This window comes from Amycolatopsis sp. NPDC021455 (assembly GCF_040640995.1).
Taxonomy (GTDB): domain Bacteria; phylum Actinomycetota; class Actinomycetes; order Mycobacteriales; family Pseudonocardiaceae; genus Amycolatopsis.
In genome coordinates, this window is the sequence record NZ_JBFACT010000074.1 from 1 (window position 1) to 41,489 (window position 41,489).

At 73.2% G+C, this 41,489-nt stretch carries 54 protein-coding genes; 34 read left to right on the forward strand and 20 right to left on the reverse strand.

What is annotated here, in order from left to right; genetic code table 11:
* The 3 genes from AB0G28_RS42005 to AB0G28_RS42015 form a co-directional block, all read left to right on the forward strand.
* A partial coding sequence (locus tag AB0G28_RS42005) for an FMN-binding protein (protein ID WP_361103158.1) occupies positions 1–147 on the forward strand: 147 nt, incomplete at its 5' end.
* Positions 144–881: an FAD:protein FMN transferase gene (locus AB0G28_RS42010; protein ID WP_361103054.1), complete on the forward strand. Its 738-nt coding sequence runs from the start codon at positions 144–146 to the stop codon at positions 879–881. The genes AB0G28_RS42005 and AB0G28_RS42010, both read left to right, overlap by 4 nt.
* Before the next feature lie 44 nt (positions 882–925).
* Positions 926–1,432, forward strand: coding sequence for a DUF2231 domain-containing protein (locus AB0G28_RS42015; RefSeq protein WP_361103056.1), 507 nt, complete (start codon positions 926–928; stop codon positions 1,430–1,432).
* A 33-nt stretch (positions 1,433–1,465) separates the two neighbouring features.
* Here the strand turns inward: AB0G28_RS42015 and AB0G28_RS42020 are convergent, their stop codons facing one another.
* Together AB0G28_RS42020 and AB0G28_RS42025 are read right to left on the reverse strand one after the other, a co-directional pair.
* Positions 1,466–2,032, reverse strand: a complete 567-nt coding sequence (locus AB0G28_RS42020) for a sigma-70 family RNA polymerase sigma factor (RefSeq protein WP_361103058.1) — start codon at positions 2,030–2,032, stop codon at positions 1,466–1,468.
* Between the two features lie 93 nt (positions 2,033–2,125).
* Positions 2,126–2,596, reverse strand: coding sequence for a GyrI-like domain-containing protein (locus AB0G28_RS42025; RefSeq protein ID WP_361103060.1), 471 nt, complete (start codon positions 2,594–2,596; stop codon positions 2,126–2,128).
* 122 nt (positions 2,597–2,718) lie between these two features.
* Between AB0G28_RS42025 and AB0G28_RS42030 the strand changes: the two genes are divergently transcribed.
* A complete protein-coding gene (locus tag AB0G28_RS42030; RefSeq protein ID WP_361103062.1) occupies positions 2,719–2,937 on the forward strand; it encodes a hypothetical protein in 219 nt (72 codons plus the stop codon).
* Positions 2,938–2,963: 26 nt separating this feature from the next.
* Here the strand turns inward: AB0G28_RS42030 and AB0G28_RS42035 are convergent, their stop codons facing one another.
* Positions 2,964–3,533 (reverse strand): GNAT family N-acetyltransferase, encoded by a 570-nt coding sequence (locus AB0G28_RS42035; RefSeq protein WP_361103064.1) that lies wholly within the window; start codon positions 3,531–3,533, stop codon positions 2,964–2,966.
* 191 nt (positions 3,534–3,724) lie between these two features.
* Between AB0G28_RS42035 and AB0G28_RS42040 the strand changes: the two genes are divergently transcribed.
* The 8 genes from AB0G28_RS42040 to AB0G28_RS42075 all read left to right on the forward strand — a co-directional run bounded on the left by AB0G28_RS42040 (position 3,725) and on the right by AB0G28_RS42075 (position 9,426).
* Positions 3,725–4,039, forward strand: a complete 315-nt coding sequence (locus tag AB0G28_RS42040) for a hypothetical protein (RefSeq protein ID WP_361103066.1) — start codon at positions 3,725–3,727, stop codon at positions 4,037–4,039.
* On the forward strand, positions 4,036–4,671 hold the full coding sequence (locus AB0G28_RS42045) for a class F sortase (protein ID WP_361103068.1): 636 nt from the start codon (positions 4,036–4,038) through the stop codon (positions 4,669–4,671). Before AB0G28_RS42040 ends, AB0G28_RS42045 begins: the two co-directional genes overlap by 4 nt.
* A 156-nt stretch (positions 4,672–4,827) precedes the next feature.
* On the forward strand, positions 4,828–5,517 hold the full coding sequence (locus AB0G28_RS42050) for a hypothetical protein (protein ID WP_361103070.1): 690 nt from the start codon (positions 4,828–4,830) through the stop codon (positions 5,515–5,517).
* A gap of 170 nt (positions 5,518–5,687) precedes the next feature.
* On the forward strand, positions 5,688–6,299 hold the full coding sequence (locus tag AB0G28_RS42055; RefSeq protein WP_361103072.1) for a hypothetical protein: 612 nt from the start codon (positions 5,688–5,690) through the stop codon (positions 6,297–6,299).
* Between the two features lie 192 nt (positions 6,300–6,491).
* Entirely contained in the window at positions 6,492–7,001 is a 510-nt protein-coding gene (locus tag AB0G28_RS42060) for a hypothetical protein (RefSeq protein ID WP_361103074.1), read from the forward strand.
* Positions 7,002–7,086: 85 nt separating this feature from the next.
* A complete protein-coding gene (locus AB0G28_RS42065) occupies positions 7,087–7,842 on the forward strand; it encodes a GAF and ANTAR domain-containing protein (protein ID WP_361103076.1) in 756 nt (251 codons plus the stop codon).
* A gap of 57 nt (positions 7,843–7,899) precedes the next feature.
* Positions 7,900–8,640, forward strand: a complete 741-nt coding sequence (locus AB0G28_RS42070) for a GAF and ANTAR domain-containing protein (protein WP_361103078.1) — start codon at positions 7,900–7,902, stop codon at positions 8,638–8,640.
* 51 nt (positions 8,641–8,691) lie between these two features.
* Positions 8,692–9,426, forward strand: coding sequence for a GAF and ANTAR domain-containing protein (locus AB0G28_RS42075; protein ID WP_361103080.1), 735 nt, complete (start codon positions 8,692–8,694; stop codon positions 9,424–9,426).
* Between the two features lie 189 nt (positions 9,427–9,615).
* Here AB0G28_RS42075 and AB0G28_RS42080 read toward each other — a convergent pair whose 3' ends face one another.
* The 7 genes from AB0G28_RS42080 to AB0G28_RS42110 form a co-directional block, all read right to left on the reverse strand.
* Positions 9,616–11,178 carry an SdrD B-like domain-containing protein gene (locus AB0G28_RS42080; protein WP_361103082.1) on the reverse strand — a complete coding sequence of 521 codons (1,563 nt, stop codon included), beginning with the start codon at positions 11,176–11,178 and terminating at the stop codon, positions 9,616–9,618.
* 503 nt (positions 11,179–11,681) lie between these two features.
* On the reverse strand, positions 11,682–12,128 hold the full coding sequence (locus AB0G28_RS42085) for a hydrogenase maturation protease (protein WP_361103084.1): 447 nt from the start codon (positions 12,126–12,128) through the stop codon (positions 11,682–11,684).
* Entirely contained in the window at positions 12,125–13,417 is a 1,293-nt protein-coding gene (locus AB0G28_RS42090) for a Ni/Fe hydrogenase subunit alpha (protein WP_361103086.1), read from the reverse strand. The genes AB0G28_RS42085 and AB0G28_RS42090 overlap by 4 nt, the downstream gene beginning before the upstream one ends.
* On the reverse strand, positions 13,414–14,166 hold the full coding sequence (locus AB0G28_RS42095; RefSeq protein ID WP_361103088.1) for an oxidoreductase: 753 nt from the start codon (positions 14,164–14,166) through the stop codon (positions 13,414–13,416). The genes AB0G28_RS42090 and AB0G28_RS42095 overlap by 4 nt, the downstream gene beginning before the upstream one ends.
* Positions 14,166–14,978, reverse strand: a complete 813-nt coding sequence (locus tag AB0G28_RS42100) for an FAD/NAD(P)-binding protein (RefSeq protein WP_361103090.1) — start codon at positions 14,976–14,978, stop codon at positions 14,166–14,168. Before AB0G28_RS42100 ends, AB0G28_RS42095 begins: the two co-directional genes overlap by 1 nt.
* Complete coding sequence (locus tag AB0G28_RS42105; RefSeq protein ID WP_361103092.1) at positions 14,975–15,376, reverse strand: 4Fe-4S dicluster domain-containing protein; 402 nt, start codon at positions 15,374–15,376, stop codon at positions 14,975–14,977. The genes AB0G28_RS42100 and AB0G28_RS42105 overlap by 4 nt, the downstream gene beginning before the upstream one ends.
* A 100-nt stretch (positions 15,377–15,476) precedes the next feature.
* A complete protein-coding gene (locus tag AB0G28_RS42110; protein ID WP_361103094.1) occupies positions 15,477–16,085 on the reverse strand; it encodes a hypothetical protein in 609 nt (202 codons plus the stop codon).
* A gap of 134 nt (positions 16,086–16,219) precedes the next feature.
* Between AB0G28_RS42110 and hypF the strand changes: the two genes are divergently transcribed.
* The 6 genes from hypF (at position 16,220) to AB0G28_RS42140 (ending at position 21,780) form a co-directional block, all read left to right on the forward strand.
* Complete coding sequence (gene hypF / locus AB0G28_RS42115; protein ID WP_361103096.1) at positions 16,220–18,505, forward strand: carbamoyltransferase HypF; 2,286 nt, start codon at positions 16,220–16,222, stop codon at positions 18,503–18,505.
* On the forward strand, positions 18,502–18,771 hold the full coding sequence (locus AB0G28_RS42120) for a HypC/HybG/HupF family hydrogenase formation chaperone (protein ID WP_361103098.1): 270 nt from the start codon (positions 18,502–18,504) through the stop codon (positions 18,769–18,771). The genes hypF and AB0G28_RS42120 overlap by 4 nt, the downstream gene beginning before the upstream one ends.
* The gene (gene hypD / locus AB0G28_RS42125) at positions 18,768–19,874 is read left to right on the forward strand and encodes a hydrogenase formation protein HypD (RefSeq protein WP_361103100.1); all 1,107 of its coding nucleotides are present in this window, start codon (positions 18,768–18,770) and stop codon (positions 19,872–19,874) included. Before AB0G28_RS42120 ends, hypD begins: the two co-directional genes overlap by 4 nt.
* Positions 19,871–20,917: a hydrogenase expression/formation protein HypE gene (gene hypE / locus AB0G28_RS42130; RefSeq protein WP_361103102.1), complete on the forward strand. Its 1,047-nt coding sequence runs from the start codon at positions 19,871–19,873 to the stop codon at positions 20,915–20,917. The genes hypD and hypE overlap by 4 nt, the downstream gene beginning before the upstream one ends.
* A 117-nt stretch (positions 20,918–21,034) precedes the next feature.
* Complete coding sequence (locus AB0G28_RS42135; protein WP_361103104.1) at positions 21,035–21,472, forward strand: pyridoxamine 5'-phosphate oxidase family protein; 438 nt, start codon at positions 21,035–21,037, stop codon at positions 21,470–21,472.
* Positions 21,469–21,780 (forward strand): hypothetical protein, encoded by a 312-nt coding sequence (locus AB0G28_RS42140; protein ID WP_361103106.1) that lies wholly within the window; start codon positions 21,469–21,471, stop codon positions 21,778–21,780. The genes AB0G28_RS42135 and AB0G28_RS42140 overlap by 4 nt, the downstream gene beginning before the upstream one ends.
* On the opposite strand, the gene AB0G28_RS42145 is transcribed toward AB0G28_RS42140, so the two are convergent.
* On the reverse strand, positions 21,777–22,142 hold the full coding sequence (locus AB0G28_RS42145; RefSeq protein ID WP_361103108.1) for an HPF/RaiA family ribosome-associated protein: 366 nt from the start codon (positions 22,140–22,142) through the stop codon (positions 21,777–21,779). The two genes, AB0G28_RS42140 and AB0G28_RS42145, sit on opposite strands and share 4 nt — an antisense overlap.
* A gap of 150 nt (positions 22,143–22,292) precedes the next feature.
* On the opposite strand from AB0G28_RS42145, the gene AB0G28_RS42150 reads away from it, so the two are divergent.
* The 7 genes from AB0G28_RS42150 (at position 22,293) to AB0G28_RS42180 (ending at position 26,378) form a co-directional block, all read left to right on the forward strand.
* Complete coding sequence (locus AB0G28_RS42150; RefSeq protein WP_361103110.1) at positions 22,293–23,120, forward strand: NAD(P)H nitroreductase; 828 nt, start codon at positions 22,293–22,295, stop codon at positions 23,118–23,120.
* A gap of 63 nt (positions 23,121–23,183) precedes the next feature.
* Entirely contained in the window at positions 23,184–23,576 is a 393-nt protein-coding gene (locus tag AB0G28_RS42155) for a nitroreductase family deazaflavin-dependent oxidoreductase (RefSeq protein WP_361103112.1), read from the forward strand.
* Between the two features lies 1 nt (position 23,577).
* Complete coding sequence (locus AB0G28_RS42160) at positions 23,578–23,802, forward strand: hypothetical protein (protein WP_361103114.1); 225 nt, start codon at positions 23,578–23,580, stop codon at positions 23,800–23,802.
* A 31-nt stretch (positions 23,803–23,833) separates the two neighbouring features.
* The gene (locus AB0G28_RS42165) at positions 23,834–24,091 is read left to right on the forward strand and encodes a hypothetical protein (protein WP_361103115.1); all 258 of its coding nucleotides are present in this window, start codon (positions 23,834–23,836) and stop codon (positions 24,089–24,091) included.
* A gap of 309 nt (positions 24,092–24,400) precedes the next feature.
* Positions 24,401–25,393, forward strand: a complete 993-nt coding sequence (locus tag AB0G28_RS42170) for a hypothetical protein (protein WP_361103117.1) — start codon at positions 24,401–24,403, stop codon at positions 25,391–25,393.
* On the forward strand, positions 25,390–25,842 hold the full coding sequence (locus AB0G28_RS42175; RefSeq protein WP_361103119.1) for a DUF6069 family protein: 453 nt from the start codon (positions 25,390–25,392) through the stop codon (positions 25,840–25,842). The genes AB0G28_RS42170 and AB0G28_RS42175 overlap by 4 nt, the downstream gene beginning before the upstream one ends.
* Positions 25,843–25,868: 26 nt before the next feature.
* Positions 25,869–26,378, forward strand: a complete 510-nt coding sequence (locus AB0G28_RS42180) for a hypothetical protein (RefSeq protein WP_361103121.1) — start codon at positions 25,869–25,871, stop codon at positions 26,376–26,378.
* Positions 26,379–26,415: 37 nt separating this feature from the next.
* Here AB0G28_RS42180 and AB0G28_RS42185 read toward each other — a convergent pair whose 3' ends face one another.
* From AB0G28_RS42185 to AB0G28_RS42210, 6 genes are all read right to left on the reverse strand, one after another.
* A complete protein-coding gene (locus tag AB0G28_RS42185) occupies positions 26,416–27,771 on the reverse strand; it encodes a nicotinate phosphoribosyltransferase (protein ID WP_361103123.1) in 1,356 nt (451 codons plus the stop codon).
* Complete coding sequence (locus AB0G28_RS42190; protein ID WP_361103125.1) at positions 27,768–27,986, reverse strand: hypothetical protein; 219 nt, start codon at positions 27,984–27,986, stop codon at positions 27,768–27,770. Before AB0G28_RS42190 ends, AB0G28_RS42185 begins: the two co-directional genes overlap by 4 nt.
* A 117-nt stretch (positions 27,987–28,103) precedes the next feature.
* Positions 28,104–29,174: a nitroreductase/quinone reductase family protein gene (locus AB0G28_RS42195; protein ID WP_361103127.1), complete on the reverse strand. Its 1,071-nt coding sequence runs from the start codon at positions 29,172–29,174 to the stop codon at positions 28,104–28,106.
* A gap of 11 nt (positions 29,175–29,185) precedes the next feature.
* On the reverse strand, positions 29,186–29,638 hold the full coding sequence (locus tag AB0G28_RS42200; protein ID WP_361103129.1) for a hypothetical protein: 453 nt from the start codon (positions 29,636–29,638) through the stop codon (positions 29,186–29,188).
* A 91-nt stretch (positions 29,639–29,729) separates the two neighbouring features.
* On the reverse strand, positions 29,730–31,058 hold the full coding sequence (locus AB0G28_RS42205; RefSeq protein WP_361103131.1) for a wax ester/triacylglycerol synthase domain-containing protein: 1,329 nt from the start codon (positions 31,056–31,058) through the stop codon (positions 29,730–29,732).
* A 79-nt stretch (positions 31,059–31,137) separates the two neighbouring features.
* Positions 31,138–32,397, reverse strand: coding sequence for an MFS transporter (locus AB0G28_RS42210; RefSeq protein ID WP_361103133.1), 1,260 nt, complete (start codon positions 32,395–32,397; stop codon positions 31,138–31,140).
* A gap of 132 nt (positions 32,398–32,529) precedes the next feature.
* Here AB0G28_RS42210 and AB0G28_RS42215 point away from each other — a divergent pair, with 132 nt between their 5' ends.
* Genes AB0G28_RS42215 through AB0G28_RS42225 form a run of 3 tightly spaced genes read left to right on the forward strand, consistent with a single transcriptional unit; the run spans position 32,530 to position 35,818 of the window.
* Positions 32,530–33,504, forward strand: coding sequence for an ABC transporter ATP-binding protein (locus AB0G28_RS42215; protein WP_361103135.1), 975 nt, complete (start codon positions 32,530–32,532; stop codon positions 33,502–33,504).
* 2 nt (positions 33,505–33,506) lie between these two features.
* Positions 33,507–34,664: an ABC transporter permease gene (locus AB0G28_RS42220; protein ID WP_361103137.1), complete on the forward strand. Its 1,158-nt coding sequence runs from the start codon at positions 33,507–33,509 to the stop codon at positions 34,662–34,664.
* Positions 34,661–35,818: an ABC transporter permease gene (locus AB0G28_RS42225; protein ID WP_361103139.1), complete on the forward strand. Its 1,158-nt coding sequence runs from the start codon at positions 34,661–34,663 to the stop codon at positions 35,816–35,818. The genes AB0G28_RS42220 and AB0G28_RS42225 overlap by 4 nt, the downstream gene beginning before the upstream one ends.
* Positions 35,819–35,825: 7 nt before the next feature.
* Here AB0G28_RS42225 and AB0G28_RS42230 read toward each other — a convergent pair whose 3' ends face one another.
* The 3 genes from AB0G28_RS42230 to AB0G28_RS42240 are packed head-to-tail and all read right to left on the reverse strand — an operon-like array spanning position 35,826 to position 38,293.
* Positions 35,826–36,572, reverse strand: coding sequence for an ABC transporter permease (locus AB0G28_RS42230; protein WP_361103141.1), 747 nt, complete (start codon positions 36,570–36,572; stop codon positions 35,826–35,828).
* A 6-nt stretch (positions 36,573–36,578) separates the two neighbouring features.
* A complete protein-coding gene (locus AB0G28_RS42235; RefSeq protein ID WP_361103142.1) occupies positions 36,579–37,511 on the reverse strand; it encodes an ABC transporter ATP-binding protein in 933 nt (310 codons plus the stop codon).
* 5 nt (positions 37,512–37,516) lie between these two features.
* A complete protein-coding gene (locus AB0G28_RS42240; protein ID WP_361103144.1) occupies positions 37,517–38,293 on the reverse strand; it encodes a hypothetical protein in 777 nt (258 codons plus the stop codon).
* Positions 38,294–38,582: 289 nt separating this feature from the next.
* Between AB0G28_RS42240 and AB0G28_RS42245 the strand changes: the two genes are divergently transcribed.
* The 6 genes from AB0G28_RS42245 to AB0G28_RS42270 all read left to right on the forward strand — a co-directional run.
* The gene (locus tag AB0G28_RS42245) at positions 38,583–39,239 is read left to right on the forward strand and encodes a phosphoribosyltransferase family protein (RefSeq protein WP_361103146.1); all 657 of its coding nucleotides are present in this window, start codon (positions 38,583–38,585) and stop codon (positions 39,237–39,239) included.
* A 192-nt stretch (positions 39,240–39,431) separates the two neighbouring features.
* On the forward strand, positions 39,432–39,866 hold the full coding sequence (locus tag AB0G28_RS42250; protein WP_361103148.1) for a nitroreductase family deazaflavin-dependent oxidoreductase: 435 nt from the start codon (positions 39,432–39,434) through the stop codon (positions 39,864–39,866).
* Positions 39,867–39,890: 24 nt separating this feature from the next.
* On the forward strand, positions 39,891–40,079 hold the full coding sequence (locus tag AB0G28_RS42255) for a hypothetical protein (protein ID WP_361103150.1): 189 nt from the start codon (positions 39,891–39,893) through the stop codon (positions 40,077–40,079).
* 197 nt (positions 40,080–40,276) lie between these two features.
* Positions 40,277–40,750: a nitroreductase/quinone reductase family protein gene (locus AB0G28_RS42260; protein WP_361103152.1), complete on the forward strand. Its 474-nt coding sequence runs from the start codon at positions 40,277–40,279 to the stop codon at positions 40,748–40,750.
* 42 nt (positions 40,751–40,792) lie between these two features.
* A complete protein-coding gene (locus AB0G28_RS42265) occupies positions 40,793–40,984 on the forward strand; it encodes a hypothetical protein (RefSeq protein ID WP_361103154.1) in 192 nt (63 codons plus the stop codon).
* A 138-nt stretch (positions 40,985–41,122) separates the two neighbouring features.
* On the forward strand, positions 41,123–41,489 hold a 367-nt coding region (locus AB0G28_RS42270; RefSeq protein ID WP_361103156.1), incomplete at its 3' end, for a hypothetical protein.

Below are 41,489 nucleotides of genomic sequence, written 5' to 3' on the forward strand. Positions count from 1 at the left end.
CGCATCAACTCCACCGCGGTGCCGGCGCTGAACCAGGAGACGCTGCAGGCCCAGAGCGCGCGGATCGACACGGTCAGCGGCGCCACCTACACCTCCGAGGGCTACCAGCAGTCTCTCCAGTCGGCGATCGACCAGGCCCATCGGTGACGACCGCACCCCGGCGGTCCTGGACGCGGGCCGTCATGGGCACCCAGGCCAGCCTGCACCTGCGCGGCCGGCGCGTCGACGTCGACCCCGCCGTCGAACCGGCCGTGGCGGCGGTGTTCGGGCACCTGCGGGCCGCCGACGAGTTGTTCAGCACCTACCGGCCCGACAGCCAGGTCAGCGCCTTCCGCCGCGGCGAACTCCCCCGCGACGACCGGCACCCGTGGCTCACCGAAGTCCTGGCTTTGTGCGACGAGGCGCGGGACCGTACGGACGGCTACTTCGACGCGTGGCTGCCGGGTGGCTTCGACCCGTCCGGCCTGGTGAAAGGCTGGGCTACCGAACACGCCACCACGCACCTGGCCGGCCTGCGCGGGTTCGACCACTACCTCAACGTCGGCGGCGACATCGCCGCCCGGGTCGGCGTCACGACCGCCCCGCCGTGGCGCGTCGCCGCCGAAGACCCCGCGGATCCGACGGCCTTCCTGGCCATCCTCGACGTGCGCACCGGCGGCGTCGCCACGTCCGGAACCGCCGCCCGCGGCGCCCACATCGTCGACCCGCACACCGGCACCCACCCCCGCGGGCTACAGGCCGTCATGGTCACCGGGCCGACGCTCCTGTGGGCCGACGTGTTCGCCACGGCCGCCTTCGCCCGCAGCGGGGACGACGTCGCGGAGTGGGTGACCGCCCGCGCCCCCGGCTACCAGGTCGCCGCGCTCGCCCGCGCTCCGTGAGAAAGTCCACGCCCCGGCCCCCGCATCCCTCCACAAAGGACACCATGACCACCGTCAACGGCCTGCCCGCCCACATCCTGCTCGTGCACGCGATCGTCGTGCTGCTCCCGCTTTCCGTCCTGCTCCTGGTCCTCAGCGCCCTGTGGCCGGCCGCACGCGCCAAGCTCGCCGGTCCGAACGCGATCCTGTCGATCGTCGTCGTGATCCTTGTCCCGATCACCACCGAGGCGGGCGAATGGCTCGAACGGCGGGTCGCGCCGACCCCGCTGGTACACACTCACACCGAGCTCGGTGACACGGCGATCTGGGTGGCGATCCCGGTGGCCGTGCTGGCGCTGCTGGTGTGGTGGCGCCGCCGGGAAACCGGGCGGCCGGGCCGCACCTTCCTGGCCCCGGCCTCGACGGCCGTCACGGTGGTGGTGTCGGTACTGTCCATCGCGGCCGCCGGCGCGGCGGTCTTCGACATCTACCGCATCGGCGACTCCGGTGCCCAGGCCACCTGGCAGGGCCAGTTCAGCAGCGCACCGGCGCCGGAGGGGCCCCGCGGCTGACGGGGATCAGGCGGCCTGCGGCGCCCGACGGGCTCACGAAGTGCCCCGGGCCAGCCGCCGGACCCGCCGCAGCGCGCGGTGCTGTGTCACGCGGACCGCGCCGGCGCTGGGCATTTCCAGCAGCTGCGCCGTCTCTTCGGCGGAGTAGCCGAACGCCAGCCGCAGGGCGAGCACCTCGCGGTGCGTTTCGGGAAGCCGTCGCAGCAGCCGGCCCACCCGCCGGTCCTGCTCCAGCCGGGCGTATTCGTCACTCGCGGCCGGGGCGAGCCGGGCCGTGCGGACCCCCAGCGCCTCAGCCGACGGCACGAGGCGTTCCCGGCTGCCGCTCCGGGCACGGAGGCGGTCCGCGACCTTGTGCGCAGCGATGCCGAAGACCCACGCGAGGAACTTCTCGGGCCCGTACCCGTACCCCGGCAACGCCGTGAGCACGGCGACCATGACGTCCTGGGCGCAGTCCTCCGCCTCGGCCGCCAGGGTCTCGCGGAGCCGGTGGCGGCAGTAGCCGAGCACGGTCGGCCGCAGCAGGCGGAACAGGGTCCTGCCCGCCGCCTGATCGCCGCTCACCGCGAGCCGGACGAGATCGGTGTCCGGCGGCAGCACGCGCCGATCGTCACAGTGCTCGGTTTTCACGTCGTCCCCCGGAATCTGTTCCCCACCCGGCGAGCCTCCGCGGCGCCGGTCGCGGACGACGGCTCAGTGGATCCGGTACGGCTGGACGACTTGGGTGCGCCAAGTCCCGGGATCGGGCTGGGCCTCCGGAGCCGTCAGGTAGACCTCCCACGCCGCACCGGCGAGTTCGCCGTCGTGCTCGTGCACCCAGGAAGCGAGCGCGCTGTAGGCGGGTTCCATCGTGTCGTACGGCCCCATGTGGACGGTTTCCACGACCGGGCCCGCGGGCAGGACCGACGGCCGGACGCCGTCGACGGACTCGATCGGGATGGCGACCGGGAACCCCGCCTCGACCTGGAACCGGCCGCCGGGTTCCGGGCGGTACCGCGCGAACGGCGGACCGGCCGGTGCCGCGCCGTGAGCGGCGAGGACACCGGCGATCGCCCCGTACTGCCGGCTCAGCCAGGACCCGAGTTCGGCCACGTCCAAGACCGCCTCGGCCACCGCGGTCGGCTGCTCGTTCCGGTTCCCGACCTGGATCTCGTACGTCCGCATGCGGGCAGTTTCGCCGGAGAAGCCGCGGGGTACGTAGAGTCGTCGGTCCTCGTGCGGTGGGTCGATGGTCCTCCGCGCGACCGGTCGTCGGACGGTTTTCGTGCACGCGTGGAGGCTTTCCGATGGCGAGCGATGGGCTCCCGGTCCCCGACGGTCCGCTTGGCGAGGAAGCCTTTCCCGACGGCACGAGCGTGCACGTGACCGGCGGCCGGTACCGCGACGCCCGCGGGGTCGTGATCGCGAAGAAGCCTGACCTGCGGCCGGGCTCGGTATGGGTCCGGCTCACCGACGGCAGGGAAGTCCTCGTCCCCGGCCACCGCCTCTCGCCCGACGTCTCCTGACCGGGCTCGGCGACGGCCGGCGGTTTTCACCGCCGGGTCATCGGGACTGTCACGGGGCCAGCGCGACGACGGCTTCGGCGATTCCGTGGGCGATCACGCGTTGCCCCCCCGGCTTCGTCGAGCAGCTCGGCGACCGGGACGTTGTCGGCCAGGTAAGTGGCGGTGAACGTCGTGAACCCGTGCGCCACCGCGGCTTCGGCGAGCATCCGGACGAGGGCGGTGGCCAGCCCAGCGCGCCGCCAGGCCGGGTCCACGACGACGGCGACGTCCGCCACCCCTGGTTCGGTGGTGGCCTCATAGCGCGCGACGGCGACCCCGTGCCCGTCCGGGGCGCGCGCGACGAGGGCGTAACGGCGTTCGTAGTCCAGCTCGGTGAGCCGCCGGAGCAGCTTCGGGGTGACCCGCGGTGGTGGCCCGCAGAAACGGCGGTACAGCGTCTCGGGGTCGGCGTGTTCGATCGCCGATCCCAGCTCGGCGGCGTCCGCCGGGGTCAGCAGATCGACCGAAACCGCCCGGCCGTCGCCGAGCCGGACCACCTCCGGGGCGCCGGAGCGGCGTTCCGGTTCGGCGTCCTCCGGGATGTCGCCGGCCGCCATCGCCCACCTCCGCGGTGCCCGTGATCCGGCCACGATGCCACGCGCCGCCGTCCGGGTCCAGATTCGCCCGGCAGTGACTCTCCGACGACAGGCCGAGGACTTTCTTCCCTTTCGGGAAACAGCCACCGGCGGGATTCTGCGGTGCCGGAAAGAACGCCACAGGAAGGAAGGTCACCATGAAGGGATTCCCGGTGAAATTGACGGTCGCCACGGCCGCCGGTGTCGCGCTCGCGGGCTTCCTGGTTTCGGCGGGCCCGGTCTCGGCCGTCGAAGCGCCGCGCGCCGGCTACGCCCGGATCGCGCAGCCGACGACCTCGACCACGTCGACGACCACCACGTCCCCGACCAAGCCGACAAGCACCACCGGCACGACCACGACCACGAAGCCCACCAAGCCCACGACCTCGACGACCAAGACCACCGGCAAGACCCCCGCCCGGCCGATCCCCAAGGGCGGGGTGGAGACCGGAGGTGGCGGCACGGCGCCCGGCGGTCCTGACGCATGACCGGTGCGCACTGGACGCACGGTCGCCGGGGGGCGCTGCTCCTGGCGACCGTGGTCTTCGCGGTGCTGACGGGCCTGACCCTGGTGCTGACCTCCGGACGGCACCGTGAACCGGTTTCCGCCCCTCCGCCCACGCTGTCCACCAGTACCGCGCCGTCCACCACGACCGCACCCGTTCCGCCGCGCTCGGACCCGGTGTCGGTGGAGATCCCGAGAATCGGCGCGAAGTCGACCCTCGTCCCGCTGGGCCTCAACCCGGACGGCACGCTCGAAGTGCCGCCGGTCAGCCGGCCGATGCAGGCCGGCTGGTACTCGCTGGGGCCCACGCCGGGCGAAACCGGCCCCGCGGTGATCGTCGGCCACGTCGACGGCAACCGGCAGAAGGGGATCTTCTACCGGTTGCGCGAACTCGTGCCGGGCGACCAGGTCCTGGTGGCCCGCAAGGACGGCACCACACTCACCTTCGTGGTGTCGCATGTGGACAAAGTCGACAAGGACGAGTTCCCGTCCGATGCGGTCTACGGCGATACGCCGGATCCTCAGCTCCGGCTGATCACCTGTGGCGGCAGTTTCGACCGGACGGTCCACAGCTACCGGGACAACATCATCGCCTACGCGAAGCTGAAGCCCTGACGGCAGAGCGCCCGATGCCTGCCACGGGATACCGTGGCCGCACGACGGCCCGGTGACCAGTGGGGACCTCGTGCCCCCCGCGGGTGACCTCCGCCCCTATCCCGTGCACCGCGCTGCAGGGCAGCCTGAGCAGGAAGCCTGCAGCAGGAGGCTGCCATGACGGACACCCGATCACCACGAGCGGCACGGGGCCGCACCTGGCCCGCCGGCTGGTGGTACCTGCCACTGACCGTCTTGACCGCCGGCCTAGCGGCCTGGGCACCGTTCCTCCACGCGGCCGTGGTGCTCGGCAGCACCCGCCTGCGATGGGTCGCCGCCGCCTACGGCGCCGTGATGGTGGCGCTCCTCGTGTGCGCCGCCGCACCGGTCGACGCGCAGGGCAACCCCGTCGGAACCGCCGGGGACGTCCTGCCGGTGATCGCGGGAATGGGCTGGCTGCTGCTGATCCCGGTCGCCTGCGCACACCAATGGGTGCTGCGGCGCCGGGTCGCCCGCGGCCGGGACCAGGTGCCCGAGCCCGCGATCGCCTCCGCCCTCGCCGCCCGGGACCGGCGGAGCACCGCACGCCGAATCGCCGAGACCGATCCGCTGCTGGCCCGGGAGCTCCGGATCGGACGACCCGACCTCGCCCGCAGCTACGACGACGGTGGCCTCGTCGACCTGAACAGCGCGCCGGCCGAAGCCATCGCGCGGTGCTGTGACATCCCTCTCCCGGCGGCCGGGGAGATCGTCCGCGCCCGGACGGAATCCGGCTACTCGAGCGTCGACGAACTGCTCGTCACGGCCACCGTTCCCCTGCCGGCCTGGGACCGGATCCGCGATCGCGGGCTGACGCTGCCCGCCTGAGCCAGCCTGCCGCGAAGCCCGGAGTCTCCGCAGCGGATCGTTCGCGGCGAACGCGGTTCCAGCGGCGGAGGGACGAAAGGCCTCGCGGCCGGGGCCGAAGTCCTCCTGTCCGGTCCCCGCCCGTCGGGCGACAGTAGATCATCCCACCACCGGAAGCCGAGGTGGCCGCGATGTCCACTCGCACGACGTGGTCCGGGCTGTGTGCCGGCACAGCCGGGCTGTGCCTGCTCGGCGGGATGGTGCTGCCCGTCGTGTTCACGCTCGCCGTCGCGGCAGCGGCGGCGAGCATTCCCTGGGCCGCCCGGCTGCCGCGGCTGCGCCGGCTGGTCCGGCCGCCGTTGCGCGCGCGGACCACCGCGCTGGTGGCCGCCGCCGCGCTGGGAACGGCGCTCGGCGGGCTGCTCGTGGCCGACGCGGTGGCGGCGACCGGCGCGGGTGCGGTGTGCCTGCTGCTCGCCCTGGACCCCCTGCTCGGCGACACCGGCCGGCCGGTCCGCCGGCGCGAGCGGGTCACGCGCGCGGCGCCCGGGCGAAGCATCCCGGCTCCGGCCCCGGTCGCCACCGCGCAGCCGGCGCTGGACGACCTGTGCCTGGCCTGGCGGCGCAGCTACCTCGAGCTGCAACGCGCCGGCGACGACCGGCTGTGGCACGCCGTGGTCGAAGCCCGGCGGGGCTACCTCGACGATCTGGAACGCCGGGACCCCCGGGGTTTCGCACGATGGCTGCGAAGCGGCGCTCGTGCCGCCGGCGACCCTCAGCGGTTCCTGCACGCGGCCGAGTAACCGGCAATGCTCCGGCCGCGAAAAATCATCACTCGCCCGTCCCCTGGCTCAGGACCACGCGCAGGGACTACTCTGGCCTTCTCGGCGAGGTCGGCACCTGCTGTCGGCGTGCCGAAAACCAGGCAGATGCCGTGTGCCCCAGCCCCCGGCGATCTGACATCTGCGACGCGCCCGGTCAAGAAGGAGCCGGTGATGTCCTTGTCGCAGCCTGAGCCCGGGAGCGCCGGTTCCCGCCGCCGGATGAACAAGTGTGGCCACTGCGGCCGTCCGGTCCCGGTCCGCACGGTGCAGCTGGCCCTCGTGCCGAACTCGTCCGCAGCCGATCTGGACGACATCGCCGGACGCGGACAACGGCTGGTCGCCGCCTGCAGCGACGAGCACATGGCGGCGATCGTGGCAGAAGCGCAGCGAGCCTGGCGGGACGACGAATGGTGGTTCTCGCTGCTCCGCGAAGCGAGCACCCGCCCGGCAGCGCGCCGGGCGACGCTGGTCCAGGTCGCCGAGCGGGCGGGCCTCTCCGCTACCCAGCTGGAAGCCGCCCTGGCCTGGAACGCCACCCGGCCGCGGCCGCGCACGGCGCTGCCCGGCGGGCAGCCGATTCCTCCCCGGCCGTCATGCGCCCCCGAAGCGGGACTCCATCCGCCGCACGCCGCGGACCTGTGTGCCTCGTCCGGGCCCGAACGTCGCAGTGAGGGCGCGTGACGCCTGACGGGCGACGATACCCGGCCGTTTCCGGGCCCCGGCAACGCCGGACAGCCGTGTCCACCGCGATCCGGGGAGAGTGAGCATGACCGGTCAACCCCGCGCCGGCACCGACGGAGAGCTGCGGCGGCTGCGTGCGGTCCTCGACCTGGCCGACGACCGCGAGCCGGCGGTGCTGCTCCACCTGCTCGCCCGCTACTGCGTCGAGCTCCTCGGTGTCCTGGCGGCCGCGGTCGTCCTGGCGGACCCGGACGGTGAGCTGCGGGTGGCGGCCGCGTCGGACGCCTGGTCGCGGCGGCTGGCGCAGCGGCAGCTCGATCTCGGGCGTGGCCCGGCCCTGGATGTCCACCGGACGGGTGATCCCGTCCGCGCGGACGACCTCACGAAGGCTGCTGATCGGTGGCCCGGCTTCGCCACCGAAGCCGTCGCCGCCGGATTCGAGGCGGTCACCGCGCTTCCCCTGCGCCGGAAGCAGGACATCGGTTCGGTGATCCTCTTCGGCGACGGACAGCCGCCCGGGCCGGACCTCGAACTCGCCTGGGCCCTCGCCGAAGCGGCCACCCTCGGTGTGCTCCGGGACCGCGCCATCCGGCGTGGCGAGACCCTCGCCCGGCAGCTCCAGCGGGCGTTGGACAGCCGGATCGTGATCGAGCAAGCCAAGGGCGTCCTGGCCCAGGCGGGTGATCTCCCGGTCGACGAGGTCTTCATCCTTCTGCGCGACTACAGCCGCCGGCACAGCGAGCCCCTGCACGACGTCGCCCGGGAGGTCGTGCGGCGCACCCTCGCCCCCGCCAGGATCCTGGACCCGCAGGGTGCCGATCCACCGGTGCAGCTTGGCTAGAATCGTGCGGCGTTCCGCTCGGGACGCGCCCCGCCGTCCCCGGAAAGGGCCGACACCTTGCCCGCTGTCCACGATTGGGACGAGGACTCGGCGCTGGGACGCCTGTGGAAGACGCTCGCCGAGCTGGCCGCGACACGGGAACTGTCGCTGTCGGTGGATTTCGTCTGCGATGTCGCCGTGGAACGGCTCGCGGTGACCGCGGCCTGCCTCGTCGTGTCGAACCGGCCTGGGAGCGCGACCCTGCGGCACGCGAGTGGCGCACTGGGCGATCGTGCAGTCGAAATCGAGGTCACCGTCGGCGAGGGCCCGGTCCTGGAGTCGATCGATCTGGCATCCTCGCTGTTCGTCCCGGATCTCGACGCTCCCCGCGGTTACCGGCACTGGCCGGTCTTCGCCCCGCTCGCGGTGGAAGCGGGAGTGCGGGCGTGCCTGGTGTTCCCCCTGACCGTCGGGGTGGTCCGGGCCGGGGTCCTGGCGCTCTACCACGCCGAGCCCGGATTGCCGTCGACCGAACGGCTGAGCGAAGCAATGCTGTTCGCCGACCTGCTGCTCGCCCTCCTGCTCACCGAGCAGGCCGGCCGGCAAGCCGGCGCCGCCGCGGACGAAGGGTTTCCCCTGGCCGGCGCGGCCGTGCACCAGGCCACCGGCATCGTCGCGGCTCAGCTCGACATCGACCCGGACGACGCCTTCGCCCGGCTGCGGGCGCGCGCCTTCGCCGACGGGCGCCGCCTGGCCGAGCTGGCCGCCGACGTCGTGGCGCGGCGGATCCGCTTCGACCGGAACGGCGATGCGGGCTGAGAGCGGGTCGGCCATGCCGTTGTACGCTGACGAAATGGGAAGGGGAAGTCGATGCGTGAGGACGCGCTGATCGACGCTCTCGTCGAGCTGGCCGACGCGCTCACCGACGACTTCGACCTGATCGACTTCCTCCACCTGCTGGCCGGCCGCGGGGCGTCGCTGCTCGAAGCCGACGCCGCCGGGGTGCTGCTCGCCCACGCCCACTCCGGCCTCCAGGTGGTCGCGAGTGCCGACGAAACGCCCGAGGTGGTCGAGCTCTTCCACCTCCAGACCGGCCAGGGGCCCGGCTACGACGCCTGGCGGACCGGCTCGCAGGTGGTGTGGCCGGACCTGCGCCAGGCGGCCGACCGGTGGCCCCGGCTCGCCTCCGCCGCCGCGACAGCCGGAGTCACCGCGGCCTTCGCCGTCCCGATGCGGCTGCGCGACGAGAGCATCGGAGTCCTGAGCCTGTTCCGGGCCACGGCCGGGGAGCCCGACGCCAGGTGGACGCGGACCGCGAAGGCTCTCGTGGACGTCGCCACCATCGGCATCCTGCAGGCCACCGCCCTCCGCCGGCCCGAAGTGCTCGTCGAGGAGCTGCAGGCCGCGATCACCAGCCGGGTCGTGCTGGAGCAGGCCAAGGGGTTCGTCTCGGAGCGGCTGGGCGTCGACCTGGCCACCGCGTTCACCCTCCTGCGCGACCACGCCCGCCGCCACGGCCTGCGGCTTACCGACGTCGCCCGCGCGGTCGTCACCCGCCGGCAGGGCGCCGGTGAGCTGCTCGCCGGTGAGCCCGGCCCGGCCTGAACGGCCGCGGCCGGAAACCACCCGGCCGGGGCACACCCACTATCCATAGTGGACGTCCACACGCGACCCGGCGAGGCGGCTCTCCCACCGGGGTTCGAGCCCGGTGACGTTCGCCGTGGCGTAGCTGCCCGGAGAGCCGGCCGGGCTCGGCCTCGGCGAAGCCGGCGAGCGCCGCGGTCCGGAGCGGCACTACCGCAATCGCCGCCGATGCGCGCCGAGCACGAGTGCGGCGCCGGTCGTCGTCGCGAGGAAGCCGCCCAGGGCGAGCCACGTGACCCCCACGCCGGTCGTGGCCAAGCCGGGCGGGCGCGGGGCCGCCGGCGCCGGGCCGGGCGCGGGAGCCGGGTGCACGCCGGGCGGCGGCGCCGGATCCGGGTCGGGCTGGTACGGGCCGGGGACGACGACGTAGTAGTGGCGATAGGGATTGTCGCCAGGTCCGTTCTCCCCGTCACGGACGACGAACTCCGGGTCGGAGTACACCATCGCCCACGGTCCCACGATCCCGAAGTCGTACAGGCCGGCCGGCACGTTCCGGAACGTGAAATCGCCATTGCCGTCGGTCACCGCGCGGGTGACGACCGCTCGGCTGACCTGGTCCCGCAGGTAGACCTTGACTCCAGGCAAGGGGGTGCTTTCGGGCAGGCCGAGCTGGGGCTTCCGCACGAACCGGCCCAGGTGGCCGTCGACCCGCGGGGCCATGCCGCCGGGGATCCTCGCCGTCGCGCTCACGGCCGGGGGCCCGTCGATGTGGGGCGGCACCCCAACGGCACACGTGACGCGCAGGTAGCCCACGGCGGCCGCCTCGTCGGTGATCCGGATCGTCATGACGTGGACGCGCTCGGCGCCGGCGGGGACGGTGACTCCCGGTCCGCCGGCGGCCAGATCGCCGGGATTCAGCTCGCCCGAACCGGTGGCCCAGCAGTTCGCGGTCACGTTCTTGATCACCCAGGCCCCGTGGTTGGCCAGCGTCACGGTCAGGCGCGCGATGTCGTTCTTCCGGTACGACTTCCGCGTGAACGCCATCGAGGCGGACAGCCATTTGGTGGCGGACGGTGTGCCGCGGACGACGACGTCGGGATCGTTGACCCCGTCGATCACGACACCCGGACCCGCCAGGTACCAATCGGCGGCGTTGTCGAAGATGGTCCAGTACGAACCGGCTGGCAGGTCCCGGAAGACGAACCGCCCTCGGGAGTCGGTGGTCGTGGTACGGCCGACGTTCGGCGTGCCACCCGAGGTGTACACCCCGATCCCCGCCAGCGCCTCGCCGGGATCCATCGCGCCGTTGCCGTTGCGGTCGCCGTAGACCGTTCCACGGTAACTACCGCTGAGATGGGTGACCGGGACGGAAGCGGTGACGACGTTGTCCGCCGGATGCGCATCCTGTTCGCCGCCGAGCAGGGCTGCCGTCACGGTGAGGGTCACCGGCCCGGACGTGGTGGTGACATACCCGTCGGCGTTCCCGACCGCGGACTGCCCCGGCTCGATCGGCACGCCGGCCCCGTAGAGCGGCGTCCACCAGGTGATCGACAGGTTGCCGGTGGAACTCACGACCACGTGGCTCGCCGTCGCCGTGCCCACGTTGGTGACCCTGGCGTGCACGGTGATCAGCTGCGTGGACAGGTACGAGGGTGCGTCGAACCACACCGACAGCCGCAGGTCCGGCAGATCAGGTACGGCGGGCCGCGGCACCGCCGTCGCCGGTGTGCTCGCCCCGGAACTCGACGGTCCGGTCCGGGGAGGCCGGGACACCGTCGTTGTGGTTTCCGGCGGAACCGGTGCGGATTTCGACGACGCCGGCACGGTCTTCGCGGGAGAGGCCGGAGCCGGGCCGACGGGGGTCACCGCCTCCGTGCCCGGGGGTGCCACCGCCGTTGCCGGTGCTGTTTCCCCTGCGAACGCGGGCCCCGCCGACGCGGCGAGGCAGAGCGCGATGGCCGACAACACCGCTGCCGTGGAACTCGATCTTCGTGCCATCTCCGGACACCTCGATTCCCTGGGTGCGTGCTCCAGCACGGCGGCGCCGGCACCGCGAACCGAAGTACCCGCCGGCTGCCGTGCCGTCCGGCCCCCGTGACAGGAGCCTGAGTCCCCAGCCGACCGCGTGCCGCGGCCCGCCGATGCGGCCGGAAGTCCCCTGCCCCGGGGACCAACGCCATCCGTCTCGGCGCCTCGACGGCCGTCGGGCCGGGAGACATGGCCGGTGAACCGGAACAACGACACGAGATCGCGCCGTCCGAAGAACGTTTCGCCACTCAGCCGAGTTCGCGCCGGATCGCGTGGACCACTTCGGGGACCGCGGCCCGCACCGCCGGGGTGAGGCCGGTTCCGAGGCCGAGTTCGGCTGCCTCGACGGCGTACACCACCAGCTGACCGGGCACCCGGCCGAGCGCGGCACCGAGCCGGACCGCGTCCGGGATGCCGAGTGCGTGCGAGCTGGACGGCACCGCCCGCGGCGGCCATCCATCCACAGTGGACGTCCACACACGACCAGGCGTGGCGGGCTCGCACAGCACGGCGTCGACGACCACGGCTGTGTCCACATCGGACCAAGCATCGAGCAGGGCCGCCGGTTCCCCGTCGCACAACACGGTGCGGACGCCGGGAATCGGGTCCGCGTCCAACGCGGCCAGCACCGCCACGGCGACGCCGTCGTCGCGGCGGTACTCGTTGCCCACGCCGATGACGACCGCCCGGGTCACCGGCCCTCCCAGGTGATGTCCAGGAAGTGGGCGGCGCAGGAGATGCAGGGGTCGTAGTTGCGGATCGTGCGCTCGGCCAGTGTGGTCAGCTCGGCGTCTTCCAGGTCGAGATGGTCCTCGACCACACGTCGCAGGTCCGCTTCGATGGCGGCCTGGTTCTGCGAAGTCGGCGGAACGATCGTGGCCGCGCGGATCAGGCCGTCGGCGTCGAGTTCGTAGCGGTGGTACAACGTGCCGCGCGGTGCCTCGCTGATCCCGTGGCCGGTTCCGGCGCGTGGCGGCACCTCGACGAAGGCACGCGGCGGCCGTTCCCACGCGTCGATGATCCGCAACGCTTCCTCGATCGCGTACACGATCTCGACCCCGCGGACCAGGATGCTGCGGAACGGGTTCCGGCACGCCGGACCCAGTCCGGCTTCCGCCGCGGTTTGCCGAGCAGTCTCCGACAGCTGTGCCGAGTTGAGCGTATAGCGCGCGAGCGGTCCGGTCAGGTACCGATGGCCGTCGAGCGACGCGTGCAGCGCCGTGGAGTGCGGGACCTGCGTTTCGACGACGTGCTCGGGGAACTCGCGCGGTCCGAACGCGAGGCCCAATGCGGTACGAAGGCTGCCGTCCGCGATGGCGTAACGGCCCGGCTCGTACGCGGCCATCAGATCGTGGTCGAGTTCGAGGTCGGGGAACTCGAAGCCCGCGGTCCACCGCACGGTCGCGATGGCGTCGTCGAGCGCCCGTCGCAGCGTTTCGGCTAGTGGCCGCAGGTCCGCGCGGGCAGGCAGCGAGTAGAACCCGCCGACCCGGACGTTGACCGGGTGGATCGCCCGGCCGCCGATGGTCTCCAGCAGCGTGTTCCCGGCCTTCTTCAGGGCCAGGCCGCGCTCGACGACGTCGCGGTGCCGGGTGGCGAGGCTGATCGCGTCCGGGTGGCCGAGGAAGTCCGGGGCGTGCAGCAGGTAGATGTGCAGGGCGTGGCTGGAGATCCATTCGCCGCAGTAGAGCAGCCGGCGCGCGTCGGCGATCCCTGGGTCGAGGGTGACCCCGCAGGCGTCTTCGATCGCGTTGCACGCGCTCGTCTGGTAGGCCACCGGGCAGATGCCGCAGATCCGGGCGGTGATGTCCGGTGGTTCGGTGTGCGCCCGGCCGCGCAGGAACGCCTCGAAGAACCGCGGCGGCTCGTAGATGTTCAGCTCGGCCGCCTCGACCCGCCCGTCGGCGATCCGTACGCGCAGCGCGCCTTCGCCTTCGACCCGGGCCAGCGAGCTGACCTTCAGCTGCCGGCTGCGGTGGCTCACGGTTCCTCCCGGCGCGTTTCCGTGACGGTGAAGGTGCTGAAGACGCGATCGACGTCGTCGTCGCTCATCCCGCGCGAACGGAGCAACGGGATCAGCACCGGGGTGTTGGGTTTCGCCATCGGCCCGAAGCAGCCGAAACAGCCGCGGTGCACACCCGGGCACAGGGCTCCGCAGCCGGCCCGGGTGACCGGTCCGAGGCAGGGCGTGTCCCCGGCGACCAGCAGGCAGGTCAGCCCGCGGCGCTTGCAGTCGGTGCAGACGCTGGTGTCCGGCAGGTCCGGCGCGCGCCCGGCGAGCAGCGCGGCGATCGTGCCGAGCAGCTGGCCGCGGTCGATCGGGCAGCCGTGCAGTTCGTAGTCCACCGGGACGTGCGCGGCCACCGGTGTCGACGTCGCCAGCGTGTCGATGTACTGCGGATTCGCGTACACGATCGAGGCGAACTCCCGGACGTCGGCGAAGTTCCGCAGTGCCTGGACGCCACCCGCCGTCGCGCACGCCCCGATCGTGACGAGCACCTTCGAGGCCGCCCGGACCTCCTGGATGCGGCGCAGGTCCGCCGGGGTGGTGATCGATCCTTCGACGAGCGACACGTCGTAGGGACCGGGGACCACGGTGCTGGAGGCTTCGAGGAAGTGCGCCATCCGCACCTTTCCGGCCAGTTCCAGCAGCTCGTCTTCGCAGTCGAGCAGGGTCAGCTGGCAGCCGTCGCAGGAGGCGAACTTCCAGACGGCCAGCGTCGGCGTCGTCATCACAGCTCCTTCACGGCGAGCAGCGGGCCGGCGACGGTGTAGTCGACGACCGGGCCGTCCCGGCAGACCAGCAGCGGCCCGAGCTGGCAGTGGCCGCACAGGCCGATGCCGCACTTCATCGCGCGTTCCAGGGAGACCCGGATCGCCGCGGCGGGGACTTCCTTCGCCAGCAGGATTTCCGCGCACGCGCGCATCATCGGCTCCGGACCGCAGAGGAACGCGCGAGTCTGCGCCGGGTCCAGGTCCAGCGCCGACAGCGGTTCCGTCACGAAGCCCACCGGGCCGGTCCAGCCGTCGGCCGGTCGGTCGACCGTCCGCAGCACCTCGACGTCGTGCCGCCGCGCCCAGGCGTCCAGTTCGTGCGGGAACAGGAACTCCGCCGGGGTCCGGGCACCGGCCACGACGACCAGCCGGCGGTACCGCGCCCGATCGTCGAGCACCGCCGTGAGCACCGGCCGCAGTGGGCACAACCCGGCACCGCCGGCGACGATCACGACGTCGTGCCCAGCCGCGTCCTCGACGTCCCAGCTGGTGCCGTACGGGCCGCGCACGCCGACCACCCGGCCCGGGGCGAGGTCGTGCAGCGCCCGGCTGACCGCGCCGACGGCCCGGATGGTGTGCATCGGCCCGGGGCCGCTGACCGAGATCGCCACCTCGCCGATCCCTGGGGCGTACAGCATCATGAACTGCCCGAGGCGTGCTTCGGGCACGGGTTCGTCGACCGGCTCCAGCCGGACGGTGACCGAGTCGGCGGTCTCCACGACCCGTCCGGCGACCCGGTACGGCACCGGGACCATCGGTTCGGCCGTCACGAGCAGCCCCCGGCCAGCTTCGCCGCTTCCTCGGTGATGTCGATCCCCGCCGGGCACCAGGCGATGCACCGGCCGCAGCCGACGCAGCCGGACGTCCCGAACTGCTCGTGCCACGTGCCGAGCTTGTGGCTGAACCACTGGCGGTAACGGCTCGCCCCGGAGGTCCGGACACTGCCGCCGTGCACGTACGAGAAGTCCAGTTCGAAGCAGGACGCCCAGCGCTGGTGGCGTTCGGCGTGCTCGCCCGACAGGTCGGTGACGTCCTCGGTGGTCGTGCAGAAGCACGTCGGGCACACCATGGTGCAGTTGGCGCAGGTGAGGCAGCGGCTCGCGACCTCCTCCCACAGCGGGGACTTCCGGCTTTCCCGGATCACCGACGGCAGGTCCGCGGCCGGCATCGCCCGGCCCATCCGATCCGCCGCGGCGGCGACGGCTTCCCGGGCCGCGCGGACTTCGGCGTCCGGTGCCGGGCGAGTGGTGACCTCACGCAGGAGCCGCTCACCGGCCGGGGTGCCGACGTCGACGACGAACCGGTGCCCGCCGGAGTCGATCCGCTCGGTGAGCCCCCAGGTCGTACCCGGGTCCGGCGGCGGGACCGGTGCCCATCGACGCGCAGAAGCACACGTCGCCCGGTTCGGTGCAGTTGGCGGCGATGATGAACAGCTCGGCACGGCGGCGCCGGTACGAGCCGTCGGGGTGCGCGCCGCCGCCGAGCACCCGGTCGAGGACGGCGATCGCGGCGAGGTCGCACCCGCGCACTCCGAGGAAGGCGTACCGCGTGTCGTCGGGCGGCTCGGCGGTGAACTCGCCGTCGGGAGTGGCTTCGAAGAGCTTGCGGCGCGGTGGGTGCAGGTAGCGCTTCCACGACTGCGGACCGGCCGAATGCCCGAACACGGCCGCGTCGCCGCGCCGCCGGAGCCGGTAGTGCCCAGGGCTTGTCGTGACACCCCACCCCGTCGGGAGCTGCGCCGCGGAGTCCAGCTCGGCGAGCACGATCGCGTCGTCGCGCACGGTTGGCCCGATCACCCGGTAGCCGTCGCGGATCAGCGCGTCCACCAGCCCGCCGAGTCCCGCGAGGTCGATCGTCACCGTGCCGTCGCTCGTCATCCGGACCTCCCGGCACCACTGAACCGGCGACGCCGCGAACCGGCCTAGGGCCGAATGTCACCGCCACGGGTACTTCGTGCCCTGTCGGCCGGGCCGCCCCGGCGGGAACCGTGGTGGCCCGGGAAGGAGGCGGCATGGCGGAGACACCGGGCGGGGACCGGGTGCGGATCGACGTGCGCGGGACCGTGCAGGGTGTCGGGTTCCGGCCGTTCGTCCACCGCCTGGCCACCGAGCTGGGCGTGGGCGGGGACGTGCGCAACGCCGGCGGCCACGTCGTGATCCGCGCGGCCGGCGACCGGGTGGCCGACTTCGTCGCCGGGCTCACCGCCGCCGCACCCCCGCAGGCCCGGGTCACCGGCATCGACGTCACCACGCTCGCCGACCGGGTGGCGCTCGGCCCCGGCTTCCGCGTCGCGGCCAGCGTCGAGGGCCGCGGGGGTGAGGTGCCGCCGGACCTGGCGATCTGTCCCGAGTGCGTCCGCGAGCTGTTCGACCCGGCCGACCGCCGCTACCGCTACCCGTTCCTCACCTGCACCGCGTGCGGGCCGCGCGCGACCATCCTCGGGCGGCTGCCCTACGACCGGACCAGGACCGCGATGCGCACTTTCCCGCTGTGCGCGGCGTGCTCGGCCGAGTACCGGAACCCGGCGGACCGGCGGTTCCACGCCGAGCCCATCGCCTGCCCCACGTGCGGTCCCCAGCTGAGCTGGACGCCGGACGTGCGGGCCGGGGACGCCCTCACCGCCGCCTGCGCCGTCCTCGCCGGAGGCGGAATCGTGGCCGTCAAGGGGCTCGGTGGCTACCAGCTGGTCTGCGACGCCGCCGACGAGTCCGCCGTACGCCGGCTCCGGCGTGTCAAGGACCGGCCCGCGAAGCCACTCGCCGTGCTGGCCCGCAGCCTCGGCGACGTCCGCCGTCTGTCCGCAGTGGACGATCACGCCGCCGACGTGCTCACTTCGGCCGCGGCGCCGATCGTCCTGCTCCCCCGGCGCCCCGGCGCACCGCTGGCCGAGGGCATCGCGCCCGGCCTCGCCGAGATCGGCGTGTTCCTCCCGACCACCCCGCTGCACCACCTGCTGATGGCCGAACTCCGCCGTCCCCTGGTCGTCACGAGCGGCAACCGCGCGGGCGGCCCGATGGTCGTCGACGACGCGGAGGCACTCGCCACCCTCGGGCCGGTGACCGACGGCGTCCTCGGCCACGACCGGCCGATCTGGTCCCGCTCCGACGACTCCGTCGTGCGGACCCGGCACGGCCGGACCACGACGATCCGGCGGGCCCGCGGGTACGCGCCGGCGCCGTTGCCACTGCCGTTCGCCGCCCCGGAACCGCTGCTGGCCCTCGGCGCGCAGCTCAAGCACACCTGCGCGCTCGCCCGCGACGGGCTGGCCCACCTCGGCCCGCACACCGGCGACCTGGAGGACGCCCGGACGCTCGCCGCCTTCGAACGCACCGCTGCGGACCTGGCCCGCTGGCTCGACGCCGAGCCTGCGTGGTGCGCGCACGATCTGCACCCGGGCTACCTGTCCACGCAGTACGCCCGGCGGTGGCCCGCCGCACACCGGATCGCCGTGCAGCACCACCACGCCCACGTCGCCGCCACCGCCGCGGAACACGGCGTCTCGACGCCGTTCGTCGGGGTGGCGCTCGACGGGCTGGGGCTCGGCGGCGACGGAACGTTCTGGGGTGGCGAAGTGCTGCTCGCCGGCTACCGGGACTTCCGGCGGTTCGCCCGGTTCGCCACCGCCCCGCTGCCGGGCGGTGCGGCCGCGGTTCGCCGCCCGGCCCGCATGGCGCTGGGGTACCTCTACGGCGCCGAATCGTTCGGCGACCCGGTGCCCGAGTACCTCGCCGGTCCTCTGCTGTCCCGAGTGGACAGTCAAGAACTCGCGGTCGTCCGCGCGATGATCGCGCGCGATCTCAACTGCCCGCGGGCCTCCAGCGCCGGACGGCTCTTCGACGCCGTCAGCGCCCTGCTCGGCCTTTGCGACGACAACAGCTACGAAGGCGAAGCCGCCATCCGCCTGGAAGCGGCGGCAGCGGGCCACTCCGCGCAGAGAGCCCTGGAGTGGGAATTGCACAAGCGGGACGACCTGTGGGTGTACGACCCGGTCCCCACCCTCCGCGACGTACTGCAGTCGGCGGCGGACGCACCGGCCGGGGAAGTGGCCGCGCGGTTCCACCGCACGATCGCCGAGGTCGTCGTCGCGCTCGCCGCGAAGGCCGCCGACGCCGCGGAGACCGACGTCGTCTGCCTCGGCGGCGGAGTCTTCCAGAACAGCTTGCTCACCGCGGGCGTGGTCGACAGGCTCACCGCCGCGGGCCTGCGGCCGCTCGTGGGTGAACACGTCCCGATGAACGACGGTGGCATCAGCTACGGCCAGGCGGCGATCGCCTGCGCCCGGATGAACGGGAGGTGAGCCCGGTGTGCCTCGGCGTGCCCGGCCGGATCGTCGCCCAGACCGGCAACGCGGACCTGCGGATGGGCACCGTCGACTTCGACGGCGTCCGACGGCCGGTCTGCCTCGCCTACACCCCCGAAGCCGAGGTGGGCGACTACGTGATCGTGCACGTCGGCTTCGCGATCAGCCAGGTCGACGAGGCTGAAGCCACGCGGACACTCGCCGTGCTCCGCGCTATCCCCGACGCGCTCGCGGGTGAGCTGGGCCCGGAGTTCGCGTCGTGAAATACCTCGACGAGTACCGCGACCCCGTCCTGGCCCGCCGGCTGCTGGCCGAGCTGCGGGCGACCGCCACCCGGCCGTGGGCGATCATGGAGGTCTGCGGCGGCCAGACGCACACGCTCGTCCGCCAAGGCATCGACGAGCTGCTGCCGGCCGGCATCCGGATGATCCACGGACCCGGCTGCCCGGTCTGCGTCACCCCACTCGCGACGATCGACGCCGCGGTCGCCATCGCGGCCCGCCCCGAGGTGATCTTCACGAGTTACGGCGACATGTTGCGCGTGCCCGGCACCGCGGGAGACCTGCTCGGGGTGAAGGCCCGCGGCGGCGACGTCCGCGTCGTCTACACCCCGCTCGACGCCGTCCGGATCGCCCGCGAACACCCGGACCGGCAGGTGGTCTTCTTCGCCGTCGGGTTCGAAACCACCGCGCCCGCCAACGCCATGGCCGTGCTGCACGCGGCCGCCACCGGCCTGCGGAACTTCTCCGTGCTGGTGAGCCACGTCCTGGTGCCGCCCGCGATCACGGCGATCCTGGACGCCCCCGACAACCAGGTACAGGCCTTCCTCGCCGCCGGGCACGTGTGCGCGGTGATGGGCTGGACCGAGTACGAACCGATCGCACAGCGCTACCAAGTACCCATCGTGGTCACCGGGTTCGAACCGCTGGACCTGCTCGAAGGGATCGTCATGGCGGTGCAGCAGCTCGAGTCGGGGCGCGCGGCGGTGGAAAACCAGTACGTACGAGCCGTCCGGCGCGAGGGCAACGCCGAAGCGCAGCACGCCGTACGGCGGGTTTTCCGGGTCGGCGAGCGGACCTGGCGCGGCATCGGCCCGATCCCGGCGAGCGGGCTGGCGTTGACCCCCGAATTCGCCGCTTTCGATGCCGAAGCCCGCTTCCCCGCCACCGGGACGCCCGCCGTCGAGCACCCGGACTGCATCGCCGGACGGATCCTGCGCGGCACCGCGATCCCCACCGACTGCCCCGCCTACGGCACCCGCTGCACACCACTCACCCCGCTCGGCGCGCCGATGGTGTCCACCGAAGGCACGTGCGCGGCGTTCCACCACGCGGGCCGCCGGAAGTCCACTGTGGAGGCACGATGACCACCATCGACCCCGACCGGCTCACCTGTCCGCTGCCCGGCACCGAAACCGAACGCGTCCTGCTCGGCCACGGATCCGGTGGCCGGCTGATGGCCGACCTGATCACCACCGTGATCGCCGGCGAGCTGGGTGAGCCCGGCCCGCTCGAGGATGCCGCGCTGGTCGGCGCTGACCTGGTCGTCAGCACGGACGGGTTCGTGGTCACGCCCCGCTTCTTCCCCGGCGGCGACATCGGCTCGCTGGCGGTGTACGGCACGGTGAACGACCTCGCGATGCGCGGCGCCCGGCCGGTCGCGCTGACGCTCGCGTACGTGCTCGAGGAAGGCCTGCCGCTCGCCGAGCTGCGCGAGATCACGGCCTCGGTGGCCGCCGCGGCGCGTGCCTGCGGCGTTCGCGTCGTCACCGGCGACACGAAGGTGGTCGGCCGCGGCGCGGCCGACGGCTGCTACCTCACGACCACCGGCATCGGCAGGCGGCTGCCGCTCGCGACGCCCACGGCGGCGGGCGGCCGGCCCGGCGACGTGGTCCTGCTGTCCGGGCCGATCGGCGCGCACGGCACCGCGATCCTCAGCGTCCGCGAAGGCCTCGGCTTCGAGTCGGACATCAGTTCGGACAGCCGCCCGCTGCACCGGCTCGTCGCGGCGATGATCGACGCGGGCGGCCACGAGGTCCACGCCCTGCGCGACCCGACAAGGGGCGGCCTCGCCTCGGCGCTGAACGAACTCGCCGACGCCTCCGACGTGACAGTGGAAATCGACGAGCACGAACTCCCGGTGCCGACCGCGGTGGCTTCGGCGTGCGAGCTGCTCGGCCTCGATCCCCTGCACGTGGCCAACGAAGGCTGCCTGGTCGCGTTCGTCGCCCCGGCGGTCGTCGACGCCGTCCTGGCGGCGATGCGCGCGGACCCGGCCGGCCGCGAGGCACGGGTGATCGGCACAGTCGGGCCAGCCGGCGGCCCGGCCCGCGTCGTCGCCCGCACCCTCGTCGGCTCGACCCGGGTGGTCGACATGCTGATCGGCGAGCAGCTGCCCCGGATCTGCTGATCCCCGGTCGATGGACTTCGGTCCCGCGGCCCGGTGACCTCATCCCCTGCGCCCACGGCCGCTACCGGACTCAGGATTCGCTGGTCCGCTCGATCCCGCCAGCCCAGGACGCCGCCCATGAGCACCTCGCAGATCCGCGCGTTGAGCCACGACCGTTGCCGCGCGCTGCTCGCCTCGGTCCCGCTCGGCCGGGTCGCCTTCGTCCGCGACGGGCGGCCGGTGATCCGGCCGGTCAACTTCACCGTCACTGGCGACGCCGTCTGGCTGCGCTGCGGCCGGAACTCCTGGGCCGACCGGATCGCCGGCCAGGCGGTCACCTTCGAAGCCGACGCCTACGACGCCGGCGACCACACCGGCTGGAGCGTGATCGTCACCGGCGTGGCCGGCCTGGTCACCGACGTCGAGACCGTCGCGGCCCAGTTCGGCCCCGGCCTGCGTTCATGGGCTCCGCCGCCGCGGGACCGGCTGCTGCGGATCAGCCTCGACCGGATCGACGGGCGGCGGATCGCCCTGCGGCCGGACGCGGACGATGCGACCGAATCGGGCCTGCCGTGAACCGCCGTCGCGGGGCGTCCGCCGTCCTGGCCGTCGCGCTGGGCCTGGTCCTGGCCGCCTGCGCCCCGGCCGCGAACACGTTCGCCGAGACCGCTGCCCGGCCCGGCTTCTGGCTCGGGCTGTGGCACGGCTTCATCTGCCCGATCACCTTCCTGGTCTCCCTGTTCAACGACCACGTGGGCGTCTACGAGGTCCGCAACGACGGGCACTGGTACGACTTCGGGTTCGTGTTCGGCATCCTGATCGCAGCGACCGTGTTCCACAGTCCCCGCTACGCTCGCTCGCGACCGGGACGGCGCAAGAGCTAGCGGCTCACCTCTGGCCGCCGGATGGTCTCCCCGCCCTTGTGGTGGCGAGTCCGGCCGTACTTGCTCTCGAGCGCGCTTTCCAGCTTGTGCGCGGCGCCCTGGCACGCCTCGAGCACCGAACCCGCTTCGTTCGTGACGACAACGGGTGCGTGCCCGGCAGGACGTGCTTCGAGCACACACCGCCGGTGCCGGCCGCCGAGGTTCGGGTCGCCACTGAGGTGGACCTGCAGGATGCCGATCTCCCCGGCGAACCGCGCCAGTGCTGTGGCGAACTCGCCTTCGAGCCGCTGGGCCAGATCTTCGCCGCCGTGGACGTTCTTGCTGGTGTTGATCCGGATCTCCATGCCCCCGATCGTGTTCATCACACACGTGCTCTCCCAGGTCCGGAAGTCCTCTGCCGAGAGGACCAAAGGCGACCGTGGTGATGGTGACCCGAAGTCCCCCGATGCGAGGCCCTCCGGCTCTCCCGGCGCCCCGCGGCCCGGTGCCACGGTGGGATCGGAGGCGAACCGATGGACCGACGAATCCCGGACACGGCCACCGTGGAGGCCGCGGTGGCTCTCGCACTGCGTGCCCCGTCCGCCCGCAACACCCAGCCGTGGTGCTGGCGGATCGGGTACAGCACCCTGCACCTCTTCGCCGACCAGGACCGCCCGCTGCCGGAGCCCGGCCCCGGAGAACGGGACATGCTGCTCGGCTGCGGCGCGGCCCTGCACCACGTCCGGGTGGCCTTCGCCGCGCTGGGCTGGGGCACCGACGTACGGCGGCTGCCGGACCCGGACGATCCCGCGCACCTGGCCGTGGTGACCCCGCACCCCGCCGGGCGGCCGACGGAGGAGATGACCGCGCTGGCGGCGGCCATCCCCCGCCGTCGCACCGACCGGCGCCCGCCCGCGGCGTGGCCGGTGCCCCGCGACCACCTGGACGCACTGGCTCGCGCGGCGGCCCGCGAAGACGCCCGGCTGCACGTGGTGACCGGTGCTGTCCGCGGGCCGGTCCCGGATCGTCAGCCGGGGACCGTCCTCACCCGGCCGCCGGCTCTCGAAGCAGGCGGCGAAGTGCTCGTACTGGCCACGGCGAACGACGACCGGATGGCGCTGTTGCGCGCGGGCGAGGCGACCAGCGCGGTGCTGCTGTCCGCGACGGCGCTCGGGCTCGCGTCCTGTCCCCTCACCGGTCCGTGGGGCAGCTGCGAGGCGCATCCCCCGGTCTTGCTGCGGGTCGGATGGGCACCACCCGGGTCCGAACCCCTGCCGCCGACGCCGCGGCGCCACCTGGGACATGTCCTGGAGCCCCTCCAGGCACCGCCCAAGTACCACCACCAGCTTGACACCACCTGACGGGCAAGGAGGACGACAATGTCCACAAAGGACCGAATGTCCGGGACAAGCCCGCGTCGCTCGGTGAAAGACCGCGTGCGCTTGTTCAACAAGCACGTCCTCAACCCCGCCATGCTCCTGCTGGCCGGCCGCAAGCACTGGTACGCGTCGGCACTCGAGCACGTCGGGCGCAAGTCGGGCCGCACCTACACGACACCCGTGGTGGCCGGCCGCGTGCCCGGCGGGTTCGTCGTGCCCCTGCCGTACGGCACCGAGGTCGACTGGCTGCGCAACGTCCTCGCCGCAGGGACGGCGACTCTTCGGTCGGGCGGGGTCACGTACGTGGTGACGGAGCCCCGGATCATCGACGCGGCCGAGGCCTTCACCCAGGTCTCCCCCGCCTACGCCCAAGCCTGGTGCCGCTTCGGCATCGCCCGCTACCTCAGGGTCACGGCCGGCGACGGGAGGGGCGAGTGAGATGGGCTTCCTCCACCACGATCGCGACCCCGGTCCCGCCCGCGCGGGCGGGTTCCCCAGCGGCCTGCGCGTGCGCGCCCACGGCGGCCGGTTCGACGGGCGGACCGGCGTCGTGGTCGGCCGGACACCCGATCTCCGTCCGGGCTCGGTCTGGGTCGAGTTCACGCCGGGCCATCCCCGGCTCGTCCCGGGGTACCGGCTCGACGTCTCCGATCGGGAAGACTGAACCACCCAGGTCGATGAAGGAGGGGAACGCGATGCTCGGGACCACCGCGGCCGGCGAGCCGTCACCGGAGGCACGACGGCGTGCGACCCGCACGGTGAAGCGGCACGCACGCGACGGTGAGGACGAAGCGGAGCTTCTGGCGATGCTCGGGTTGGACCACACCGCCGCGCCGCCGTCCGCACCGCACCGGCCACACGGCCCGCTCACGGCGGCCGAGCTGCGCGAGCTGCTCGCACCGTTCGCCGCGGGGCGCGCCGGCCAGGTTCCCGCACCACCGCCTCCCCGGTAAGGGACGACGTTGTTCCTGCTGGACAAGGACTTTCCGCTCTACGTCCCGCCGGTATCGCGGACGAACATGGATGGTGAGGGAGCCGCCCGCGGCCCCGCAGATCCCGCAGCGGGCGCTCTCCCTCCAGAACGGTGGTGGTGGTCCAGGAGCGGCCTCCCCTCCCCGCCGCCCGATCATCACCACCGTTTCCGACGGTGATCCGGCCTCGCACCCGCCATCGGCGGAGCAGCCTCACACGAGGCCCAAAGTCCCGCGACCGGCAACCCTGTGGCCCTGCCCGTGCCGTCTCGCAACGGCGAAACTGCGGTGATGACGGGAAAGTCGCCGGTGCCGGAAGCACTGCACCGGCTGGTCGAAGAGGCGGTGCTGTCGCCGGAGCAGGCCGCCGAAGTCGAACGCGCGCTGCGAGAAGCCGAGTCGGCGCGCGGGCCGCGGATCCCGTGGGCGGAGGTCGCCGGCTACCTCGGTGGTGGGCTGGCGCTCGTCGGCGCGGTGCTCCTGGTGGCCACGTCGTGGGCCGGCTGGACCGAGCCGGCCCGGACGGCGGTCGCCGGCACCGCCACAATGCTTCTGCTCACCAGCGGAGTCATTGCGGCACAAGGGTTCTCGGGCCTGCTGACGGCCCGGCGCCGGCCGCCGTCGGCGCGGCTGCGGGTCGCCGCGACCCTGATCGCCCTGGCCGCGGGCACCACCGCGATCACCGTCGTGGTCGCGTTGCCCGACGATGCCGGGAGCGCCGGTGCCGCACTCGCCTGCGGCAGCGGGGCGGTGCTCGCCATCACGGGTTACCTGCTGCTCCCCTCCGTGACCGGCCTGCTCGCCGCCGCCGGCCTGGCCGTGGCCACGGTCCTCTCCGGCCTGGACGCGACCATCGGTCTCACCCCGGTGCGCGGCGGCCTGGCCGTGGCCGCGACCGGGCTCCTCATCGCGGGCCTCGCTCTGGCCGGCGCGCTCCCGCACCGGCTGATCGGCACCGCGCTGGGCACAGCGCTCGCGCTGTTCGGCGCGCAGCAGCCCCTGGGCGAGAGCGGCACCGCCGCCGTCGCCTACGTCCTGACCTTCGCGCTCGGCGCCGGTTTCCTGGCACTCCACTACTGGAAACGGAGCTGGCCGCTGCTGGTCTCCGGGATCCTCGGCGTCACCCTCGCCGTCCCGGAGACCGTCTGGGACCTCACCGACGGAGCCGCGGGCGGCGCGGTGATCGTCCTGACCGCCGGAGCGGTCCTGCTCGCCGCCAGCGGCGCCGGCTTCCGCCTCCGGCGCGGCCGCCGCCGGAACCCGACCGGAAAGGAAGACCGATGAACAATCCCGATGTCGAGAACCGCCGGACGGTCGACGCCGGACGGCTGTGGGCCGGCGGAGTGGCCGCCGCCATCGTGGCCGTCCTCGTGACGGTGGTGGGGATCCTCACCGCGCGAGGCATCGTGCACGTCCCGATTCTCGCGCCGAAGGGAGAAGGCACCTGGGGCGGCGCGAACACCCTGACCTACACCCTCAGCGCCGCCGCCGTCGCCCTGGCCGCGACCGGCCTGCTGCATCTGCTCCTCGTGACCACGCCCCGTGCCCTGGTCTTCTTCGGGTGGATCATGGTGCTGGTCACGGCGATCGGCGTGGTCATGCCGCTCAGCCTCGCCACCGGTCTCGACGCCCGGCTGACCACCGCGATCCTCAACCTCGTGATCGGCCTGTCCATCGTCTTCACCCTGTCGGGCGTGGCCCGCTCGGCCGCGCCCCGGGAATCGGACGTCTAGCGCAGACCGGGGAAGGAGCCATCACGATGCGGAAATCAGCTGCGATCCTCCTGGCCGTGGCGATCACGGCGGGAAGCGGCGGGTGCGGCGGCAATCCGGGTACCCCGGCTCCGGCCGTCACGACGCCGGCCTCGGTCACCGAACCACCGGCGACCGGGATCCCCGGTGCCGACGCCGTCGCCTACCTCGCCGCCATGACGCCCGCGGCGAACGCGGTCGGCACGGCGATCGCCGGCATCCCGGCCGAGTGCGGGCCGTCGAACGTGCCGGAGTGCCGGGACGCGCTCAGGAAGGTGCACGACGCCAATGCCGGTCTCGAAAAGGCGCTGGCCGGCCGGACCGTTCCCGGCTGCCTGCGCGAAGCCGACGCCGAAATGCACCGCTCGACCGAACTGATGGACCAGGGCATGCACGACTGGCTGAAGGCGATGGACGAGCAGGACTTCGCCGCCTTGAACAGGTTGGATCACGAACTCGGCCAAGCGAGCGCACACCAGGCTCGCGCGTTCGACCTCCTCACGCACAGCTCGTGCTGAGCGGCGACGCCGGGTTCCGGACACCGGCCGTCCGGGCTCATCGGTCAGGCGAGCCCGCGACGGCCGCCACCTCGGTGCGGCGGACGAGGTCGTCGGTCAGCCGCCGCAGCGCGGCCGACCGGTGGACCGCAGGTGGCTCGGGATCGCCGAGCCGCAGTGCGGCACCGGGCAGCGCGCGCAGGTCCTTCGCCAGCCGTTCACGAGCCGCGTGCAGGTCGTCGGCGACGAGCCGCCGTCCCGCGCGCATCACCGGGACGAGCAACGGTTCCCGGCCGGCCGGGCAGCGCTCCCCGCGCAGCGCGATCACGTCCGGCTCGTCCGGCCCACCACGGAACACCTGTTTCGCCCCCGGCGAAGAAACCTTGCCGGCGGACAGTTTCACCACGGGCCGGCCATCGTAGGCGACCAGCTTGTACGCGCTGTCCAGGAACGGCGCGTCGGCGGAGACGCCGACCTTCGTGCCGATCCCGAACGCGTCGATGGGCGCACCCGCACCGGTCAGCCGCGCGAGCGCGAACTCGTCCAGCCCACCACTGGCCATGATCCGCGCCCCCGGCAGGCCCGCCCGGTCCAGCAGCCCGCGCGCGGCGGCGGCCAGCTCGCCGAGGTCACCGGAGTCCAGCCGGATCCCGACCGCCGACTCCGGCAACCGCAGGTCCCGCGCCACGGCGATGGCCGCGCGGACACCGGCCAAGGTGTCGTAGGTGTCGACGAGGAACACCGCCGCCCCGGGGAAGTCCTCCGCGAAAGCCAGGAACGCCGCGTACTCCGACGGAAACGCCTGGACGTAGGAGTGCGCCATCGTCCCCACGGCCCGCAGCCCGAACCGCCGGGCGGAGGCCACGTGGCTGGTGCCGGTGAACCCGGCGATCGCGGTCGCGCGCGCCGTCGCGAATGCGGCGTCCAACCCGTGCGTGCGACGCGCGGCGAAGTCGACGAGATCGGCGCCGGGCGCGGCGACCCGGCAGCGCACGGCCTTCGCCGCGATCGCGCCCGCGCAGGTCGTGAAGTTCAGCAGCGCCGTCTCGACCAGCTGGGCCTCCGGCAGGGGCGCGGTGACTTCCAGCAGCGGCTCACCGGGGAAGACCACCCGGCCTTCCGGGATCGCGAGAACGTCGCCGGTGAACCTGATCCGGCTCAGGGCGAACAGATCCGCCGCCGGCAACCCGGTCACCTCACCCAGGTGAGCCAGGTCCGCTTCGCCGAACCGGAAGTGCTCGAGGAAGTCCAGGCACTCGTCGATCCCGGCACTCACCAGGAACCCCCGGCCGGGCGGGACCCGGCGGACGAAGAGGCTGAAGGTCGCCGGCCCCGTCATACCGCGGCGCAGGTAGCTCACGGCCATCCGGACCTCGTACAGATCGGTGTGCAGGCCGCCCGCCGGCCAGGTCACCGCAAGCCACCCGGCTCGTCCTCGAGCAGATCCGCCGGCTCGGGCTCCAGGATGTCACCCTGCCGGTGCCGCACCGACAGGTCGTCGACCTCGCACGTCACCCCGGCCAGTTCGCTCCAGTCGTCGACAACCGTGGCAGCGTCTTCTTCGGACTCGCACAGCTGCCGCTGCAGCAGCCTCCCGTCCTGGTAGACCCGGACCTCGATTTCCGTCATACCGGCACCCTGACCCCGAGGAGGGCCATCCCGCCAGGGAACAAAGTCCACGGTTCCGACGTCACCCGGCACCGGCGGATCGAACACCGGCCGAAATGCGCCGAGGCGGCTCGCCGCTCAGGTCCCGGCGTCCTCCGGCACGATCCGGAACACCGGGAGGTCCGCGGCGATCCGGGCGAACTCCTCGAGCGGGGCGTGCCGGTCGACGGCGATGTGGGCGCGCGCCCCCGGCGCGACGGCCAGGTACCGGCGAAGCACCGGCGGACGTTCCGCGGGCGCGAGCTCTTCCAGCCGCACGGCTTCACGGCGGCCGTGCCGGAGCACCACGTGGCCGCCGGCCGCTCGGACGTTGCGCACCCACTGGGTCCGGTCGCCGAGCATCGCCACGAGGTAGCGCTCTCCCTCGTGGTCGGCCACGACGAGCGGCACCCGGACCGGCCACCCGGTGAGCCGGCCGGGCACCTCCAGCGTCACGCCCCGCTTCGGCAGCAGGCCCGCGGCGAAGGCGAGGGCGTCACCGTGGTTCAGCACCCGCGCCACGCCGTGTGGCCGGGCACCGCGGTAGTGCCGGCGGGCCCAGCGGCCGACCGCGCCGTCCGAAGTCGTGTGGCGGCCATCGGCGAGGGACGCGGCGTCGTCCCGGATCGTGCGCAGGGTCGCCTGCATGACGAAGCGGACGAACGGCCGGACCAGCCACCAGTAGCGCGCGAACCGGCGTGCCGACACCGGATCGGTGGTGGCCGTCCGCGCTTCGCAGGTCACCAGCGTTCGCGACAGGCCGTAGGGCCGCACCGAGATCGCCGCGGTGATCCGGCCCCAGTCCGGCTCGGTGAACGCCGCGAACCCGGCGGGTGTCATCGCCCGCACGTCGTACCATTCGGCGCCGGGCTGCCAGAACCGCCCGACCGCACCCAGGACCACCTCGCGGCCCGGCGTCTCGCCCAGCCGCAGCCACCCCGGGAGTGCGGTGTCCCCGGCGAACGGCTTCAGCTGCGCCGGCGTGTTGCGCGCGAACACCGCCAAGTGCGTCAGCGGCGAGCGGACCCGCATCAGGTCCAGGTCGCGCACGGCCTGCCAAGTTTCGGCGAGGCCGGCGTCGGCGACGACGTGCTCGGTCAGGGTCACGTCGAAGCGGGGCAGGAACCGGTCGATCAGCAGGTCTTGGCCGGTGACAACGGAATCGGTCATGATCACACCTTTCACTCGACGGACGAGCCACCCACGGGTCCGGCCCGGACCAGATCCACCAGCCCGGTGACCAGCCCGAGCACGGATCCGGCGATCCCGATCGCCAGCACGACCCGGGCCGCCGTGGCCCAGTCGGACGACGTCGCGCCGAAGTCGAAGGGGAAGACCTGCCAGATCCGCACGAGGGCGACCAGGCCGGCGCCCGTGGTCACGAGGCCGTCGGCGGTGACGAGCCACTCGGGGTCGTGCCACAGGTGAACGAAGCCGGTGACCAGGCCGGCCACCAGCGCGACGTCGACGACTCCGACCACCGCGGCGAACCCGTCGGTGAGGAACGGCACGGCCGCCCAGCCAGGCCGCCCGTTGATCAAGGCGAGCAGGGCCCCGTTGACCACCACCCCGGCGAGGTACCCGGCGAGCCGGGTCCGCACGGGTGGTCGGCGGGTCCGCACGCCGGTCGTCATCGTGACCTCCGTTCACCGCCGATCGTCGTCCCCGCACGACTCCCCGCGGCAGAGTCTCCGGTCCACTGCGCCGGAGCCGAAAGAACTCACTTCAGCGGGATTCCCCGCACACCAGCGCCAGCTCCTCCGCCAGGCCGTCGAGGAGGACGTCGAGGTCCTGGCAGCGAGTGGCGTCGGCGAGCACCGAGATCACCAGGCTCCCGGCGTAGGTGAGCACTTCGAACACAACCGTCAGGTTCCCGCTTTCGCCGACGCTGAGCGGAATGGCCTCGCCGACCGGGACACCGCCGAACGTCACCGGCCCGGCCGGGCCGCGCACGTGGCTGACGAGCGTGTGCATCCGGTGCTGGTGGTTCATGTACCAGCGGTAGCCGCCGAGCGCGGCCAGCGACCGGAACAGCGGGCCCAGCACCGCGATCGGCGGCGGCCCCGCCGCGGCCGCTTTCGCGGCCCGGACCCCGGCCGCGGCGCGGGCGAGCCGCCCGGCCACGTCGCCGGTACCCGGGACGGTGACCAGCAGCGGGCTGACCGCGTTGCCGAGGTGCGGGGCGTCCGCCGCCACCCGGCCGGACACCGGCACGGCGATCGCGAACGTCCGGACGTCTTCCTGACGCGCCAGCAGCAGCCGGTGGAGCGCCCCGGCCACCGCGACCAGGACAGCGTCGTTGACCGAAGCTCCGTGCCGGTGCGCGGCGGCCCGAAGCCGCGCGAGATCGGCCCGGACGACCGCGAGCCGACGGCGGGGGCTCGCCGGCCCGAGCAGCGAGCAGGGTGTGGCGCGGGGCGGGTGCAGGCCGCCGGCGGCGGCGGTCGACGCACACAGGGCGCGCACGGCAGGCCGGAGCCTGCGCACCGACCGGGCCCGGCCGATCAGGGCGTCCCGGACCAGTGCCGCGGGGCCAGGCCGCGGCTGGGGGAACGGCACTGCCGCCGCCCCTGGGCCGCCGTCGACCAGCCGGGCCAGGACGGCGAGACCGCCGACCCCGTCCGCGAGCACGTGGTCGAGCACGACGACCAGCCCCGCTTCCCCACCGGCCAGCCCGGTGACGAACGTCGCCGACCACGGCGCGCCGTCTCGCGGCAACGGCGTGGAAACCAGTGAAAGCGCGGTGTCGAGAACGGCTTGCCGATCCCCCGGCGGCGCGCACACCGACGCCCGGACGTGCCGGCGAACGTCGAACCCGGGGTCGTCGACCCAGATCGGGCCGCCACCGCCCCACGGTGCCGGCACCAGCCGCCGGCGCAGGCGCGGGACCGCCGGTACCCGCTCGCCGATCAGCTGCCGCACCCGGGCGAGGTCGAGCCCGCCGGCCCGGCCGAGCAGCAGGAGAACACCGAACTGCACCGGCGCGGCACCGGTGCCCATCGCGAGGAAGGCACGGTCGGCAGGACTCGCACGGTCGACCTCGCTTCGGCTCATCACTCCAGCCGACCGCGCGATCCCGCAACGGCACAGGGCCGGAAGTCACCACCCGGACGGGCTGAAGGGGCCTTTCCGCTCACGCCTCGATCCGCCGCAGGCCGGCCAGCCCGGCCAGCAGGACCGCACCGCCGGCGCCGAGCAGCACCAGCCGGTTCGCCGGGATCCCCGGTGGCACCGCGCGGAGGCCGGCGAGCACACTGGCGACGGCGATCGAGACGAGCAGGGCGAGGCGACCGCCGGCCTCGACGAAGCCGAACACCCGGCCACGCAGGCCGTCGCCGACCTCGCCGCCCAGCAGCGTCCAGCCGGCCAGGAAGGCCATCCCGGCGCCGGCACCCGTGCCGACGCAGGCGGCCGCGGACGTGCCGAGGTCCGGGGCGAGGGCGAGCACGACGACCGAGAACCCGGCCAGTGCGATCGACAGCGCGAACCAGCGGCGACGCGAGAGACCGTGCACGACCAGCGGACCGACGGCGACACCCAAGGCCATCCCGGCGAACAAGGCCGCGAACAGCAGGGTGAACGCCACGTCGCCATCGCCGTCACCGACGGACCGGGCGTAGCGCTGGGCGGCCCCGATCACCGCTCCGGCTCCGGCGAAGGCGACCAGGATCCCGATGACGGTCCCGCGCACCGAAGGGGTGCGGCGCACGTACCCCCACGCCTCACCCAGCTCGCGCCGGAGACCGGCGTGGGCCGGGTGCCTGCCCCGCCCGCTCAGCTCACGCACCCCGACGGCGAGCACGCCGGCGTTCACCAGGAACGTCGCGGCGTTCAGGTACAGCGCGACGGCGACCGGGGCCGCGAGGCCGTACAGGGCGGCCATGACCAGTGCGGAGACGACCGGCGTGACGCCGTACGTGGTCGCCAGGGACAGGCGGTTGGCCGCCTCCAGGTGACCAGGCGGCACCAGCGTGGGCACCGCGGCGTCCCGGGCGGGCGACCACACCATGGCCAGGGCTTCGATGCCGAAGGTGGCCGCCGCCGCCCAAGCGACGACCACTCCGGGATCGGCCACGAACAGCCCGGCCGTCGGGATCGAGGCGAAGAGCAGGAACCGCCCGAGATCGCAGCCGATCATCGTGTGCCGGCGGTCGAACCGGTCGGCCGCCACCCCGGCCACCGGGCCGAGCAGCAGGGCGGGCAGCAGCCGCACGGCCATCACCCCGCCGAAGGCGGCCCCCTGGGCCATCGGGCCGCTGAATCGCGCGGCGGCGAACGTCGAGGTGGCGAGCAGGCCGAGCCAGTCCCCGGCGGAGGACACCGCGAGCACGAGCCACAACCGCCGAAACGGCCGGATCCGCAGCACGTCGGCCACGGTGGCGGTCGTCGCCATGCGTGGCCTCCTTCCCCGTTCCCCGCGGCCCGAGTCAACGCCGCACCCGGCGGGCTCACCAGGACCGTCGGTCCCCCGGCTCGCGGACCTTCGGCCCTCCCGGCACTGCGCCGCCGAGCCGATGCTGGGCCGATGACGCAGCAGGCAGCGCTCTCCGCCCGCACCGCGACGGGCGGTGTCCTGGCCGCGACCGGGCTGAGCAAGCGCTTCGGCGACCGGGTCGCCGTCGACGACGTCTCCTTCGCCGTCTCGGCCGGCGAAACCTACGGGCTGCTCGGCCCGAACGGCGCCGGGAAGACCACGACCATCCGGCTGGTGTGCGGCCTGCTGCGCGCCGACGCCGGCCACGTCGCCGTCGGGGGCGCGACGGTGAACCCGGCCTCGACCGCGGGTCGCGGCCTGATCGGCTACGTGCCCCAGGACATCGCGCTGTACCCCGATCTGACCGCCCGCGAAAACCTCGCCTTCTTCGGACGGCTGTACCGGCTGCGCGGCAAAGCGCTCCGGGCCCGGATCGACGAAGTCCTCGACCTGATCGGGCTCGCCGAGAGGGCGAAGGACAAGGTGGAGTCGTTCTCCGGCGGCATGCGCCGCCGGCTCAACATCGGCGCCGGGCTCCTGCACCGGCCGACGCTGCTGGTGCTCGACGAGCCGACCGTCGGCGTGGACCCGCAGAGCCGGCACGCGATCATGGAGAGCGTCCACCGCTTCGGCGCCGGGGGGATGGCCGTGCTCTACACCACCCATGACATGGCCGAGGCCGAACGGCTCTGCCACCGCGTCGGGATCATCGACCACGGCAGGCTGGTCGCCGAAGGCACCCGGCGCGAGCTGGTCGACCGGCTCGGCGAACGGGACCGGATCACCCTGGCCGCGACCGGCGACCTCGCCGCGTTCGCCGCGCTGTGCCGGGACCTGCCCGGCGTCGAGGGCGCCGACGTCACCGGGACCGAGGTGCACCTGCTCGGGCACGGCGGACGGCGGCTGCTGCCCGCCGCGCTCGCCGCGGCCGAGCGGGCGGGTGCGGTCGTCCGGTCGGCCGAGGTGGCCGAACCGGACCTGGAAGCGGTGTTCCTGCACCTCACCGGCACGGCGCTGCGGGACTGACCATGTGGCCCGTCTTCGTCATCGCCGCCAAGGACCTGCGCCAGCGCGCCCGGGACCGGTCCGCCTGGGTGCTCGGCTTCCTGGCCCCGCTGGCGATCGCCGGTCTGGTCAGCATCGCCTTCGGCGGTGCCGAAACCTTCCACGCCGAGGTCGCCGTCGTCGACGAGGACCACGGCGTTCTCGCGCAGGCCTTCACATCCTTCCTGACCGGCCCCGAACTCGCCGGAGTGCTCACCGTGACCCCAGTAGCCGACGCCGCCGACGCCCGCGCCCGGGTGGACCGCGGGGACGCCGGTGCGGGCGTGGTGATCCCCGCCGGCTTCTCCGCCGCGGCCCACGGCGGGACCCCGCCACCGGTGACCGTGCTGACCACTGTGGACGGCCCGGTGGCCGGGCAGGTGGTGCGCTCGGTCGCGGAGTCGTTCGCCGCTCAGCTCGACGCCGACCGCCTGTCCGTGGCGACCGCGGCCGCCGCCGGCGCGCCCACCGGCGACCTCGCCGCCCGCGCGGCCGCCCTGCGGCTGCCCGAGCAGGTCGTCCGGCAGGCGTCGGGCACCCGCCCGATCTCCGGTGTCGGCTACTTCGCCCCGGCGATGGGCATCTTCTTCCTGTTCTTCGCCATGGGGTTCGCGGCGCGGGGGTACTTCCTCGAACGGCGGGACGGCACCCTCGACCGGATCGCCGTCGCCCCGGTGGGCCGGTGGGCCGTGCTCGCCGGCAAGTCGCTCGCCACTTTCGCCTACAGCGTCGCCGGTCTCGGCACCGTGTACCTGGTCACGTCGCTTGTCTTCGGCACCGACTGGGGACCGGTGCCCGCCGTCGCCGCGTTGATCCTCGCCGTCGCGCTGAGCGTCGCCTGCCTGACCGCGTTCGTCATCTCGGTGTCACGCTCCGAGCGCCAGGCCGACAGCCTCGCGGCGATGCTCACCTTCGGCCTGGTGCTCGTCGGCGGGCATTTCGTGTTCGCCGGTGCCGCGCCGCCGCTGGTGCGCACGGTGGCACTGTTCACCCCCAACGGCTGGGCGTTGCGCGGCTTCACCGACCTGGCCGGCGGCGCCCCGGGCACCAGTGTGATCGTGCCGGTACTGGCGATCCTCGCGTTCTGCGCGGCGCTCACCGCCCTGACCGGCGTCCTGAGGAAGCTGGAGGCACGCCGATGAGCGTTCTCACCATCGCCGGCGCCTCCCTGAAACGAATGCTGCGCGACCGGGTCGCCGCCTTCTTCATGGTGCTGCTGCCGCTGGTCGTGATCCTCGTCATCGGCGCGACCGTCGGCGGGCAGAGCGCACCCCGGCTCGGCGTCGTCCCGGCGCCGGGCCCGCTCGCGGCCGAGCTCGTGGGAGATCTCGGCAGCGCCGGAGGACTGCGCACCACGGTGTTCGACGGCGAACCGGCCGCGAGGGACGCGTTGCGCCGCAACGAGGTCGATGCCGTTCTCCTCATCCCGGCGCAGTTCGACGCGACACTGGCAAGTGGCCGGGACATCCGGCTGCCCCTGCTGGCCGGCGGACTCACCGGCAGCGGACAAGCCGCGTGGCAGGCGGTCTCCGCCGCCGTCGCCCGCCACGCGAAAACCGTGCAGGCCGCCGCGTTCGCCGCGAGGGAGGCCGGTGGCGACCTCGCCGGCCGCCTGCCGCTCGCCACCGCGATGGAACGCATGGTGCCGGAGGTGTCGGTGACCGGTGAAGTGGTGAACGGCTCGAGCGACATCCTGCCCGCCGGGTTCACCTACAGCGCGCCGACCATGCTGGTGCTGTTCGTCTTCGTCAATTCGGTCGCCGCCGGCGCGGCGCTGGTGGAGAACCGACGGCTCGGGATCCACACCCGCGTGCTGGCCGCGCCGGTGCGCGCCCGCGACATCGTCCTCGGCGAGTCGCTGTACTACCTCGGCCTCGCGCTGCTGCAGTCGGCACTGATCGTCGGGGCGGGCGCGGCGCTGTTCGGCGTGCGCTGGGGCGACCCGGTCGCCGCGGCGGCGCTGGTCCTCACCTGGGCGGTGGTGGGTACCGGCGCCGGGATGTTCGCCGGAACGCTCTTCCGCACGCCCGAACAGGCGGCCGCGCTCGGCACGACGTCCGGCGTGGCCCTCGGCATGCTCGGCGGCTGCATGTGGCCCCTGGAGATCGTGCCGGACGCGGTGCGCGCGCTGGGCCACCTCACCCCGCAGGCCTGGGCGGTCGACGCGTGGACGACGCTGCTCTCCCGCGGCGGCGGCCTCGCCGACATCCTCCGGCCCCTCGGGGTACTGGCCACGTTCGCGGTGGCGCTGCTGGCCGCGGCCTCGTGGCGGCTGAACCGCACGCTGACCGCCTGAGGTGCCGTCATCTTTCGACCCGGCGCAGCCGCCACCAGGTCAGGGCCAGGCTCACCAGAAGCACACTGCTCATGACCGCGACGGCGCCACCGTCCCAGCCCCGTCCCAGCCAGGGATCCCGCAGGACGGCACTGGCGTAGGTCAACGGAACGGCGTCCGCCAGCGTGGACATCGCCCCGGGCAGCACCTCCCGCGGCGGACCCGCCCCACCGAGCATGAGGAACACGAAGAACAGCAGCACTCCCAGGCCCTGCGCGGCCCGGGCGGTCGGCAGGGTCACGCCGAGGAACGCGCCCAGCGCCGCGAACGCGGCGGTGATCAACAGGAACCCGGCCGCCACGCCGGCCCAGTCGTGCGGCAGCACGCCGTGGTAGCCGACCGTGGACAGCGTGGTCAGCAGTACCGCGCCCACGGTTCCGGTCACCGTCGCGATGATCATGTGTGCACCCAGCAGGGCCACCGGGGACAAGGCGGACGCGCGGAACCGGCGCAGCACCCCGTGCTCGCGGTACCCGGCCAAGTGCACCGGCACGGACAGCACCCCCACCGTCGCAACCACCAAGGCCACGTAGGCGGGGGTGTAGAAGTCGACCGCGCCCACTCCCTCGTACACCGACGGCGCCGGCTGGTTGCCGAACACACCGTTGAGGACGTACAGCACGATCAGCGGCAGCACGAGCACGAACACCACCGTGATCGGCTCCCGCGCGAACAGCTTCAGTTCGATCCAGGTGATTTCCCGCAGGACACGCACGAGCCTTCACTCCTTTCCCGCTCTGCGCGGAGCTGGGGCGGCACCACCGGTCAGGGCCAGGTAAGCGTCTTCCAGCGAAGGCAGTTCCACGCGCAAGTCGGCCGGTTCCTCGTGATGGACCGCCAGTGCGTGCGCGACCCTGACCAGCAACGGTCCGGTCCCGGCCACTTCGACCTGGTCGCCCGTCCGTGACAGCCGGGCAACGCCCGGCACGCCGCGCAGGTAGTCCAGGCCGTCCGGGCCGCCCGCGGTGAACCGGACGATGCTGCCGTGGGTCCGGGCCGCCACGAGTTCCGCCGGTGTGCCCGTGGCCACGACCCGGCCCGCGGACAGCACCATGATCCGGTCGCACAGCCGGGCCGCCTCGTCCATGAAGTGCGTCACCAGCACCACCGCCGTACCCCGTTCACGGACCGCTGCGACCAGGTCCCACGCCACCCGCCGGGCCGCCGGGTCCAGCCCGGTGGTCATCTCGTCCAGGAACACCACCTTCGGCTCGTTGACCAACGCCAGCGCCACGAACAGCCGTTGCCGCTGACCGCCGGACAGATCACCGAACGCCGTGTTGCGCTGCGGCCCCAGCCCCCAGTCGTCGAGTAGCCGCTCCCACGGCGGTCCCTGCGGGGACAGCACCGAGAACAGCCGCAGCGCCTCCCACACCTTGATCCGGTCCGGCAGCGCGGAATCCTGCAGCTGACTGCCGACCAGACGGCGCACCCTCGGCGCATCGCGCCGAGGATCGGAGCCGAAGATGTCGATCTCGCCACGATCGGCCCGGCGCAGGCCCTGCACGCACTCCACGGTCGTCGTCTTCCCGGAGCCGTTCGGTCCGAGCAGGCCGACGATCTCTCCCGCACCCACTTCGAAGCTCACGTCGTCCACGGCCACGACGTCGCCGTATTGCTTGCGCAGCCCGTTCACCCGCACCGCGGCACCCATACCGATCACCTCGCTTCCGGGGCGGCCGCGGACCGCCTGGTCCGGGCGGAATGGACCGCGACCAGCGTGCCGGTCACGGTGAGAACGAGCCAGGTGACCAAGACGGCGGCCACCTCGTAGTGGACATCCAGGTCCGCGCGGTAGATCGAGACAAGGACCACCAGCAGGGCGACGCTCAGCGCGCCACCTATCCCGAGCACCCGGCCGACCACCCGCGGCGCCCGTGCCCGGTGCTGCGCCAGCGCGACACCGAGGAGCAGCATCGCCCCACCGAGCAGCGCGTAGCCGATGTTCTCCAGCGCGATGAACAAGCCGTGCGGGTTGTACTGCGACCACAGCGTCAGCCCGTCGGTCTGCCCCGCCAGCAGAGCCGGCTGGACAACGGAGAGCTGGACGCCGTAGTCGACCACGAGGACCGCCGCGCCGATCGCGGTCGAGCACACCGACACCACGGCGAGGAGGCCGTGGCCGGACGGAGCCCACCGGGCCAGGCACACCACGAACACCACAACCAGCAGCGCCAACGCGAGTCCCGGATACATCCACCAGTAGTCCCGCGGCACGAACGCGGCCACGTCGGTGTACGGGTAGGCCACGCACGGGCCGCGGCAGAAGACACCGGACCGGGGCGGTGTCGTGATCCCGGCCACCAACGTGACCACGCTCAGCAACGCCGTCCCCACCCCGACCGGCGACGCGGCCCGGCACAGGTGAACGTCCCCGGAGCCGTCGGCCGGCTCGCTGTCCTCATCCCTGGATCCCGGCGGTTTCCGGACTGCCATGGCGCCATCCCCTCGACTTCGTCGCCCACCCACGATGCGCCCGGCGACCCGTCGCCGCGAGAGCCGAAAGTCCCCGTCCCATCGCGACCACCACGGTTCGCCACCGCGCACCGGCCACCACGTCCAGCGCGACGACGTCGGGGCGGCTTCCGGCGTGCTGACCGAGCCGCTGACGACTCCGGAAGCGCGTGAAGGACTTTGTGCCACCGAAGGCCGTGACTTCCTGCCCTGCTCGGTCCGATCGCCGGCCGGACAAGGTGGTGGGACGGCCGACGGCGGGAGGCGAAGGATGCGGTTCCGGAACCGGCGGGAAGCCGGCCAGACCCTGGCGGCGCGGTTGCACTACCTGCGCGGGCACGAACCGGTCGTCCTCGGCCTGCCCCACGGCGGCGTCGCCGTCGCCCGCGAGGTCGCCGACGCGCTGCACGCCCCGCTGGACGCGCTGCTGGTGCACAAGCTCATCGCGCCTCGGCGCCCGCACCTCGTCATCGGCGCGATCGGCGAGCCGGACGTCGTCGTGAGCAACCCGGCCACCATCCGGGCGCTCAAGGTCACGCCGGCCGAGTTCGGCCGGGTCGCCCGCTCGGCGAAGGCCGAACTCGCCCGGCGAACCGCTCGCTACCACCCGGACGGCCCGCCCATGCGGGTCGCCGGGCGGACCGTCGTCCTGGTGGACGAAGGCATCGCGACCGGCGCCACCGCGCGTGCGGCGATCCGGGTGCTGCGGGCCAGGGAGGCCGGCCGGATCGTCCTCGCCGTTCCGGTCGCGCCCCTCGATGTCCTGCATTCGCTCGCCACGGGCGTCGCCCAGACTCTCTGCCCTGTCCCGCTGCGACGCAAGAGCCCCGTCGGCGACTGGTACACCGACTTCGACCAAGTCGACGACACCGAGGTCCTCGCCCTGCTGGCACGGGAGCCGGCCGGGACCGGAACGACCCGGCCTTGAGGCCGCAGCCACGGCCGAATGCCGAGGCCACTCGCGGAGGTGACCAGTCCACCGGGAGCCGGCACGCGGTGGGCGCCGTCCTTCGATCCGAGGTCCTCCTGCCCCTGCTCGCGAGACCTTTTCCCCTGGCCGCCCGGGTCCCGCGGGGGTGTAATCGGGAAGTCCGGCCAAGGTTCGGGAAGGGAGCACACCGTGTCCACAAAGGAGCCTGCACGGACGGCGAACCGGCACCGCTCGGCGAAAGACACCGTCAGGCAGTTCAACAAACGCGTCCTCAACCCGGTGATGCTGCTGCTGGCCGGGCGCAAGCACTGGTACGCCTCGGCTCTCGAGCACGTCGGGCGCCGCTCGGGCCGCCGGTACACCACACCGGTGGTCGCCGGCCGTACCCCGGACGGCGGCTTCATCGTGCCGCTGCCCTACGGCACCGAGGTCGACTGGTTGCGCAACGTCCTCGCTGAGGGAACGGCCACCCTGCGGTCCCGGGGTGTCACCTACCACGTCACCGACCCGCGGGTCGTCGACGCCGACGCGGCGTTCACCCAGGTCGCGCCGAAGTACGCCCAGGCGTGGTGCCGGTTCGGCATCACCCGCTACCTGAAGCTCTCGATCGGCCGGGAGCACTGATGTGATCCGCAACCGCCGGAGGAGGTGGGCCGTGCTCGCCACGCTGGCGGCGTACTCGTGGTCGCCGGGGCGCTCGTGATCGCGGTCCTCCTGGACCGCACGGCCACCCCCGCCGGACCGCCGGCCACCCCCGCCACCGCCTCGTCCGCCTCGACTCCGATGATGACCGTGCAGGTCTTCTCCGACGCGGGCCGGCCCGCGTCGAACCGGTGAACCGCACCGTGCCGTTGAAGCAGCTCCTGGGCACCGGCACCCGGACCGGGGACCTGGACACCTTCACGTGGACCTACCGTGACGAACCACTCTTGAGCCACCTCGGCGTCACTGCCACCGGCCAGGCGGAACGGCCGAGTCGACGCCGTTCGGCCTCTACCACGACTGACAACCCGGCGAACGCAAGGAGAACGGCGATGAGCGACACCATCACCCGGCGGATCCCACCACAACGGCTGATCACCGCCATGAACCCCCTGGTACGAGCGATCGCAGGCTCGCGCCTGCACCGCCTGCTCGACGCGAACGTGCTGATCCTGCACCTCACGGGCCGGCGCACCGGGCGGCACTACGACATCCCGGTCGGTTTCGCCGACCTCGATGACGCCCTGCTGATCGTCACCCAGCACCCGTGGCGAGCCAACCTGCGGGACACCACCGAGGTGATAGTGACCCACCAGGGGTTCACCCGGCAGATGCACGCCCAGCTCGAGGAAGAACCGTCCACAGTGGCCACCCAGTTGGGTAAGGCGATCGCGCAGCTCGGCCGCACGGACGCGCAGCGTCGCTTCGGCCTGGCCCTGCCGGCTCACCGGGACCCGGACCCTGCCGAGCTCGAGGCGGCCGTCCGCGAGTACTCCCTGGCGACGATCACCCTGCGAAAAACCTGAGCGGTTGCCGAGGCGAAAGCCCGTCACGCCACCTTGGTCGTGGTGCACGCGTCGGCCGAGGACGTCCGCATCGAGCGGGTCGCGGTCCGCGGTCATCCCCGCCGCGAGCTGATCGAGCACAGTACCGGCGCCCAGCTCGTCGTGCTCGGCGACCGGGGCCGCGGCAGCTTCCTCGGCCAGGCGCTGCTGCACAACGCCGCCTGCCCGGCGTACCTGGCGCGCACCACCTCCTGACGGCCGAAAGTCCTCACCCTCCTGGGCCTTCGCCCCATCGAAACCGAGACCTCCAGTCCCACGAAACCGGGGCGGTCGGGCCCTCGTCGCCCGGCCCTGACCGGGGGAGTCTGAATCCTGACGAAAGTGAGGCACGCCATGGACAGCCACTCCTCCCGCGGATTCGCCCCGGCGGTCACTGCCGAGCCGACGTCCCCGCGCCGCAACCGCCGCGACCGGCTCGCGCTGCGGCCCGCCGACTTCGTCGACCCCCGCTACGCCGACATCACCGACCGGCGTCTGGCCATCGCGCTCACCGGCGAAGACCAGTCCGAAGAGGACGGCCTCAACCCGCTGGAGCGCGTCACCTGCCGCACCCACCGCCGCTGGCTGCACGACTGCGTCGCCTCACCGCTGCACGTCGTCATCACCACCGGCACCCGCTGGTGCCGCGCCTGCGAATGCGCCCTGAACATCGCGATCGACCAGCTGGCCGGCGACGTCTCGGTCCACTGCCCGTCCTGCG

What these genes read in the sequence shown, in the direction of transcription:
- AB0G28_RS42015 (WP_361103056.1), top strand. Translation starts at nt 926, where the DNA reads ATGACCACCGTCAACGGCCTGCCCGCCCACATCCTGCTCGTGCACGCG.
- AB0G28_RS42025 (WP_361103060.1), bottom strand. Translation starts at nt 2,596, where the DNA reads ATGCGGACGTACGAGATCCAGGTCGGGAACCGGAACGAGCAGCCGACC.
- AB0G28_RS42030 (WP_361103062.1), top strand. Translation starts at nt 2,719, where the DNA reads ATGGCGAGCGATGGGCTCCCGGTCCCCGACGGTCCGCTTGGCGAGGAA.
- AB0G28_RS42035 (WP_361103064.1), bottom strand. Translation starts at nt 3,533, where the DNA reads ATGGCGGCCGGCGACATCCCGGAGGACGCCGAACCGGAACGCCGCTCC.
- AB0G28_RS42045 (WP_361103068.1), top strand. Translation starts at nt 4,036, where the DNA reads ATGACCGGTGCGCACTGGACGCACGGTCGCCGGGGGGCGCTGCTCCTG.
- AB0G28_RS42050 (WP_361103070.1), top strand. Translation starts at nt 4,828, where the DNA reads ATGACGGACACCCGATCACCACGAGCGGCACGGGGCCGCACCTGGCCC.
- AB0G28_RS42055 (WP_361103072.1), top strand. Translation starts at nt 5,688, where the DNA reads ATGTCCACTCGCACGACGTGGTCCGGGCTGTGTGCCGGCACAGCCGGG.
- AB0G28_RS42060 (WP_361103074.1), top strand. Translation starts at nt 6,492, where the DNA reads ATGTCCTTGTCGCAGCCTGAGCCCGGGAGCGCCGGTTCCCGCCGCCGG.
- AB0G28_RS42065 (WP_361103076.1), top strand. Translation starts at nt 7,087, where the DNA reads ATGACCGGTCAACCCCGCGCCGGCACCGACGGAGAGCTGCGGCGGCTG.
- AB0G28_RS42075 (WP_361103080.1), top strand. Translation starts at nt 8,692, where the DNA reads ATGCGTGAGGACGCGCTGATCGACGCTCTCGTCGAGCTGGCCGACGCG.
- AB0G28_RS42095 (WP_361103088.1), bottom strand. Translation starts at nt 14,166, where the DNA reads ATGACGACGCCGACGCTGGCCGTCTGGAAGTTCGCCTCCTGCGACGGC.
- AB0G28_RS42105 (WP_361103092.1), bottom strand. Translation starts at nt 15,376, where the DNA reads ATGCCGGCCGCGGACCTGCCGTCGGTGATCCGGGAAAGCCGGAAGTCC.
- AB0G28_RS42110 (WP_361103094.1), bottom strand. Translation starts at nt 16,085, where the DNA reads ATGACGAGCGACGGCACGGTGACGATCGACCTCGCGGGACTCGGCGGG.
- hypF (WP_361103096.1), top strand. Translation starts at nt 16,220, where the DNA reads ATGGCGGAGACACCGGGCGGGGACCGGGTGCGGATCGACGTGCGCGGG.
- hypE (WP_361103102.1), top strand. Translation starts at nt 19,871, where the DNA reads ATGACCACCATCGACCCCGACCGGCTCACCTGTCCGCTGCCCGGCACC.
- AB0G28_RS42135 (WP_361103104.1), top strand. Translation starts at nt 21,035, where the DNA reads ATGAGCACCTCGCAGATCCGCGCGTTGAGCCACGACCGTTGCCGCGCG.
- AB0G28_RS42145 (WP_361103108.1), bottom strand. Translation starts at nt 22,142, where the DNA reads ATGAACACGATCGGGGGCATGGAGATCCGGATCAACACCAGCAAGAAC.
- AB0G28_RS42150 (WP_361103110.1), top strand. Translation starts at nt 22,293, where the DNA reads ATGGACCGACGAATCCCGGACACGGCCACCGTGGAGGCCGCGGTGGCT.
- AB0G28_RS42160 (WP_361103114.1), top strand. Translation starts at nt 23,578, where the DNA reads ATGGGCTTCCTCCACCACGATCGCGACCCCGGTCCCGCCCGCGCGGGC.
- AB0G28_RS42165 (WP_361103115.1), top strand. Translation starts at nt 23,834, where the DNA reads ATGCTCGGGACCACCGCGGCCGGCGAGCCGTCACCGGAGGCACGACGG.
- AB0G28_RS42170 (WP_361103117.1), top strand. Translation starts at nt 24,401, where the DNA reads ATGACGGGAAAGTCGCCGGTGCCGGAAGCACTGCACCGGCTGGTCGAA.
- AB0G28_RS42175 (WP_361103119.1), top strand. Translation starts at nt 25,390, where the DNA reads ATGAACAATCCCGATGTCGAGAACCGCCGGACGGTCGACGCCGGACGG.
- AB0G28_RS42180 (WP_361103121.1), top strand. Translation starts at nt 25,869, where the DNA reads ATGCGGAAATCAGCTGCGATCCTCCTGGCCGTGGCGATCACGGCGGGA.
- AB0G28_RS42190 (WP_361103125.1), bottom strand. Translation starts at nt 27,986, where the DNA reads ATGACGGAAATCGAGGTCCGGGTCTACCAGGACGGGAGGCTGCTGCAG.
- AB0G28_RS42195 (WP_361103127.1), bottom strand. Translation starts at nt 29,174, where the DNA reads ATGACCGATTCCGTTGTCACCGGCCAAGACCTGCTGATCGACCGGTTC.
- AB0G28_RS42200 (WP_361103129.1), bottom strand. Translation starts at nt 29,638, where the DNA reads ATGACGACCGGCGTGCGGACCCGCCGACCACCCGTGCGGACCCGGCTC.
- AB0G28_RS42205 (WP_361103131.1), bottom strand. Translation starts at nt 31,058, where the DNA reads ATGAGCCGAAGCGAGGTCGACCGTGCGAGTCCTGCCGACCGTGCCTTC.
- AB0G28_RS42210 (WP_361103133.1), bottom strand. Translation starts at nt 32,397, where the DNA reads ATGGCGACGACCGCCACCGTGGCCGACGTGCTGCGGATCCGGCCGTTT.
- AB0G28_RS42215 (WP_361103135.1), top strand. Translation starts at nt 32,530, where the DNA reads ATGACGCAGCAGGCAGCGCTCTCCGCCCGCACCGCGACGGGCGGTGTC.
- AB0G28_RS42220 (WP_361103137.1), top strand. Translation starts at nt 33,507, where the DNA reads ATGTGGCCCGTCTTCGTCATCGCCGCCAAGGACCTGCGCCAGCGCGCC.
- AB0G28_RS42225 (WP_361103139.1), top strand. Translation starts at nt 34,661, where the DNA reads ATGAGCGTTCTCACCATCGCCGGCGCCTCCCTGAAACGAATGCTGCGC.
- AB0G28_RS42235 (WP_361103142.1), bottom strand. Translation starts at nt 37,511, where the DNA reads ATGGGTGCCGCGGTGCGGGTGAACGGGCTGCGCAAGCAATACGGCGAC.
- AB0G28_RS42240 (WP_361103144.1), bottom strand. Translation starts at nt 38,293, where the DNA reads ATGGCAGTCCGGAAACCGCCGGGATCCAGGGATGAGGACAGCGAGCCG.
- AB0G28_RS42245 (WP_361103146.1), top strand. Translation starts at nt 38,583, where the DNA reads ATGCGGTTCCGGAACCGGCGGGAAGCCGGCCAGACCCTGGCGGCGCGG.
- AB0G28_RS42260 (WP_361103152.1), top strand. Translation starts at nt 40,277, where the DNA reads ATGAGCGACACCATCACCCGGCGGATCCCACCACAACGGCTGATCACC.